Annotated in this window: 52 protein-coding genes and 1 tRNA gene (2 of these 53 only partly in view); 27 read left to right on the plus strand and 26 right to left on the minus strand. The window is 58.2% G+C overall.

Going from position 1 to position 57,671, the window contains the following annotated elements:
* Positions 1 to 625, plus strand: partial view of an aspartyl protease family protein gene (locus AC0V6T_RS11725; RefSeq protein WP_486127078.1) — the 3' portion only. The gene continues 377 nt to the left of window position 1, outside the view; only the last 625 of its 1,002 coding nucleotides appear in the window; its start codon lies beyond the left edge, outside the window; its stop codon occupies positions 623 to 625.
* Positions 626 to 686: 61 nt separating this feature from the next.
* Positions 687 to 2,543 carry an ABCB family ABC transporter ATP-binding protein/permease gene (locus tag AC0V6T_RS11730; RefSeq protein WP_486127080.1) on the plus strand — a complete coding sequence of 619 codons (1,857 nt, stop codon included), beginning with the start codon at positions 687 to 689 and terminating at the stop codon, positions 2,541 to 2,543.
* A 23-nt stretch (positions 2,544 to 2,566) separates the two neighbouring features.
* Here the strand turns inward: AC0V6T_RS11730 and AC0V6T_RS11735 are convergent, their stop codons facing one another.
* From AC0V6T_RS11735 to AC0V6T_RS11760, 6 genes are all read right to left on the minus strand, one after another.
* Entirely contained in the window at positions 2,567 to 5,422 is a 2,856-nt protein-coding gene (locus AC0V6T_RS11735) for a M16 family metallopeptidase (RefSeq protein ID WP_486127082.1), read from the minus strand.
* Between the two features lie 103 nt (positions 5,423 to 5,525).
* Positions 5,526 to 5,906: an ACT domain-containing protein gene (locus AC0V6T_RS11740; RefSeq protein WP_486127084.1), complete on the minus strand. Its 381-nt coding sequence runs from the start codon at positions 5,904 to 5,906 to the stop codon at positions 5,526 to 5,528.
* Positions 5,907 to 6,044: 138 nt separating this feature from the next.
* Positions 6,045 to 7,346: an ATP-dependent protease ATPase subunit HslU gene (gene hslU, locus AC0V6T_RS11745; protein WP_486127086.1), complete on the minus strand. Its 1,302-nt coding sequence runs from the start codon at positions 7,344 to 7,346 to the stop codon at positions 6,045 to 6,047.
* A gap of 54 nt (positions 7,347 to 7,400) precedes the next feature.
* On the minus strand, positions 7,401 to 8,423 hold the full coding sequence (locus tag AC0V6T_RS11750; RefSeq protein WP_486127088.1) for an FAD-dependent oxidoreductase: 1,023 nt from the start codon (positions 8,421 to 8,423) through the stop codon (positions 7,401 to 7,403).
* Between the two features lie 173 nt (positions 8,424 to 8,596).
* Entirely contained in the window at positions 8,597 to 9,157 is a 561-nt protein-coding gene (gene hslV / locus AC0V6T_RS11755) for an ATP-dependent protease subunit HslV (RefSeq protein ID WP_007166265.1), read from the minus strand.
* A gap of 44 nt (positions 9,158 to 9,201) precedes the next feature.
* A complete protein-coding gene (locus AC0V6T_RS11760) occupies positions 9,202 to 9,657 on the minus strand; it encodes an outer membrane protein assembly factor BamE (RefSeq protein ID WP_486127090.1) in 456 nt (151 codons plus the stop codon).
* Between the two features lie 277 nt (positions 9,658 to 9,934).
* Here AC0V6T_RS11760 and AC0V6T_RS11765 point away from each other — a divergent pair, with 277 nt between their 5' ends.
* The 3 genes from AC0V6T_RS11765 (at position 9,935) to AC0V6T_RS11775 (ending at position 11,962) form a co-directional block, all read left to right on the plus strand.
* On the plus strand, positions 9,935 to 10,462 hold the full coding sequence (locus AC0V6T_RS11765) for a ubiquinol-cytochrome C chaperone family protein (protein ID WP_040465154.1): 528 nt from the start codon (positions 9,935 to 9,937) through the stop codon (positions 10,460 to 10,462).
* Positions 10,459 to 11,001 (plus strand): DUF177 domain-containing protein, encoded by a 543-nt coding sequence (locus AC0V6T_RS11770; protein ID WP_486127092.1) that lies wholly within the window; start codon positions 10,459 to 10,461, stop codon positions 10,999 to 11,001. The genes AC0V6T_RS11765 and AC0V6T_RS11770 overlap by 4 nt, the downstream gene beginning before the upstream one ends.
* Positions 11,002 to 11,077: 76 nt before the next feature.
* On the plus strand, positions 11,078 to 11,962 hold the full coding sequence (locus tag AC0V6T_RS11775) for a TonB family protein (RefSeq protein ID WP_486127094.1): 885 nt from the start codon (positions 11,078 to 11,080) through the stop codon (positions 11,960 to 11,962).
* 12 nt (positions 11,963 to 11,974) lie between these two features.
* Here AC0V6T_RS11775 and AC0V6T_RS11780 read toward each other — a convergent pair whose 3' ends face one another.
* The 5 genes from AC0V6T_RS11780 to AC0V6T_RS11800 form a co-directional block, all read right to left on the minus strand.
* A complete protein-coding gene (locus tag AC0V6T_RS11780; protein ID WP_007166260.1) occupies positions 11,975 to 12,175 on the minus strand; it encodes a helix-turn-helix transcriptional regulator in 201 nt (66 codons plus the stop codon).
* Positions 12,172 to 12,567 carry a hypothetical protein gene (locus AC0V6T_RS11785; RefSeq protein WP_486127096.1) on the minus strand — a complete coding sequence of 132 codons (396 nt, stop codon included), beginning with the start codon at positions 12,565 to 12,567 and terminating at the stop codon, positions 12,172 to 12,174. Before AC0V6T_RS11785 ends, AC0V6T_RS11780 begins: the two co-directional genes overlap by 4 nt.
* Before the next feature lie 148 nt (positions 12,568 to 12,715).
* Complete coding sequence (gene ssb / locus AC0V6T_RS11790) at positions 12,716 to 13,279, minus strand: single-stranded DNA-binding protein (RefSeq protein ID WP_486127098.1); 564 nt, start codon at positions 13,277 to 13,279, stop codon at positions 12,716 to 12,718.
* Positions 13,280 to 13,406: 127 nt separating this feature from the next.
* Entirely contained in the window at positions 13,407 to 14,087 is a 681-nt protein-coding gene (locus tag AC0V6T_RS11795; RefSeq protein WP_486127100.1) for a COQ9 family protein, read from the minus strand.
* A gap of 2 nt (positions 14,088 to 14,089) precedes the next feature.
* On the minus strand, positions 14,090 to 14,725 hold the full coding sequence (locus AC0V6T_RS11800; protein WP_007166256.1) for an ankyrin repeat domain-containing protein: 636 nt from the start codon (positions 14,723 to 14,725) through the stop codon (positions 14,090 to 14,092).
* Positions 14,726 to 14,845: 120 nt separating this feature from the next.
* On the opposite strand from AC0V6T_RS11800, the gene AC0V6T_RS11805 reads away from it, so the two are divergent.
* The 7 genes from AC0V6T_RS11805 (at position 14,846) to AC0V6T_RS11835 (ending at position 19,539) form a co-directional block, all read left to right on the plus strand.
* Entirely contained in the window at positions 14,846 to 15,463 is a 618-nt protein-coding gene (locus AC0V6T_RS11805; protein WP_486127102.1) for an SCO family protein, read from the plus strand.
* Between the two features lies 1 nt (position 15,464).
* Complete coding sequence (locus AC0V6T_RS11810; protein WP_007166254.1) at positions 15,465 to 15,956, plus strand: YcgN family cysteine cluster protein; 492 nt, start codon at positions 15,465 to 15,467, stop codon at positions 15,954 to 15,956.
* Positions 15,957 to 16,679, plus strand: coding sequence for a M48 family metallopeptidase (locus tag AC0V6T_RS11815; RefSeq protein WP_486127104.1), 723 nt, complete (start codon positions 15,957 to 15,959; stop codon positions 16,677 to 16,679).
* A gap of 106 nt (positions 16,680 to 16,785) precedes the next feature.
* Positions 16,786 to 17,355, plus strand: a complete 570-nt coding sequence (locus AC0V6T_RS11820; protein WP_486127106.1) for a DUF4402 domain-containing protein — start codon at positions 16,786 to 16,788, stop codon at positions 17,353 to 17,355.
* A 67-nt stretch (positions 17,356 to 17,422) separates the two neighbouring features.
* Entirely contained in the window at positions 17,423 to 17,929 is a 507-nt protein-coding gene (locus AC0V6T_RS11825; RefSeq protein WP_486127108.1) for a hypothetical protein, read from the plus strand.
* Positions 17,930 to 17,958: 29 nt separating this feature from the next.
* Positions 17,959 to 18,906, plus strand: a complete 948-nt coding sequence (gene ribD / locus AC0V6T_RS11830; protein ID WP_486127110.1) for a bifunctional diaminohydroxyphosphoribosylaminopyrimidine deaminase/5-amino-6-(5-phosphoribosylamino)uracil reductase RibD — start codon at positions 17,959 to 17,961, stop codon at positions 18,904 to 18,906.
* A 9-nt stretch (positions 18,907 to 18,915) separates the two neighbouring features.
* Positions 18,916 to 19,539 carry a riboflavin synthase gene (locus AC0V6T_RS11835; protein ID WP_486127112.1) on the plus strand — a complete coding sequence of 208 codons (624 nt, stop codon included), beginning with the start codon at positions 18,916 to 18,918 and terminating at the stop codon, positions 19,537 to 19,539.
* An 80-nt stretch (positions 19,540 to 19,619) separates the two neighbouring features.
* On the opposite strand, the gene AC0V6T_RS11840 is transcribed toward AC0V6T_RS11835, so the two are convergent.
* The 4 genes from AC0V6T_RS11840 to AC0V6T_RS11855 form a co-directional block, all read right to left on the minus strand.
* Positions 19,620 to 21,965: a beta strand repeat-containing protein gene (locus AC0V6T_RS11840; protein WP_486127114.1), complete on the minus strand. Its 2,346-nt coding sequence runs from the start codon at positions 21,963 to 21,965 to the stop codon at positions 19,620 to 19,622.
* A 213-nt stretch (positions 21,966 to 22,178) separates the two neighbouring features.
* Entirely contained in the window at positions 22,179 to 23,117 is a 939-nt protein-coding gene (locus AC0V6T_RS11845) for an OmpA family protein (RefSeq protein WP_486127116.1), read from the minus strand.
* Positions 23,118 to 23,553: 436 nt separating this feature from the next.
* Positions 23,554 to 24,486 (minus strand): hypothetical protein, encoded by a 933-nt coding sequence (locus AC0V6T_RS11850; RefSeq protein ID WP_486127118.1) that lies wholly within the window; start codon positions 24,484 to 24,486, stop codon positions 23,554 to 23,556.
* 242 nt (positions 24,487 to 24,728) lie between these two features.
* Complete coding sequence (locus AC0V6T_RS11855) at positions 24,729 to 25,247, minus strand: PilZ domain-containing protein (protein ID WP_486127120.1); 519 nt, start codon at positions 25,245 to 25,247, stop codon at positions 24,729 to 24,731.
* Here AC0V6T_RS11855 and AC0V6T_RS11860 point away from each other — a divergent pair.
* Positions 25,246 to 25,740: a hypothetical protein gene (locus AC0V6T_RS11860; protein ID WP_486127122.1), complete on the plus strand. Its 495-nt coding sequence runs from the start codon at positions 25,246 to 25,248 to the stop codon at positions 25,738 to 25,740. The two genes, AC0V6T_RS11855 and AC0V6T_RS11860, sit on opposite strands and share 2 nt — an antisense overlap.
* A gap of 51 nt (positions 25,741 to 25,791) precedes the next feature.
* Here the strand turns inward: AC0V6T_RS11860 and AC0V6T_RS11865 are convergent, their stop codons facing one another.
* From AC0V6T_RS11865 to AC0V6T_RS11875, 3 genes are all read right to left on the minus strand, one after another.
* A complete protein-coding gene (locus AC0V6T_RS11865) occupies positions 25,792 to 26,340 on the minus strand; it encodes a GNAT family N-acetyltransferase (RefSeq protein WP_486128588.1) in 549 nt (182 codons plus the stop codon).
* A gap of 12 nt (positions 26,341 to 26,352) precedes the next feature.
* Complete coding sequence (locus tag AC0V6T_RS11870) at positions 26,353 to 27,540, minus strand: amino acid aminotransferase (RefSeq protein WP_486127124.1); 1,188 nt, start codon at positions 27,538 to 27,540, stop codon at positions 26,353 to 26,355.
* A gap of 105 nt (positions 27,541 to 27,645) precedes the next feature.
* Positions 27,646 to 28,548, minus strand: coding sequence for a DUF1134 domain-containing protein (locus AC0V6T_RS11875; protein ID WP_486127125.1), 903 nt, complete (start codon positions 28,546 to 28,548; stop codon positions 27,646 to 27,648).
* 300 nt (positions 28,549 to 28,848) lie between these two features.
* Here AC0V6T_RS11875 and AC0V6T_RS11880 point away from each other — a divergent pair.
* Positions 28,849 to 28,939: transfer RNA gene (locus tag AC0V6T_RS11880), tRNA-Ser, on the plus strand.
* Positions 28,940 to 29,468: 529 nt separating this feature from the next.
* On the opposite strand, the gene mauJ is transcribed toward AC0V6T_RS11880, so the two are convergent.
* From mauJ to AC0V6T_RS11900, 4 genes are all read right to left on the minus strand, one after another.
* Positions 29,469 to 30,722: a methylamine utilization protein MauJ gene (gene mauJ, locus AC0V6T_RS11885; RefSeq protein WP_486127127.1), complete on the minus strand. Its 1,254-nt coding sequence runs from the start codon at positions 30,720 to 30,722 to the stop codon at positions 29,469 to 29,471.
* Positions 30,723 to 30,831: 109 nt separating this feature from the next.
* Positions 30,832 to 31,833 (minus strand): hypothetical protein, encoded by a 1,002-nt coding sequence (locus AC0V6T_RS11890; RefSeq protein ID WP_486127129.1) that lies wholly within the window; start codon positions 31,831 to 31,833, stop codon positions 30,832 to 30,834.
* A gap of 159 nt (positions 31,834 to 31,992) precedes the next feature.
* Positions 31,993 to 32,181 (minus strand): helix-turn-helix domain-containing protein, encoded by a 189-nt coding sequence (locus AC0V6T_RS11895; RefSeq protein WP_486127131.1) that lies wholly within the window; start codon positions 32,179 to 32,181, stop codon positions 31,993 to 31,995.
* Between the two features lie 612 nt (positions 32,182 to 32,793).
* The gene (locus AC0V6T_RS11900) at positions 32,794 to 33,720 is read right to left on the minus strand and encodes a tyrosine-type recombinase/integrase (RefSeq protein ID WP_486127133.1); all 927 of its coding nucleotides are present in this window, start codon (positions 33,718 to 33,720) and stop codon (positions 32,794 to 32,796) included.
* A 392-nt stretch (positions 33,721 to 34,112) separates the two neighbouring features.
* On the opposite strand from AC0V6T_RS11900, the gene AC0V6T_RS11905 reads away from it, so the two are divergent.
* The 13 genes from AC0V6T_RS11905 (at position 34,113) to AC0V6T_RS11965 (ending at position 49,634) form a co-directional block, all read left to right on the plus strand.
* Positions 34,113 to 35,177: a mannose-1-phosphate guanylyltransferase gene (locus tag AC0V6T_RS11905; protein ID WP_486128590.1), complete on the plus strand. Its 1,065-nt coding sequence runs from the start codon at positions 34,113 to 34,115 to the stop codon at positions 35,175 to 35,177.
* A 23-nt stretch (positions 35,178 to 35,200) separates the two neighbouring features.
* Complete coding sequence (locus AC0V6T_RS11910; RefSeq protein ID WP_486127135.1) at positions 35,201 to 35,989, plus strand: class I mannose-6-phosphate isomerase; 789 nt, start codon at positions 35,201 to 35,203, stop codon at positions 35,987 to 35,989.
* A gap of 139 nt (positions 35,990 to 36,128) precedes the next feature.
* On the plus strand, positions 36,129 to 37,022 hold the full coding sequence (gene rfbA, locus AC0V6T_RS11915; RefSeq protein ID WP_486127137.1) for a glucose-1-phosphate thymidylyltransferase RfbA: 894 nt from the start codon (positions 36,129 to 36,131) through the stop codon (positions 37,020 to 37,022).
* 11 nt (positions 37,023 to 37,033) lie between these two features.
* Positions 37,034 to 37,579 carry a dTDP-4-dehydrorhamnose 3,5-epimerase gene (rfbC, locus tag AC0V6T_RS11920; RefSeq protein WP_486127139.1) on the plus strand — a complete coding sequence of 182 codons (546 nt, stop codon included), beginning with the start codon at positions 37,034 to 37,036 and terminating at the stop codon, positions 37,577 to 37,579.
* A complete protein-coding gene (gene rfbD / locus AC0V6T_RS11925) occupies positions 37,576 to 38,424 on the plus strand; it encodes a dTDP-4-dehydrorhamnose reductase (protein WP_486127141.1) in 849 nt (282 codons plus the stop codon). Before rfbC ends, rfbD begins: the two co-directional genes overlap by 4 nt.
* Complete coding sequence (gene rfbB / locus AC0V6T_RS11930; RefSeq protein ID WP_486127143.1) at positions 38,417 to 39,469, plus strand: dTDP-glucose 4,6-dehydratase; 1,053 nt, start codon at positions 38,417 to 38,419, stop codon at positions 39,467 to 39,469. Before rfbD ends, rfbB begins: the two co-directional genes overlap by 8 nt.
* Positions 39,445 to 41,076: a glycosyltransferase family 2 protein gene (locus tag AC0V6T_RS11935; protein ID WP_486127145.1), complete on the plus strand. Its 1,632-nt coding sequence runs from the start codon at positions 39,445 to 39,447 to the stop codon at positions 41,074 to 41,076. The genes rfbB and AC0V6T_RS11935 overlap by 25 nt, the downstream gene beginning before the upstream one ends.
* A gap of 12 nt (positions 41,077 to 41,088) precedes the next feature.
* Positions 41,089 to 41,892, plus strand: coding sequence for a DUF5672 family protein (locus tag AC0V6T_RS11940; RefSeq protein ID WP_486127146.1), 804 nt, complete (start codon positions 41,089 to 41,091; stop codon positions 41,890 to 41,892).
* Between the two features lie 218 nt (positions 41,893 to 42,110).
* Positions 42,111 to 43,274: a KpsE/RkpR family capsule polysaccharide export protein gene (locus AC0V6T_RS11945; protein ID WP_486127148.1), complete on the plus strand. Its 1,164-nt coding sequence runs from the start codon at positions 42,111 to 42,113 to the stop codon at positions 43,272 to 43,274.
* 5 nt (positions 43,275 to 43,279) lie between these two features.
* Positions 43,280 to 44,062, plus strand: coding sequence for an ABC transporter permease (locus AC0V6T_RS11950; protein ID WP_486127150.1), 783 nt, complete (start codon positions 43,280 to 43,282; stop codon positions 44,060 to 44,062).
* Entirely contained in the window at positions 44,059 to 44,706 is a 648-nt protein-coding gene (locus AC0V6T_RS11955; protein WP_486127152.1) for an ABC transporter ATP-binding protein, read from the plus strand. Before AC0V6T_RS11950 ends, AC0V6T_RS11955 begins: the two co-directional genes overlap by 4 nt.
* 30 nt (positions 44,707 to 44,736) lie before the next feature.
* A complete protein-coding gene (locus AC0V6T_RS11960) occupies positions 44,737 to 45,690 on the plus strand; it encodes a phytanoyl-CoA dioxygenase family protein (protein WP_486127154.1) in 954 nt (317 codons plus the stop codon).
* Positions 45,691 to 45,854: 164 nt separating this feature from the next.
* Positions 45,855 to 49,634: a CDP-glycerol glycerophosphotransferase family protein gene (locus AC0V6T_RS11965; protein ID WP_486127156.1), complete on the plus strand. Its 3,780-nt coding sequence runs from the start codon at positions 45,855 to 45,857 to the stop codon at positions 49,632 to 49,634.
* Here AC0V6T_RS11965 and AC0V6T_RS11970 read toward each other — a convergent pair.
* The 4 genes from AC0V6T_RS11970 to AC0V6T_RS11985 form a co-directional block, all read right to left on the minus strand.
* Complete coding sequence (locus tag AC0V6T_RS11970; protein WP_486127158.1) at positions 49,631 to 53,653, minus strand: CDP-glycerol glycerophosphotransferase family protein; 4,023 nt, start codon at positions 53,651 to 53,653, stop codon at positions 49,631 to 49,633. The genes AC0V6T_RS11965 and AC0V6T_RS11970 overlap by 4 nt on opposite strands.
* 27 nt (positions 53,654 to 53,680) lie before the next feature.
* Entirely contained in the window at positions 53,681 to 54,073 is a 393-nt protein-coding gene (gene tagD / locus AC0V6T_RS11975; protein WP_486127160.1) for a glycerol-3-phosphate cytidylyltransferase, read from the minus strand.
* Between the two features lie 171 nt (positions 54,074 to 54,244).
* On the minus strand, positions 54,245 to 57,193 hold the full coding sequence (locus AC0V6T_RS11980; RefSeq protein WP_486127162.1) for a CDP-glycerol glycerophosphotransferase family protein: 2,949 nt from the start codon (positions 57,191 to 57,193) through the stop codon (positions 54,245 to 54,247).
* A gap of 167 nt (positions 57,194 to 57,360) precedes the next feature.
* Positions 57,361 to 57,671, minus strand: partial view of a glycosyltransferase family 2 protein gene (locus AC0V6T_RS11985; protein ID WP_486127164.1) — the final stretch only. The gene runs 1,522 nt beyond the window's last position; only the last 311 of its 1,833 coding nucleotides appear in the window; the start codon falls outside the window, past its right edge; its stop codon occupies positions 57,361 to 57,363.

Here is a 57,671-nt window from a genome sequence, read left to right on the forward strand (position 1 = left end):
CCACACGGTGCGCGACCTGATCTCTCCCGTCCTTGAACGCCAGCATGTCGGTGCCGACGGCATCATCGGGCTCGACAGTTTGCAAGACCTGCGTGTTCTCATCGACTTTCGCGAAGAGACCATTGCGCTTCAGGACGTGACCAATGATCGCGATGCGCGGCGCGGTTTCGAGATCATCGTGCGCGCCCGCGCCGAGCTCGGCCAATTGCTCATCACCGACGCATTGGTCGAAGGCGTGCGCGCGACCGTCATTATCGACACCGGCGCTCAATCGAGCATCGGCAATCTTGCACTGCAGGAGCGTATGCGGGCCAAACGCGCGCAGGACATCACCACCACCGACGTCAATGGCGTCGATATGATCGGCCAGCTTCAGGTGGTGCGCTCGCTCAATATCGAAGGGATGGCGCTGACTAATGTGCCGCTGACCTTTGCCGATGCCCCGGCATTCGAAGCTCTGGGGCTGAAAGACAAGCCGGTGCTTGCGCTCGGAATGGATCATCTCAAGATCTTCGACCGGGTCGCGATCGACTTTGCCAATCAGCGCGTGCTGTTCGATGTGCCGCGCGACGTCGCTCGCGCGATGCGGCGTAACCGGTCACGCGGATATCGCCCGATCTTTTAAGGGTCCGGCCTAAGGGCTTGCCTTGTTATAGTATGCACGCGCGCCCACATGATGGCGCGCAATGCCGCCTGACACAGCCTCTTCCGACCGACCGCAAACGCCGCCCGAAGGCGAAGGCTGGAAGACGCTTCGGCGCTTCCTCCCCTACCTTTGGCCGCGCGAGAACCCCTCGCTTCGCTGGCGCATCGTTATTGCGATGCTGTTCGTGCTCGCCGCCAAGGGCGCGACGCTCGCCCTGCCCTTTGCCTATAAAGGCGCGGTCGATGCCATGGAGCAATCCGGCGCGGGCGATGCGATTGCCGAGAGCGCGCAGGTCGCGATGGCGCTGGTTGCCGCCTATGTCCTTGGTCGCTTCACCTCGCTCCTGTTCGACAACATGCGCAACGTCGCATTCGAACGCGTGGGCCAGATGGCGACGCTCAGCCTCGCCGAAGACGTGTTCCACCGCCTCCACCGGCTGAGCCTTCGCTTCCATCTCAACCGCCGCACGGGCGAGGTCACCAAGATCATCGAGCGCGGAACCAAGAGCATCGACATGATGCTCTATTTCCTGCTGTTCAACATTGCCCCGACCGCCATCGAACTGATCGCGGTGGGCGTCATCTTCTACCTCAATTTCGGGTGGGAGCTGGTCGCCGCGACCGCCTTTACCGTCGTCGCCTATATATATGTGACGAGGCTGATCACCGAATGGCGCACCAAGCTGCGGCGCGAGATGAACGATCTCGATGGCCAGGCGCTTCACCGCGCCGTGGATTCGCTGCTTAACTTCGAGACCGTCAAATATTTCGGCGCCGAGGAGCGAGAGGAGAAGCGTTACTCTGAAGCTGCGCGGGCTTACGCGATGGCTGCGGCCAAGTCGGAAAACTCGCTCGCGCTTTTGAACGTGGTGCAATCGGTCATCACCAACGCACTGATGGCTGGCGCGATGGCCTTCAGCGTGTGGGGATGGAGCCGGGGGCAGCTGACCGTTGGCGATCTCGTTTTCGTGAACACGTATCTGATGCAGCTATTCCGCCCGCTCGACCTGCTCGGATGGGTCTATCGCACGATCCGGCAGGGACTGGTCGACATGGCGGAGATGTTCAAGCTGATGGACACTGCGGTCGAGGTGGAGGACGCGCCCGATGCAAAGCCGCTGGTGGTGAACGAGCCGAGCCTTGCCTTCGAGAATGTAACCTTCGGCTATGAGGCCGAGCGCACAATCATCAAGGGGCTGAGCTTCGAAGTACCGGCGGGCAGCACGCTTGCCATTGTCGGCCCATCGGGCGCGGGCAAGAGCACGATCGGGCGGCTTCTTTTCCGGTTCTACGATCCGAAAGGCGGGCGCATTCTTATCGACGGTCAGGATATCGCCAAGGCCGAGCAGGACACTGTGCGCGCCGCCATCGGGATCGTCCCGCAGGACAGTGTCCTGTTCAACGATACGCTCGCCTACAATATCGCTTACGGCGCGGAAGGCGCGGGTCAGGAAACGGTCGAGGCTGCCGCGCGCGATGCGGCGCTGATGCCGTTGATTGATCGCCTGCCCGAGCGCTTCGAAACCACCGTGGGCGAGCGAGGACTCAAACTGTCAGGCGGTGAGAAACAGCGCGTCGCCATCGCGCGCACGCTGGTGAAGAACCCGCCGATCCTGCTCCTTGACGAAGCGACCAGTGCGCTCGACACGCGCACCGAACAGGAAATTCTCGGCACGCTTCGCCGCCTCGCGCGCGGGCGCACGACCATCGCGATTGCGCATAGGCTATCGACGATTGCAGATGCCGATCGGATCATCGTGCTTGACCAGGGCCAGCTTTGCGAGAGCGGTACGCATGCCGAATTGCTGGCCGCTGGCGGTCTCTATGCCGACATGTGGGCGCAGCAGGCGCAGGAAAAAACGGACACCAAGGCCGAGGAAATCGAGGCCGCGGAATAGACCGCCGCCCCGTTTTTTAGCGTTTAGCCGCCAGCGTTGAGGCGCAGGTCAGCCGTGGTCAGATCAAGCTCGCTCGCCGGGATTACCTCGACATCAGGCCGGATCGCCTTGAGGTCCTCGAGAAATTGCGAAGCATCGCCCACGACAACCACCGTCGCCATTGCCGGATCGACATAGCTGCGCGCCGCCGCGCTCGCGGCATCGGGCGTGACGTCGGCAAGCCGCTGCGAATAGAGCGCGGCTTCCTCGGCGGTGAGGCCCTGTTGCAGGAGCCCTGCAACAATGTTGTTGAACCCGCCGCTTGTCTCGAGCGCGCGCGCATAGCCGCCAGTCATGTAAAGGCGGCGGCGTTCCAGCAGATCATCGCTCAAGGGCTCGTTGCCGAGGCGCGCGAGCTCGTCGAGAAAGATCTGCACCACTTCGTCTGCGGTTTCGTTCTTGGTCTGCGCGCTGGCGCTCAGGATCGCGTCATCCATGCGGTCGCCAAAGCCCGAATAGGCACCGTAGCTGAGCGAACGTTTAGTGCGCACTTCTTCAAACAGCCGCCCGCTTGAGCCACCGCCGAGAACCGAATTTGCAAGTTCAAGCGCCCAATAATCCTCGCCCGTGCGCGAAGGTGCACGCACCGAAGCGCTCACAGCGGCCTGCCCTGCATCGGGCATGTCGATCACGATGGTGCGCACAGGTAGTGCGCTACCTGCGGCTTCTTCGGGGATCGGGCGTGGCAGAAGATCGGTCTGCCAGTCGCCGAACATCGCCTCTGCCATGGCCATCGCGTCTGCCGGCGAGATACCGCCCGAGATCACGATCTTCATGCGGTCCGGGTGGATGAAGCGTTGGCGATAATCGAGCAGGTCGTCGCGGGTGATCGCAGCGAGGCTTTCCGCCGTTCCGCCCGGTTGCGAGCCGTAGGGCGCATCGCCGTACATCGCGACACGGCGCACAAAGCCCGACAGGCTGCCTGGATCCTGAAGCGCGACCTTCAGCCCGTCGATGGCACGGGTGCGTTCGCGTTCAAATTCCTCATCGGGATAGATTGCGCCGCGCACAATGGACGCGGCCAATTCACCCGCTTCGGCGAGATTGGCAGTGGGCGCGGTCAGGAAGAAACTGGTCCCGTCATTGCTCGAACCTCCGCCAAAATTCGCGCCAAGGCTCTCGAAGCGAGCGGCAATCGCGCCCGCGTCCATGCCATTGACTCCCTTGTCAGCGAGCGAGGCTGCCATGTTGGCAACGCCGGCCAGCTCACGCGGGTCGGTTTTTGAACCGCCCGGCACAATCATGGAGATCGTCGCAATCGGCACGTCGCCGGTCTGCACCGCGACCACGGGAATACCGTTTGAAAGCGTTCCTTCGAAGATCTCGGGGCTGGCCACTTCAGGCGTTTCCCCCGGTCCCGGAGGCGCCATGCGCTCGGCTTCCGGCCTTACCTGGCGAATCTCGCCCACCGCTGGCGGAAGCGAGCGGAAGGCGGGCATGGGGGTCGGATTGGCATAAGCGTCGGGATCGTCCTCACCGGCGGTGTAGGTGATGGTCACCCGCTTCATCGGATCGAGATATGTGGTTGCAACGCGCATCACATCTTCGGCGGTGACCTCAACGATTTCGGCAAGGCGCTTGTCAGCAAAATCAGGATCGCCGCTCGAAACGAGCGCTTCGCCCAGTTCGAATGCGCGCCCGCGTGCGGTTTCACGGCGGCTAAGCGTTGAGGAGACGATTTCATTCTTCGCCTCGGCCAGCTCTGCGTCCGTCACCAGCTCGGTGCGCACGCGCTCAAGCTCACCATCGAGCGTCGCGCCTGCTGCTTCCATTTGCGGCGCGCCGCGTACGATGGCGTAGATGCCGATCTGTCCGGCTTCGCGGAACATCTGGATCGACGAGGCGGTCTGGACCGCCTGACCTGTGCGAACCAAAGCCTTGTCGAGCCGGGAATTGTCACCGCGGCCAAGAATTGCGCCGAGCACCTGAAGGGCGGCTGCGTCCTCATGCGTGGTCGGCGGCGCTTTCCAGACCCCGCCTACTACTGGAAGCGGGACATTGGGAGCAGTCGCGTTGACGGTTCGCGGCCCGGTTGCTTCGGGTTCGCGCGTTTCGATCGCGAGGTCGACCGGATTTGCGCGCGGCGGGATATCGGCGAAGTACTGGTCGACCAGCATGCGCAGGTTTTCCATCTCGAAGTTGCCAGCAACGATCAGCGTCGCGGTGTCCGGACCGTAATAGGCCTCGTAAAACGCGCGCGCGTCGTCGAGCGTTGCGTTGTCGAGATCTTCGATCGAACCGATTCCGGGACGCCGGTGCGGCATCACGTCATAGGCGTTCTCGGGAAGGATGAAGCGTTGCAGACGACCATAGGGCGGTGCGAGCACACGCTGGCGCAGTTCTTCTTTCACAACGCCGCGTTCGGTTTCAAACACCTCTTCATCTACGACCACATTCGCCATGCGCTCGCGGTGGGTCCACAGCATCGTTTCGAGGTAAGCGGCGGGCACCTGCTCGAAATAGTTGGTGCGGTCGATCCAGTTCGATGCGTTGCGCGTGCCGCCGATGTCGGCGGTCAGCCCGTAGATCATATTGTATGGCATGTTCTCGGTCTTGCGGCTGAGGATATGCTCGAACAGGTGTGAAAATCCGCTGCGCCCATCGGGGTCGAGCTTTGAGCCGATATCGTACCACAGCGATGTCGTGACCGTGCTAGTCGTGTCGTCCTCGATAGCGATCACGCGCAGCCCATTGTCGAGCGTCCACATCGTGTATTCGATTGCCGGAGCGCTGAGCGTGGGTGCCTCTGCCACGGTTTCGGTGTGAGCCTCTGCGAAAGCAGGCACGGAAGCGGTCAGCGCGCACGCGGCGGCTCCGCCAAGCAGGATGGTACGGATCATGTTCGAATTGCCCCCTGAAGATACATTGCGACCCGTGCTTTAAAGCGCGTGTGCCGCGTGCATTCAACAGGTAGCGCAAATCATCCCTGCAAATAGCTGAGATTCATCGACGCGCGTCGAGACTGAGCTTTTCGAGCAACTGAAGCGCTTTGTGCCTGTGATCCCACGGCACCAAGAGGTGGTCGTGGTTGAGCGCGGCGACGACATTGCAGGCGATCCCCGACATGGCGAGCGTGTTCGAAACAGCAGAGGTGAGGCCGACAGCTTCAAGGTCGGAGTGGATCCGCAGCGTGATCTTCGCAAATTGCGGCGCATCCGCGGGCGCTGCTTCTGCGGGCAGAATCGCGCAGGTGCCTTCGGCTTCGCGGATTACGGCAAAGGCGGTTTGCGGGATCAGCCCATCTTCATCCAGCAGATGAAAGCACCAGGCGCGTGACGACAGCTCCGGATCGAGGCCGGTCAGCATCGCCTTAAGGTCGCTCACGCTCCCTGGTGTCATAGTTTGTCCTCAACTCGCTGGCAGGCGTGCCGAATCAGGCCGCGCGCTCTATGCGGAGCTGATTAGGGCAAATCCCTGATAGCGCCTTGTATCGGGACGTCATTTTCGTCCCGAACGCGGTGATCAGAGGATGTATTTCGACAGATCGGCATCGCCCGCGAGATCACCCAGCCGTTCGCGCACATAGGCAGCGTCGATCGTAATCGTTTCGCCTTCATGCTCTTCGGCTTCGAAGCTAATCTCTTCGAGCAGCTTTTCCATCACCGTCTGCAACCTGCGGGCGCCGATATTCTCGACGCTTTCGTTGACCTGCGCAGCGATGGTCGCAACCTCGTCGATCGCTTCTTTCCTGATGTCGAGCTCGACCTTCTCGGTGCCGATCAGGGCGCGGTACTGCTCGACCAAATTGGCGCGGGTCTCGCTTAGGATGCGCACGAAGTCTTCCTGCGTCAGTGCACGCAGATTCACGCGGATCGGCAGGCGGCCCTGAAGTTCGGGCAGCATGTCCGAAGGCTTCGCGACATGGAACGCACCGCTTGCGATGAAGAGGATGTGGTCGGTCTTCATCGGACCATACTTGGTCGCAACGGTCGTGCCTTCGATCAGCGGCAGCAAATCGCGCTGCACGCCTTCACGGCTGACCGATCCGCCCCGCACGTCGCTGACGGCGATCTTGTCAATCTCGTCGAGGAAGACGATCCCGTTGGTCTCGGCATTGCGCAGCGCGGTTTGCGCGACATCGTCATCGTCGAGACGCTTGTCGGCTTCTTCATCGACCAGCTTGTCCCATGCATCGGGCACGCGCAGCTTGCGCTTCTTGGTCGGCTTCTTGCCGAACGCCTTGCCCATCATGTCCGACAGGTCGATCATCTGCATGTTGCCGCCCATATTGCCCATGTCGAACGGCGTGTTCGATGCCTCGACCACGTCGATCTCGACTTCGACATCGTTCATGGCGTTCTGGGTGATACGCTGGCGGAAGCTTTCGCGGGTCGCTTCGGACGCATTGTCGCCGACTAGCGCGGTAAGCAGACGCTCCATCGCGGCTTCGGAGGCGGCCTCGCGCACGCTGTCACGGCGGCGTTCTTTTTCCAGCCGGATCGCTTCCTCGACAAGGTCTCGCGCGATCTGTTCAACGTCGCGCCCGACATAGCCGACCTCGGTGAACTTGGTCGCCTCGACCTTCACGAAGGGAGCCTCGGCGAGCTTCGCAAGACGGCGGCTGATCTCGGTCTTACCGCAGCCGGTCGGGCCGATCATGAGGATATTCTTGGGCGTCACTTCATCGCGAAGATCCGGGCCAAGCCGCTGGCGGCGCCAGCGATTGCGCAAGGCGACCGCGACCGCGCGCTTGGCGTCCTTTTGTCCGATGATGTGTTCGTCGAGAGCGGCCACGATGGCCTTGGGAGTAAGATTGTCTGTCATTGCCGCGCGATTTGGGGGCGCATGGGCCCGCGTGCAAGGGGGCGGCGAACCCGATCAGGTCGTACAGGCGAAGGCGCTGCTCAATTCGCGGTGCGTCGCAAGGATGCGGGCGATGTCGTCGGGATGTGGCGTCGGATCAGTCTCGCCACGCTCGAACGTGCCCCCGAGGATCACGCCATCAGGACGCGGGAACATGTAGCCTGCGCGCATCCGGTAGGCATAATTGAGCTCTGGCTGCGGCAACAGGATCGCCAGCTGGCCGCGTGCGCCGACCATCTCCTCATCGCCGAAGAGGTCACGCGCGCCAAAGCCCGTGCAGTTGATGATAAGGGTTTCGGGCAGCTCGGCGAGATCGGCAGGTGTCTCGAAACGGCGGCGGATCATGCGCGCGCCCGCGATGCTGACTTCGCGCATCAGGTGCTCCAGCCAGCGTCCGGTCTCGACATACATGCCGCGCCATTCGCGTACCGTCTCGACGGGAAAGGGATGCTCGCCCTCGCCCAGCATCCGCGCGGCTGGCATCATGCGCGCCTCGATCTCCGGCAAGCCGCGACCGCGCGTTTCGTCATAGGTGGTGAGCCAGCGCACGCCGGTGTCCTCGCCGACGCTGATCTGGAAGCGGCGATAGCTGTAATCCATCGCGGCGGCGAACTGCGCCATCCAAGCATCGTCAACCGCGCTGCCGCGGAAGAGGCTCGCCGGATGGATTTGCCCGCCCGCAACATTGGAGGTCGTGTTAGGCGGAAAGTCGGCGGCGTAGATCGTGACCTTGAAGCCTGCCTCCTGCACCAGCTTGGCAGCCGTGAGCCCAAGCGCACCCGAGCCGATCACCGCGACCGGACCCGAATGCCCCGCAAGTCCCGCCCTCGCCGCAAGCATGGATGAGCCCCAACTGAGCGTGATTCCCGCACCGCCATGACCGTAATTGTGCACCAGCCTCTTGGTGGCCAGCGCTTCTTCGCGCACGACGAAACCGGCGTCTCGATAGGGACGTATGCCAGCGACCGTCCTGATGACGCGGCCTTCCTCGGCAAGCACTGCGGGAAGGCAAAATGCCGATGGAGGCGCGCTCGCCATTGCCAAAGGTTCGCGCGCGCAGGCTCCCAATGACAGGGCTCCGCCTGCCACAGCAGCGCCGGACAAAAGCCGGCGACGATCGATTGTCTGATGAAGAATTATGCTGCCCCTGCTCGCAATTCGAATGCGTGAGGTTGCTGGCAGCAATGGGGCTTTAGCCCAAGCGCGGTTCGTTAGACCGTTTCCACTGTCAGATTACCGTTGGTGAAGACGCAAATTTCGGCGGCAACGGCCATGGCCTTGCGCGCTATCTGTTCGGCGTCCTCTTCGTAATCGGAAAGCGCACGTGCGGCGGCGAGCGCGTAATTGCCGCCTGATCCGATCGCCGCGATCCCGCCTTCGGGTTCAAGCACATCGCCATTGCCGGTGAGCACCAGCAGGCTTTCCTCGTCCGCGACGATCATCAACGCTTCGAGATTGCGCAAATACTTGTCAGTGCGCCAGTCCTTGGCGAGCTCGACCGAGGCGCGCATCAACTGCCCGGAATATTGCTCAAGCTTGCGTTCAAGGCGTTCAAACAGGGTGAAAGCATCGGCAGTCGCACCGGCAAAACCGGCCACGACCTTTTCGCCTTCACCAATGCGGCGAACCTTGCGCGCATTGGGCTTCATCACGGTGTTGCCCATGGAGACCTGACCATCGCCCGCCACGACGGTCTTGCCGCCGCGCTTTACGCCGATGATGGTGGTGCCGTGCCACTGAATAAGGCCGTGGTCGCCGTTATTTTCGCTCATCGCGGCAGATATGGGCGCTGTGCGAAAAGCGTCAAGCGCAAGGCTTACGGACCGCCCGGGCCACCGCCCGGTGCGCCAACGCCGCCAACCTGGCCGATATTGCCGAACAGGTCTTCGAGGAAGCCGCGCTCGCGGCCAAGCGTGGGCGTTTTGTCGCCATCGGGCGAGAGGTAGACGACCTCGTCGATACCGCTGCGCTCGATCGTTGCGACATTGCCTTCTTCATCGAAGCGGATTGCCATCACCGAGTGGTCGCGAATGCGCGGGCGCACGAAGGGGCGACGGCCGGTGATGCTGGAAATGTAATACCAGGTGTTCTCGCCATACTGGCTTTCGAAGGTCGGACGGCCCAACATACCTTCGACCGAGCGACGGTTGTCGATGCCCGGCTGAACCGAGTTCACGAGCACGGCATCGTTCACGAAACCACGCGATTCGCGGATGGAGGAACACGCACCGAGTGCCAGCACCGCGCAGCCCAGTGCTGCAATCTTGAACATGCGGCCATTTGCCGAAGGTGCTTTCAACATCGTTGTCGTTAAATCCCGTCTTCTAACCGTCTCTTGCCGCGCACGCAGCGCGACCTATATCTCGTGGCAACGCCTTACGGCCTGTCGCGAAGCGTTGCAACGCTCTGGGCCAGCAAGCACACAGACATGCACGTATGTGGGCTGGCGTTAGCGCGAATGGTGCGCTGACAAGGGGCGGGTGAATTGCCGCTGAATGCGATAGGTCGGTGCGAAACCCATTGGGCAAGCGTTTCGTAATGAGGATATGATGTCTTTTCTTTCAAAGCTGCTGGGCACGGGCCCTGACCCTCGTGAAACAGTCCGCCCGCTGTGGCACCGCGTCGTCGAATTGGCGCGCGAACCTTCATATTATGCCGACTGCGATGTTGCCGATACGGTCGGCGGGCGCTTCGATCTGATCACCGCGATCCTGTGCGTCGTCATGGTCCGCGTCGAGGCGAGCGAGATGCGCAGCGAGAGCGCGCTTCTGGCTGAATTGTTCGTCGAGGACATGGACGGCCAGTTGCGCGAATTTGGCGTAAACGATGTCGTCGTGGGCAAGCGTGTGGGCAAGCTGATGAGCGTGCTCGGCGGCAGGCTCGGTGCATACCGCAGCGCGCTGACCGAGAAGGATCGCGAAAAGCTGGTCGCTGCCGTCTCGCGTAACGTGACGTTCCGCGAAGGGGCAGACGAACAGGCGAGCGCCGAGAAGGTCGCAGACAAACTGCTCGCGCTTTCCGAAAGGCTTGCGACCTTCGATGACAAGACGATCCTGAAGGCAAGCGGCATCTGGTGATAGACGTGGCAACTTCCGAACTTCAGCGCCTCGTAAAGGTCAAAAGCCTTCCAGCCGAGCCGGTGGTGGTCGAGGCCGATGCGAGTGAGCGCGCAGCGCTTGCAAGCCGCTTTGGTCTGCCGGGCATCGATTCCCTTCGCGCCGAAATATCGCTCGAACAGCGAGCCAGTGCGATCCGCGCGACCGGGCGGTTGAGCGCTGCGATCCGGCAGACCTGCGCAATTTCGGGCGAGGACTTTCCTGCGACCATCGACGAGAGCATCGACCTGCGCTTTGTCGAGGAAAGCGCCTTTGATCCAGCCGAGGACGAAGACGGCGAGATAGAGGTCGAACTCGAAGCCGACGATTGCGATGAAATCGACTATTCAGGCGATGCATTCGACCTCGGCGAAGCGATCGCGCAAACGCTGGGCCTTGCAATCGATCCCTATGCCGAAGGGCCCGCTGCCGACGAAATGCGAAAGAAAGCCGGGATCGTGGCCGAAGGCGAGCAGGAAGGTCCGCTGGCCGCTGCGCTTGCGGCGCTCAAGAAGGATTGAAGAGCATAGGTGCTTGATCCCCTTGCCTAGAATCGGCAGTCTGCATTCGTCGCAGAAAACCGAGGGGGTCACCTTCATGTCCAGTTTCCGTACCATTCGGATCGCCGCGCTTGCCAGCGCGTGCGCCGCAATCTCCGTGCCCGCGCTAGCGTCCGAGCCGATCTCGCTCGAACGCTCGTCGCAGTGGAATGTCGACTTCGCGCCCGACAAATGTCGGCTTGCCGCGATGTTCGGGCCGGAAGATGATCGCCATTACCTCTTCTTCGAGCAGCACTATCCCAACGCCCAGGCCGGGCTGACGGTCGCCGGCCCCGCGCTCAAGCGCTTCCGCAGCCGTGGGCGCACCTCGCTCAAGTTCTACGAGGGCCAGGAAGATCTTCGCACCGAGCCTTTCACCGGTGAGCTCGACACGATCGGCAATGCGGTGATCTATTCCAACGTCCATGTCGAAAACGGCACCGCTCCGTTCGAACAGGAAATCACCGGGCTTGCGCGGCTCGATGCGGATCTCGGTGACAAGGTCGAATTCGTCTCAGTGCGCCAGCGAGGGCGCGAAGTCCGGTTCGAAACCGGTCCGCTTGGTGAGGCGTTCAAGGTTCTCAATTCCTGCACGCAGGACATGGTGCGCGAATGGGGTCTCGACGTCGACCAGCACCTCGCCGCTGCAAGCATGCCCAAGTGGCTGAACGAAGAACGCGTCGCAGGCCGTATCGCCAGCAAATATCCGACCAGCGCCCTGATGCGCGGCGAGCAGGCGATCCTGCGCATGCGTGTGATCGTCGGCGAAGACGGCCGCGTCGAGCGCTGCCAGATCGATGCAGCGACGACGACCGAAAAGCTCGATTCGCCAGCATGCGCCGAAATGCAGGAAGCCGAGTTCCAGCCCGCAATGGACGCCAGCGGACAGCCGTTCCGCTCCTACTACGCGACCTCAATCATCTACCAGATGGCGCGGCGCTAACGCTCAGCGGGTTCAGTCGCGCCAGGGGTTGAAGAACAGCTCTTCAACCGGGACATCGAAGAAAGCAGCCAGGCGATAGGCCATCGGCAGCGATGGGTCGTACTTGTCGGCCTCAATCGCGATGATCGTCTGGCGCGACACTTCGAGCGTATTGGCGAGGTCGGCCTGATTGAGGCCGCGCCCTTTTCGCAGGTCACGCAGGCAATTCTTCATTCCGCGATGCCCCTGCCGTGGAACTTCCAGGCCAGAAAGACCACCGCCATTCCGGCAAACTGGGCGAGGAAGAGATAGATTGCGCCAAGGCTGATGTCGCTGTGACGGCCGGTCAGCACGACCAGCGTGACGAGCATCGCGAGCGCTCCGGTATTTCCACCCCACCACCAACTCACAAGCTGGCCCTGTTTTTGCACATCATCGGTCTTACGCCACCAGGCAACGCTTGCCGCCATGACCAGCCCGACCACCACGAGCAGAGCGGGCAGGACAAGCGCCGGATTCTCCACGCCGCCTGATGCAGGCACGGTCTTGCCGATAATCACTCCGGCAATCAGAGCTGACCCGAATGAAACGGCAGCCAACAGCCAGAACTTGGTGCGATATGTCATCCTTGAACACTCCACTTCGACCCTAGGAATGTTCAGATGTTTTTACATTTGGAGGAAAATGTCAAACTGTTTTGACATTTCACAACGAGAAGGGGCTCCGCAATCGCCTGCGGAGCCCTCTATGTCTCTTGCCTGAAGTGAGCGCGACCTAGAACGGAATGTCGTCATCGAGATCGTCATAGCCGCCCGAGCCGCCACCTGAGCCACCGCCCGAACCGCCGTTTCCGCCGCCTGAGCCGCCGCCGCCCTGGTTCCAGCCGCCGCCGCCTTGGCCGCCGCGATCGCCATAGCCGGCACCGCCGCCTCCGCCGTCATAGCCGCCGCCCGAGCGACCGCCACCGCCGCCGCCGCCGCCTTCGCCGCGTCCATCGAGCATGGTGAGCGTACCGTTATAGCCGCGCAGCACGACCTCGGTCGAATAGCGATCCTGACCGTTCTGGTCCTGCCACTTGCGGGTCTGGAGTTGGCCTTCGACGAAGACCTTGCTGCCCTTCTTCAGGTAGTTCTCGCACACATTCACCAGACCTTCGGAGAAGATCGCGACCGTGTGCCATTCGGTGCGTTCCTGGCGTTCGCCGGTGTTGCGGTCTTTCCAGTTTTCACTGGTGGCGATGCGCAGGTTTGCCACCCGCCCGCCGTTTTGGAAGCTGCGGATTTCGGGGTCTGCCCCGAGATTTCCGATCAGCATTACCTTGTTGAGCGAACCCGCCATTTATCTTTCCTTCCCGTAATCTGTCTCAAGCAGCGCATGCGGCCGCGATTCTCGCCAAGGGTAATAGGACACGCTTTCGCTCAGCGCGAGGCGACCTCGCGCTTTTCCACCTCCAATATGGTGGATACTACCTAGATGGGTAACGCAGCCGCCCGAGGAAGCGCGTGAGGCTCGGCAGTTCGATGTCGCGATTGAGGAACTGCGCCTTGGCCTTCTCGAATTTCATCACGCCGTCGATGCGGCGATCGAGAAATTCATAGGTCTTTTCCTTGCCCTCGCTATCGTCATTGACGAACACGGCAAGCGTTGCGGAGTAGATCCCGGCAAGGATCGCGCGCTTTGTATAATGGTTGTAATCGGTAGCCGTGTCCCCGGCGAGACGCCACATGATATCCGCCGATCGCCACCCAAGCTGAAGCGAGCGCGGCGCGTTTTGCGGCATTGCCATGATCGCCATCGCACGTCGCACGGCCTCGTCGATATGCTCGACCGCTTCGAGCCGGAAGGCAACCAGCGTTCGGATGCGTTCGCGGATCTTGAGTTCGGCAAGACGCTCCTCGGGCCAAGCCTCTTCCATCGCGATGTCGACCGAGGTGATCCACGCCTCGATCATGTCCATCGCCTGCGAAGCGCCGCTCGGAAAAGCGAGCTTGGCGATGTCCACGTCCGCCCCGGCCATTTCCGCCGCCGCGACCAGCGCCGTTTCGTTCCACCCGTCGAAAATCGCCGATGCGGCAATATCGGGAGCGAGCGCGATGCGCAGCTCGTCGAGGGTCATGTCAGCGAAGTCGGGGGCGGTTTGGTTCATAGTCAGAATGAGGGTCCGTATTGCTCGGTCTGGGGTTTTTCGGCTCGCGCTTCGTCAGCGGCTTCGAATTCGCGCTGCATCAGCGTGTTGCCGGTCATCAGCGCGAGATAGTCGCGTGCCGAACGGCCCGAATTGTCGTTGCGATCCGGGTCAGCGCCTTCAGCGAGCAGACGGCGCACCATGCCAACGTCGCGCTGGTGTACGGCTGAAATCAGAGGTGTTTCGCCCTGACTGTCAGCGACGTTGACCTGCGCGCCCTTCTTCAGAAGCTCCTCGGCCCCTTCGATAAAGCCGAGGCGGGTCGCCATCTGGAGGGGGGTAAGGCCGTCATTGTTGCGAATGTTCGGGTTCGCGCCGCGTTGAAGCAGGAACTTGACCCACAACGTATCGCGCCGCGCCACCACAACGTGCAGGCCGGTATCGCCGGTTGTGATGTCGCGGGTGTTTACCACCTGCGTTCCGGGCTCGTTGAGCATGTCGGTTGCGGTATCGCCATCGCGTTCCTTGACCGCTTCGAGGAACTGGTAGCCTTCGGAATAAAGCTGCGCTGAAGCAGGCTGAACAGCGACAAGAGCAAGCAGGCTTGCACCAAGCGCACTGGCAATTCCTGCCTTAAGACCTAATTTGCGCAAAACCATGAACCCCACGCTTTGAACCTTTCGCGTTACCTGTCAGATATTATGCCAGTGAGAGACCGCAAGAGGTTCCCCCAACTCCCGGGCACATTTAGCCCATCGCCCCAAGGCAATTAGCAGACCATGAACACCCTCGCAAAGTCCCCCAGTTTCGCTTTCGCTGCATCTGTTGTTGCGCCGCTCGCGCTTGTTCTGTCGGCGTGCAGCAGCGAGCCTGCCGCGCCGGTCGAGCCGCCACTTTACGGCGCGACCATCGGCGGCGAATTCGACCTTCAGAACACCAGCGGCGAGGCGGTGAAATGGGCCGACTTCAATGGCCAGTACCGGATTGTCTATTTCGGATACGCCTATTGCCCCGATATTTGCCCGACCGACGTGCAGCGCACGGTTCAAGGCCTCAACCAGTTCACCGATGACAATCCTGAACTGGGTGAGCAGGTCCAGCCGATCTTCATCTCGGTCGACCCTGACCGCGACACGCCCGAAGTGGTCGAGGAATTCACCAACGCCTTTTCCGAGCGCTTGATCGGCCTCACCGGTTCGCCTGATCAGATTGCAGACGCAGCGAAGACTTTCGGCGTCTATTACACCAAGCTCGATAGCCCCTCGCCCGACACATACCTGATGGACCACTCGCGCACCGTGCTCTTGTTCGGTCCGCAGGGTGAGCCGCTCGCGCTGCTTCCGGCCGATCTTGGCGCGGATGCGGTTGCCGAGGAGCTCGGCAAATGGGTAACCTGATATGAGCGAGCCCACTTTGCGTGACGCTTTCTGGGAGCTGCCGCTCGATCAGCTCACGCGCGCTGAGTGGGAGGCCCTGTGCGATGGGTGCGGGCGCTGCTGCCTGCACAAGATCGAGGACGCCGACACCGGCGAGATCGAGGACACCAACGTCGCATGCAAGCTGCTCGATTGCAGCACCGCGCAGTGCAGCGATTATCGCAACCGCAAAGCCTTCGTACCCGATTGCCTGCGCCTGACGCTTTCGATCGTCGAAGACGTGCCGTGGCTTCCCACCACCTGCGCCTATCGCCGCCGCGCGGCTGGACGCAAATTGCCCGACTGGCACTACCTCATCAGCGGCGAGCGAGAGGCTGTTGTTCGCGCAGGCGTATCGGTTGCAGGACGCGTCATCAGCGAAGATGATGCAGGGCCGCTGGAGCATCACATCGTCGAATGGGGCCCGCCCAAGCAGACGGTGACGGTGGGCTTTGCTGCAACGGAGGAGGATTGAGTGATCGACTGGCTCAAACGCGCTCCGATCGATCCCGAGATCGAACTTGGCGGTGAGACAGTTCCAATCATCCTTCGCCGCCACGCCACGGCCAAACGCCTGACCCTGCGGCTCGCGCCTGATGGCAGCGAGGTGCGCATCACCCTGCCGCGCTGGGCGCGTTCGGCAGAGGCGATTGCGTTTGCTCACACGCGGCGCGATTGGCTTGCTGAACAGCACGCCCGCGTGCCACGGCGCGAGACGCCGGGACCGGGTGGCATGCTGCTCTATCGCGGGGAGCCCAAAGCCATCGCGTGGCAAGAAACCGCAGCGCGGCGCCCGGTGCTTGATGAAAGCACGGTGCGCCTTGGCGGTCCGAAGGCGGGTCTGGAAGGCAGGCTGCGGCGCTGGCTCGAACGCGAGGCGCTGGCGCTGTTCGAGGTCGACATGCACGACTACACCGCCGCCGCCGCACTTGAACCTGTTCCGACAGCCCTCTCGCGCGCGCAGAAACGCTGGGGTAGCTGTTCGGACAAATCGCGCATCCGCATCAACTGGCGGTTGGTGCAGGCGCCCGACTTCGTTCGCCGCTCGGTTGTCGCTCACGAAGTCGCGCATCTGGTCCATTTCGACCACAGCCCCGCCTTCCATGCGCTGCTGGGTGACATCTACGAAGGCAAGATCAGCGACGCGGACCGCTGGCTCAAGCAGAACGGGCGCAGCCTTTACGCCGCCTTCGGCTAACTCTCTGTATTTGCGTTAAGGTTTTGCACTCTCGGCCTAGGCGCAGTCGCATAGGCTTTCGTTAACCCTGCTCGGTTAAATTGCAGTCATGTTTAGGGCATTCGCCTTGACCCTTGCGGCGGCCAGCCTTGCCGTCCCGGCGCTCATCGGAGCGGATGCACCCGTGCGCGCGCAAGGCAATTGCCAGAACTGCGACCTGCCTCCTGGCTGCCGCGGAAATGGCAACCAGCGTCCGCCTCCGGGTAACGGGAACGGCAACCGCAACCGCAATTGCCAGCGCATCACGATCACCATCGAAAGCGACATCGACTTTGGCCGCGTCGTCCTGCTCGGCAGCGGTGAGGCGCGGGTGCTCCTCGACCTCGAAAGCGGGCGCAAGACTGTCATCGGCGACGTCGACGATCTGGGCGGAATGCCGATCACGGGCCGCGCGATGATCCAGGGCGCGCCGTTCGAGGAAGTCGTCATCAGTATCCCGAACGAGATCGGCATGCGCGACCCCAATGGCGGGACGGCGCGCGTGCGCGAATTCGTCACCGACCTCGACGGCTTTCCAAGGCTCGATTCCGATGGGCAGCTGGAGTTTCGTTTTTCCGGCACCCTCGTGATCGAGGCGGAGACCGACGCCAGCGGCAACCTGCGCGGACGCGTTCCGATCACGGTCGAGTATCCGTAAGCCACCCCACCCGCCGGTCGCACACCTCTGGCGCTAAGCGCGCAGCTTCCCTATATTTCACCCCATCATGGGTGTTTTTCAAAAATCACGCTTCAATCCCAAGCCCGGGATTCTCGACTTCTGGAACGAGTTTCGGAAGCCCAATCCCTATCGCTGGCCGATCCTGATCATGTCCTCGCTGCCGATCGCGGCGCTGATGTATTACCTCATTCAGGACCGCAATTACGTGACGCCCGAGCGTCCGCAGATCACTTACATCACCACGCTGGAAGAAGGGCGGAGCGATGAAGAGATCATCGCCTCGAACCTCGAAAATCAGGAGATCAAGAACCTGCGCGAGGCGGCAGAAGAGGATCTCGAGGCGCGAAAGCGTGACATCTACAAGGCGCTTGGCGCTGCCGCCGGCATGGACGTCGATGAGATCGACCGCCGGGGCCGCGCCGCCCGCGCTGCCGAAGAGGCCGAGCGCCGCGCTGAGCTCGACGCACTGATGGGCCGCGCGTCCGAGGGCGAAAGTGGCGAGAGCGACGAAGGGCCTGCGAGCGAGGCTCCCGGCGAAAGCCCGGCGTCATAGCGCCCCAAGACTTCACTGACAGCGAATGGATGGCCGCCACAGCGCGGCTGGCTGGGCGTGCGCGTCCGATAGCTCGCCCCAATCCCGGCGTCGCCGCACTGCTGGTGCGGGGCAATTGCGTCATCGCGCGCGGCTGGACGCAAGGCGGTGGACGCCCGCACGCCGAAGCCATCGCGCTTGCGGGGATCGCCGAGGGCGGCGCGAAAGACGCGACACTTTATGTCACGCTTGAACCGTGCGCGCATCAATCCGAGCGCGGCCCCGCCTGCACCAACCTTGTGATCGCGGCGCGCCCTTCGCGCGTGGTGATCGGCCAGCTCGACCCCGACCCGCGCACCGCAGGCCTCGGCGCAAACCGTATCGAGCGCGCCGGAATCGCTGTGACCGTGCTTGACGATAACGCCGCGCGTGCCAGCCTTAGCGGATATCTCACCCGCGCGGCTTTTGGTCGTCCGCATGTGACCCTCAAACTCGCAATGAGCCTGGATGGAGCAATCGCGCTTGCCTCTGGCGAGAGCCAGTGGATCACCGGAGAGGCCGCCCGCGCGCACGTCCATTCGCGTAGGGCACAGCACGATGCGATCCTTGTCGGAGGCGGCACTTGGCGCGCGGACAAGCCTCGTCTCGACGTACGCCTGCCCGGCCTCGAAGCGCGCAGCCCCGACCGGGTGCTGCTCACCCGCGGCGTCGCGCCCGATGGCGTCACCGTGATCAACGAGCCTGCACAGATCGCCGCGCTCGACGGCGTGCAATATCTCTATGTCGAAGGCGGGGCAGGAGCGGCTGCGAGTTTTCTCGCCGAGGACATGGTCGACGAGCTTCACATCTACCGTGCCCCGATCCTGATCGGCAGCGGATTGCCCGCGCTTTCCGACATCGGCCTTACCAGCCTTGCAGACGCGCACGGACGCTGGCGCCATTGTGAAAGCCGCCAGCTTGGCAGCGACACTTTCACGTCCTATCTGCGCACCCGATAGGAGACACGAATGTTCACCGGAATTGTGACCGCCATCGGCACCATCGCGAATGTCGACCAGCGCGGCGACATGCGCCTGCGGATCAACGCCCCGCTCGACCCGGCGCGGATCGATATCGGCGCCTCGATTGCCTGTTCGGGCGTGTGCCTCACGGTAGTCGAACGCGGCGGCGAAAAGGGTGATGCCTGGTTCGATGTAGACGTGTCGGCAGAGACCGTCAGCCGAACCTATGCCGGCATGTGGAACGAGGGCGCGCGCATCAATATCGAGCCATCTTTGCGCGTCGGAGATGAGCTGGGCGGCCACATCGTCACCGGCCATGTCGACTCTGTCGGCACGGTGGTGAAGGCCGAAGAGGTTGGCGACAGCTGGCGCATCGCGATCCGGGCGCGCGCTGAAATGTCGCCTTTCATTGCGGAAAAAGGCTCGATCACCGTCAACGGCGTTTCGCTCACCGTCAACGACGTGCGCGATCGCAGTGACGGGACTTGCGACTTCATGCTCAACATCATCCCGCACACTGCCGAAGTCACGACGCTCGGCGGCCTCAAGGAAGGCGACGAGGTCAATCTCGAGATCGACGTGCTCGCCCGCTACCTGGAGCGGATGCAGGGCCTCGCCGCCACGCGCTAAGCCTTCGACCGAGCGCACAAACAAAGGGGCCCGCACCATCATGGCGCGGGCCCCTTCGTGTTTCAGTTGAGATCTGGCGATCAGGGAATGTTCTGGTTCACCACCACCGAGTTCATCGTACCGGCCTGGTCGACCCGGCTGAAGTTGCCAGTGCCGTCCTGATTGACCGTCGCCATGTTGGACGCGCCGTCCTGCAGGATGATCGAGGTGTTGAGCAAGCCATCCTGGTTGAGCTCGGCCGTGTTGGTCGTGCCCGACTGGACGATGCGCGAGAAACCCTCGTCGCCGTCCTGATTGACGTCGGCGAGGTTTTCGAGACCGCCGGCATTCTGGATGACATTGCTCACGTTCTCGTTGCCGATCTGGTCGACGAAGGCGGTGTCATCGGTGCCCGACTGAGTCACGCGCGAGATATTCTCGTCACCCACCTGATTGACGCGCACCGAAAGGCTGAAGAAGTCCTCAGCGACCCCGTCCTGCGTCACGATCGAGCGGTTGTCGTTGCCAGTCTGGATCGACTCGATCCGAGAAAGGCCGTCGACATCGATGATGCTGGAAGCCTGCGTGCCGTTGTAGATGTTGCCGTTCCCGGTCTGGGTGACGCTCGTCTCCATGTTGGTGCCGCTCTGCAGGCTGATAAGGCGGTTCTCATCACCCGTCTGGGTAAAGAAACCAATCGCCGACTCGCCGGTCTGATCGATGTTGTTGACGTTCTCGTTACCGGTCTGACGGACCAACGCGAACGGGCTGGCGCGAAAGGTTCCTCCAACGCCATCCGGCAGGTCATTGGTGTACCCGACGCTCAAAGCCGAAGCGATACCGGCGCTTTGGAGGACGTTCGAACGGTTACCGTTGCCGCCTTCCTGAACGACGTTGACACCGGCCGTGCCGAACCCATCGGGCGAGGACTGCTCGATGACCGAGACCTGCCCCGATTCCTGCTGGCGGACGAAGGCGAAGTTGTCATCGCCGGTCTGCGTGATACGCGAGGTCGAGTCGCTCGAGTTCTGGTCGACATCTGCAAAGCCGAGCGTGCCCGTCTGGGTCAGGCGCGAGATGTTGGTGAAGCCGTTCTGGGCGATGCGGCCTTCGTTGTCCGACCCACCTTGCGTTGCGCGGGCGTTGTTGCCGTCGCCGTTGAACTGGTTGATCTGGTAGAAATTGTCAGTGCCGGACTGGTCGACAAAGCTGAAGTTGTCGCTGCTGGTCTGGTCGCTGTCGATCTCGCCGTTGCTGCCGCTTTGCAGGATGCGGGTTTCGTTGGTGAAGCCGGTCTGCAGAACGTCGGTGTCGTTATTATCGCCCGACTGGAACACACGCGATGTGTGCTCGTCGCCGGTCTGGTCGACTACGACCGACTGGACCGTTCCCGACTGATCGACAAGGCTGAAATTGTCGCCGTTGATCGCGGCCGGAGCGAGCGCATCGCGGGTCTGGTTCACCGTGACCGTGCTGCCCGCATCTGCGGTCTGCGTGACTTCAGAGGTGTTAAACCCTTCGGCCCCGTCCTGAGTGACTTCGACAAAGGAATCCGCACCTGATTGGGTCACGTCTGAGAAGTTGTCGTCACCGTCCTGCACGACGTCGGTGTCGTTGTTGGAGCCACTCTGCACGATGAAGGACTGGTTGCCCTCACCGGTCTGGAACACGCCGAGTTCGGCATCGCTCGTGCCAAGCGCAGCATTGTCATATGCGGGCGTGCCGATCGTGTTGTCGCTGCCATCCTGGTCGACGAACGAGAAATTGCCGTCGCCTTCTTGGCGCACGCCAATCGAGTTATCCGTGCCTTCCTGGAAGATAAGCGAAAGACTGGAGCCGTCCTGATACACCTCGGAAATTACAGAATCGCCGTTCTGTGCGATTCCGGATTGGCCGCCACCCGCGATCTGGAAGACTTCGGCGTCTTCTGATTCACCAGACTGAGAGACCACGCTGTCTGCATCGACCGTGTCGACAAGCTGACGTACGCGCACCTGGCCACGGATGCCTGACTGGTCGACGATCGACCCGGTCAGCGAGCCTTCGCCGCCACCGGTACCTTGCTGAAGGACGTTAGCGACATTGGTCGGCCCGCCCCCTGCATTGATCTGGATAACGGTCGACAGCATGTCTTGCGAACTCGCTGTCTGCTGAACGCGCGCGCTGTTGTCGCCGGTCTGGTCGACTTCGGAAATTCCGCCATCGCCGTTCTGAACGACAATCGCACGGTTGGACACGCCATCGCCGCTGCGGGTCGTGCCGTCCTGCGTTACGAGCGAATCGTTGTCGTCACCTTGCTGAGTGACAGTCGCTTCGTTTTCTTCGCCGCTCTGGACGATCTCGCTGACATTGTTCGGCACAGCCTGAGCGTTAGCCGCCCCTGCAAATGCAAGCGAGGCAGCGCCAAGTGCTGCAACAGACGCAGTGGTCCTGAATAGAGTTTTCATCGATTTCCCCCCTGCCGGCCAGTCCTCAGAATTGAGGCGCATATGAAAGCCAGCCTAAAGCGCGAAGAGCACCCCTCTACGCTAACTGTATGGTTACTACCATTTTAACTGATTGATTGAAAGCGGAACCTCCCGCCGGGCAGCCGCATACGAAAAGGGGCGGGCCATCGCGGCCCGCCCCTCTCTGAGTTCGCTTTAGTCAGCGTTCGCGTCTTAGCGGCTCGCCTGACGTTCGTCGTCGAGGCCATCGACGCTCTTCGATACGAGAACGTTGACGGCGACGCGGCGGTTCTGGGCCTTGCCGTAAGCGGTCGTGTTGTCCGCTGCCGGGTCAGCCTCGGCCATGCCGGTTGGCGACAGCATGCGCCACGGCTTCCAGCCGCACTGCTGCTGAAGGAAGTTCACCACGCTGCCTGCACGGCGTTCGCTCAGACGCTGGTTCACTTCCTGGCTGCCGGTCGAATCGGTGTAGCCAACAACCAGCAAAAGCGCATTGTCGGTCGCTTCGGCCTGTGCAGCGGCGTTGCAAAGCTCTGCGCGAGCCTGCTGCGAGAGGTTGTGACGACCGGTGTCGAAATAGACATTGGTGGTCGACTTGATGTTGTACTGGTCGATGTCGCCGAAACGTCCACGCAGTGCCTCGGTGGCAGCGGCATTCTTCTCAATACCGGCGGTGTTTTCGCCGATCGCCATTTCGTTGTCGGCAAAGCGCTGGTTGGTGCCCGAGCGGATCATCTCGGCGGTCTCAAGATCGCCGTCCGAGAAACGCACGTCCGAGGCAACAAGGCCGCCGTCCCACTGACGGGTCGCGACCTTTACTGGCAGACCGTTCAGCAGCGCATCGGCGCCCAGCGTTTCGCGGCCAAGGCCGAGAAAGCCGCCACGTGCCTTGATCGTGGTCTCTTCCGTCACGGTAACGACCGTGCTGGTGCCATCGGCGCTGGTCACCTGGACCCGGTTGCCGCGGCGTGCGGAAATGAAGCCTTCGATATCCGGGCCTTCGACCATGGTGTCGAGAGCGGGAATTTCCGGCGCATAAACTGTGGTGAGAACTTCGCTGTCCTGTGCGGCTTCCTGAGCCATGGCAGGCACGCCGAACGGCATCGCAGCAAGCGCTACGAGCGCAAGAGTGGTTTTCGTAGTTGTTTTCATTCTTTCAGCTCCTTCAAGCAGCATCCACCGCGATACGAACCCGAAAGCAGGCGGTTGTTCTTGCCTGCCCCTGTTTGCGAATACTCGCATACGCCATAAGCGCGACCCACGGATTGCATCACCGGCTTGTAAGAGCCCCCTTTGAAACGAGGTTAACGGACCCGAGATCGCTCACGTCCGACCAGCACGCTCATCGTGCAGGTGGCGGCGATCTGTCGCTACGATCCTTGCACGTCAATGAATAGACAAGTCAGAATGCACGCAGCCGTGGTTGGCCTGTGATCGGGATGCGGTGAGTTGAGGCATTGGACGCAAAAAGGGCGCGAGAGATGTCGATCTCTCGCGCCCTTCGTGATGCAGGTGGACCGGCCGGTGCAAAAGCCAAAACCCACTCTGGGACATCCGGTCAGCCGTTAACTGGCTGGCTGAACGCGCATTACATCGTCTGCGTAACGTTCATTACGTGGCCACTGCCTTCCTGATCGATGGTCATCGTCAGGTTGTCGCCCATCTGGGTGAAGATGATCGAGTTGTTGCCGCCCGACGTGGTCAGGTTCTGGTTCAGCGTGAGCGAGTTGTTGTTCCCGATCTGGTTGCCTTCGGCGTAGTTGTTGTCGCCGCCGGTACCAGCACCGTTGTTGAAGCCCTGGTCGATAAACAGCGAGTTGCCGTCACCCTGCTGATTGCCGACAGCTTCGTTGAGAGCGCCGTTCTGGCCGATCGCGACGAGGTTGCCCGACCCGGTCTGCGAAATCGTCGCGGTGTGCCCGCCGACACCGGCGATGTCACCTTGCACGACGAAAGCCACGTTGGTGAGGTCTTCCTGCTCGATGAAGGCAACGTTGTCGTCGCTGAACTGGAAGACATCAGCGTCGTTGCCGCCGCCGGTGGTGTTCAGGTTCTGGTTGATGGTTGCCGAGTTGCCAGCGCCCGGCTGCACGATGAAGGCATTGTTGGAGCTGCCGTCGACGCCAGCGCCTCCGCCAAGGCCTTGGTCGACGAATGCGATGTTGCCGTCGCCGCTTTGGTTGACGGCTGCGAAGTTGGTCGCCGAGTTCTGGCCGATAGCCGCAAGGTTGTCCGCACCGGTCTGGCGGATCGATGCTTCATTGCCGCCAAGGCCGCCAAGGTCACCCTGAATGATGAAAGCCTGGTTGTTGGTAGAGCCGCCACCGATCTGGAGCGCGGTTGCAATCTGACCGTCGCCTGCCTGGCTGATCTCGATCGAGTTGAGAGCGTCTTCGACCTGTTCGATCGTGACGTCATGGTTCGTTCCGGTCTGGTCGACGTCTACATTGGCCTGAGCCAGTGCAGGCGAAGCTGCGGCAAGTGCGACTGCCGAAATACCGGCGTAAGCGAGTTTGTTCATTCTGGACCCTTCCCTGAGCGGTTCCACTCGGATTGAAAAATGTGGTGCGCGAGGTCACGCGAGGGAGGTATTGGGTCGTGTTCGCCTAATAATTGGTCGTACAAGATGGTGGAGAGCGCATTAACCAAGCGGTGTTCCGCCTCGTGTTCCCTAGGGAATTTACGTATTTGAGGGGGTTAAAGCGTCAAGCACACTCAGCGCAATTTGACTAACGACGCCGCGCGCGCTTGCCTGATCGCATTCTACCAAAGCGGTTCGCCGGGGTGATTCCCGGGCGAACGGGTGCTCTTGATTGCGTACAGGCGTTTCCACCGGGTGGTGAGCTCACCGATGACCATAGAGTCTATGAGCGTCAAAAAACGCATCCCGGCAACCATGTTCTTAGACCACGCGACACAGGTAGCCTGTGTGTCCAATCCTGCGAAACGCACATGGAAAGTATCTCCGGCCCTCAGAGGCCCCGAGCCGAGCATCCGGATACGACAGCCACTTTCACTGATGTCGATCAGCGTGCCGTTGGACTGCTCACCTTCGGCGTCCTTGATCGACGCGGCGATTGAAACCGGACGGCGCGGCCATTCACGGTCGGTGTATTCCGACGGCTTCCTCAATTGCTGATGCATGTAATCGTTTCCCCATTGCCGAGCCCGGATATGACCAACATGTGAAAAAGCACTTAAGGTTAATCGCCTGTTCCGTAACGCAAACGACCGATTAGTCGCTTTCCTACACAGGGTGAATTGTGCCTTGGTGTCGGCCATGACACCTGTTCCTTCCCGTAGGCGGCGCAATTCGCGGCGGCATCCTCCGGCCTTCACCCCGGTAAAGCTGCGCTCAAGGCGCGGCGGGTGGACGCCCGAGATACAGTGCGCGTTCCTTGCACACCTCTATCTGACCGGCTGCGTCGCTGCCGCCTCGCGCGCGGTCGGGCGGAGCCGCGAGAGCGCTTACCGCTTGCGCCAGCGCGAAGGCGCCGAAAGCTTTGCTCGCGCTTGGGATAAGGTGCTCGATGGACGCAGCGCGCCCGTCGTGGACTGGATCGCCGGCCGGCGCGGCGAAGGCAGACGCGCGGAGGATTGGCGGAAAGTCACACTTCCTACACTCAGATGGCGCGTCGAGATCGGCCTTTGGCGCCCCATAATCTATCGCGGAAAGATGCGCGGGATCGCCCGAAAACCTGATGATACTGCGCTTTTGCGGCTACTCACGCGGCTCGATGCAAGGGTTGCCGGGATCGAGGAAGGTGCCTTGTGAGCCCTCGCCCGCGTTTTTTCCAAACACCCCTTTGCGCGGTCCACCGCGACCTCACTGCGCCGCAAGCGGGCCCGTCGCAAAGCCTTCACGATCAATCACGTAAAAGACGTGCGGCTGGTCCGAACCCGCCATGCCGCGATTCTCGGTCCGCTCGGTCATTCGGCCGCCGATCTTCTCCATCGCTTTTCGCGAACGGATGTTGTCCGCCCCGACGGCAAAGCGGCACTGAGCAACGCTTTGAAGCGCATGGCCGATCATCAGCCGCTTCATCTCGCGATTGGCCGCCCCGCCCCAATGGGAGCGAGCAAGAAACGTCCAACCAATCTCGATCGAACCGCCGTCGGCGTCCTCAAGCCCCTGATAGCGGGAGGAGCCGATGACCTTGCCGGTAGCCTTGTCGATAACGACGAGAGCGCCTTCATTGGCGATCGCATCGTCGAAGAAGGCGCGGAACACCGGCTCGCGCCAGCGATCATGCGCCGGGTGCACTTCCCAGATCAGCGGATCGGAAGCGACCGCGAACAGCGCTTCCCAGTCATCTTCGCGCAGGGGCCTCAGCAGCAGGCTAGGACCTTCAAGCGTCGGCTGGCGGTCGAGTATGTTAGGGGCCTCTCAGCCCGTTACATCAGCGATGGCGCCGATGAACTTGTCGATGTTGTCCATCGTGAGGCCCGCAACGTTGATGCGGCCGGACCCGGCCATGTATATGCCGTGGTCCTCACGCAATGCGACCACCTGCTCCTTGCTCACAGGAAGCACCGAGAACAGGCCGTTCTGGATGCCGAGCGGTGCAAGGTCGACGCTTCCTGCAACGCCGGCATTGGCGAGATACTCGCGCACCTGCCGCATCCGCGCGCGCATCTGGTCAAGCTCGTCGAGCCATTGCTGCGTCATCTCCGGATCGCGCAGAATCACGCGCACGGCAGCCGCTCCGTGATCGGGCGGCATCGACCAGCTTGCGCGGGCAAGGGCGTTGGCGTTGGAGAACGCCTTCTCGAGCGTGTCGCTGCCTTCAGGTCCGGACTTGGACATGATGTAGAATGCACCCACGCGGTCGCGGTACATCCCGAAGTTCTTGTCGCAGCTGTAAGCGATGAACGCCTCGGGCACCTTGGCAAGCACGCTGCGAAGACCTGCAACGTCCTCATCAAGTCCGTGGCCCAGCCCATGATAAGCGGTGTCGATGATCGGGAATGTGCCGCTTTCGACCAGCGCATCGCCGATCGCGTCCCACTGATCGGCGGTGTAGTCGATACCCGTCGGGTTGTGGCAACAGCCATGCAACAGCACGCCTTCGCCCGGCCCTGCGCCATTGATCGCGTCAAGCACTGCATCGATGTTGGCAGTGCCATCGGGATTCGCATGGTCGAAGCCGACCCACTCAAGGTCGATATCGCCGAAGATCTGAGCATGGTTGGGCCAACTTGGCGTTCCCATGTGAAGCCTCGTCATGCCAGCTGCCTGCGCCAGTGCCGCCGCAAGGCGAACCGCGCCGGTTCCGCCTGGTGTCTGCATGCCCTGAATGCGCCCGCCCATCGTCGGGTCTCCGCCGAAAATGTACGGTTTGAGAGCGTTGACGAAGCCCATATCGCCTTCCGGACCGAGATAGGACTTGGAATCCTGGTTCTCGACCAGCCATTTCTCAGCCGCCTTGATCGCTCCGAAGACAGGGGTCGCGCCCTGCCCCGTGCGGTAGACACCGACGCCAAGGTCGATCTTGTCGGGCCGTTCGTCGGCAGCGTGGAGCTTGATGAGCGCGAGCAGCGCATCGGGCGATTGGGGTTCGAGATTGTCGAGCATGATGGCGCATGCTCTTACTCAGGTGCGCGCCGTGCGCAACCACCTTTCGAACCATGTTGCCCGCCGCCGCGCTTCTGCACGGTCAGCATCGGGCGATGTGCAACCTCAGAAGGGCAACCAGCGCTGCTTCTCAGAGAAACGCATATAGCCCGCATTGACACCCAGCCTGAGGCCGGCACCCATGCGGATCGGAATCAGCACGACATCGCCGCGCCGCATGTAGCTCGCATGAAGGCCGCCCACGAAATAGGCCTGACCTTCGCCTGCGGGGTAACGGCGGAAGATGTCCTGCGTGTCGTACAGATTGTAGACGAGAACGAAGGTGTTGCCCGCATTCGCTCCGGCATCGAAGCCAAGCGAGGGGCCGGTCCAGTAGACCTTGCGCTGCCCTTCGACCTTGTGATGGAGCGTGCCCGAACCATAGCGCGCACCGAAGATGAAAGCGCCGCCCGCTTCGCGCCCGACGATGTAGCCATTGGGCTCGCCCTGCTTGCGAAGCAGATCCTCGATCATGCCGGCAAGGCCTTGTGCGCCTTTGCCAAACACACCTTCAGCTGCGCCGATCAGATCGTCTTCGGCAAAGGTCCCCGAAGTGGCTTCCTGTGCGCCTGCGACCTGTTCGCCGGGAGCCGGATCGGTCCATTCGGGAACCGGCTCGCCCTCTTGCGCGGTGGCGACATCGCCATCGGAATAGTCGGCAAACTCACCTTCGAAACCGGCCTGCTCTTCGGTCTGAAGCGGCTCTGCAGTCTGAGGCGCTTCGCGAAGGCTGGGATCGGCAAGATCGGCGTCGATTGCACCGGAGCCACCGCCTGCTTCCTGATCGATGGTCTCGAACGCTTCGTCGGGATCGAAGCTCTCGACATCCTGCGCCGCCGCCGGTGCGAGAACCAGCATCGCAGCGGCGAACATCGCGGCGCCCGAACGGCCGATGCGCGCGAGTGGGGAAAGCGGCGAGGCTTGCTCGCCAGTGCTGTGGCCAGTCTTCAGGGGCGTGTCCTTGCGCATCGTAAACCTCTCTCGCATCGCAGCCGCCGCACTCTTGCATGGGCAAGCAGAGTCTTAATCAGCTGTCACGGCAATCGAGCGGCGACAGACCGAATCGAAAACGCGACGAAGCGAGTCGATAAGAGCCTTGCGATGAATCGCAGATGGCGGGGTAGAGTGGTGCCCCTCAGGAATGACGCGTAAGACGCTTCGCAGGCGGTGCACACATTCGCCGCAAATCTCTTGCCATTGGCCCTTGCCGGTCATGCGAAGCGCGACTATAGCGCGCGGCTCGCAGCCAATGTGAAGGCCAGCGTCAGCGGAGACGTGGGTGAGTGGCTGAAACCAGTTCCCTGCTAAGGAACCATACCTACTACGGGTATCGAGGGTTCGAATCCCTCCGTCTCCGCCACTTTCCATAGACATGCTTTTGATAATGCAGGATTATTTCTGCAAGCCGCCTTGCGGTACCCACACTCAGACCCACACCTGCCGGTAGGTTGGAGCGGCCAAGTTGCTCAGAAGGGTAACACGCAATTTAGTCCACAGCCGTGCGCCGATAAGCTGACTGTGGAGATAACGAGCCTCCATATTTTCATTCTTTCCGACCGGCGCGCCGCGATGCCGCCCTGAGTGTCGCGTAATAACGTTACGCCCTACGTAATTTTATTACGTCGTAGTTCTAGAACTCTACTCAGATTCTCTAGAAAACGAAAAATTCAAAAACACCAGGTGTTTTTCACTAAGTCCCTATATATAAATATTTTTTGAGAGAGAGAGATCGATAAGAATGATAATGTATATATAAATAGAGAGATACGGAAAAAACACTTGGTGTTTTTGAATTTTTCGTCGGCCTTAGGGACTGAGTGGAGTTCTAGAACTTGCTGCGCTTGGAGTTTCTAAAGAGCACCAGAGACAGAATTTTGCAGCCAATCCGATCAGTGGACTACCTCAGCGGTATCAATGACCTGGCTTAACAAGTCTAGCCATTCTCCCACCTGTCCTTGTTCAATAGCGCTTCGGATAAGGTGCATGTCCGTAGAGATAATCAGAGCGTAGACATAGCCATCCTTCTCTTGAACGCGCTGACAAATGCGGCTCAGCATTTCTTGCTGTTCACTCTTTCGATAGCTGTGTCCCCTAAGTTCCTCGAACTGCTCTCTACTCAAGCGGACGGCATATGGGAGAGCGCTCTGTGGGGGTCCAAATGGCTTCATCTCCATAACCATACCTTTGAAATCAAGGTCGAAATGGCCATCGTCATCCATTGGCACAATCGTTTGTATGTGGCCTACTGGTGTACCGGTATAATCAACATAGGTTGACGGTTGTCCCATCTGTAATGAGCCGTCGAACGTTCCGTCAGGGAACTGATGGACAAGTGCCATCCACACCAACCGACCCAATGTGTCGACCACCCGTTCGTGAGGGTCAGGTAAAGATTGCTCAATTTCCTTTAGCGTCTTTCCATGCATCAAGCTGTTACGTGTTTTTTCTAACAGGTTGACCGTCTGGCCATCGCAATCTTTGTCGATGCTCGTGAGCAAAGTGCGGATAGCTTGCTTAGGGTAAGGCTTATGCGTTGGATGTGAACGACACTTCTCACAATAGAGATCTGATTGGCAGTGCGGGCATTTGTCGTTCACCTTCGAGCTTGGCTTTTGAAACTCTGCGATGATCTCCAATGCGAACCAGAAATAGGTGTACTGGTCATCCAGCACCGATGCATTGACCCCTATCCTGTACCATCGGAGCGCGCGCTTTATGGCTCGCGGCATATCAAATTCGAGAAGGCGCTCGATAGTTTTTGCGCTCCCCTTGTCTAGGAACGGCTGTGGGTCTTCGTATTCGATCTTATCGCCCCACATGCGAACATCTCTCATCGCTCCTTTCGGCGGTCCGGCGTCTACAATCTGTCTTATTCTGTGCTTCCGAAAACGGGACCCTGTAGTGAAGGTGAGCATGTCCAAACACGCCTTGAGGTGCTCCTCAGCGGCATCAGCTGCATCGTCCATCGATACTGCGTCAAAATATATATGAACCGAAAGAAAGAACGGCGTCGTATATTCCGAACGAGGCACATTCTTGACACGAGCAGTGAAGCTATTCTTGCGACCTTTGAAATCCAAAACCTGGCCGTCAGCTATAACCGACACATCAGCGATAACTTCAAAATTGGCAGCACATTGCATTGATCGCACCCTAGCTAAACAAGGCTCTTGCCTTCGATAGCTGACGTGTTCCTGCTAGTCGCCTCCGGGTCCATGTTCTTCAGTGGATTAGACCAAGCGATTTCGAGCACTAGCTTTTGACCGAAGAAGCGCGAATACTCTCAAGGAAATCCACCACTTCGGCTGGGAGCCCCAGCCGGTTTGCAGCCGCATAAGCCCTGTTCGAGCAGTAGTCGAATTGAGTGACAGGAATGGCTCGCTTACCCATCTCCTCTGTCAGGTCCCCAAATCGCCTAATCCACAGAGTTTTTTCATCTTGAGGAAGCTCTATCGGCGTATTTTTTAGGAACATGAGCGAGGTGATCAATATCACCTCGTCGAAGTGATCCCGCAGATCTTCTTTGCTCAAGCCAGCAAGGTAAGGTCTTCGCTTGTACTCTGTACGCCAGCGCTCGTGGCGAGGCGCAAATTCCGGAATGTGATCAATCGTGCTGTAGTCTAAAGGCCGGTCACCGCCGTCAATGAATTTGCCGTAGCTCCACTCGCCCCATCGATGCTGAATCAATGCTAGCACGTCAGACTTCCAAGGTTGTTCGTAGACTGCTGGGCATTCGACTAAAGTCACTGGGAATGTAACATTGCCTTCAATGACTGTGGCGTGTCGTTCCGTGAAATAGATGACGCCGTCGACACCCGAGAAGCTGTGCTTGCCTCGACGCTTGCTGCGTACCGCGTGCCACAAAATATACGCGACGATTTCGGGATCGTAGATTTCGTGGTCCTCATTGATCAAAATCAGGACTCGGACTTGGCTTTTTCGCGGAAAGGCATTCGCATGAGCTTTAAGCTGTCGATTTGCCTTCTTTAGTGGATTTAGGATTCCTCGGCCTACCCGCTCCATGACCTGCTGTCCGATGGCTTCTGGATCATCCGTATTGTCGATGAATGATTGCATGGGAGCCGAGCCAAGGAACATGGGCCAATCGGGTTTAGTCCTTAGCTCTTCAAGCAAGTTTTCGAGCCGTTCGCTTCCATCGTCTTCCAAGGATTTGATCTCAATGGCGAGAAGACCTCGCAGGCAAATGTAGTCCGCTTTTCTCTCCTCAGAGCCTTGAACATCGTCCAGTGACACTCCGCCAAGACGTTCAGCTATAAACCTCTCTATTCGTGGTGAGATTGGCTCAACCGGACCTGTTCGCTCTACTCGCATTCTTGGATTATGAGAGAATCGAAGACGCGTTCAAGTAGGGCAATGCATCGGAGAGCGCTTCAAACGTGCGCACAATGGTCTCTAGATATCGTCATCGACCGCAATCAGTCTCTCAAGGTCTTTCGATGGTATTAAGCGCCTGCGACCAATTTTCTTGGAGCCGAGTTCGCCGCTAGAGATGAGTTCGTAGAGCTTCGTTTTTCCAAGTCCAGTGAGGCGGCTAACTTCAGCGACACTGAATGCAACTCTTTCGACTGATGGATTCTGCATGGTTCGTCTCCTTGCCCTTCAGTTCCTCAATCCTTGCGCTGATCTCAACTCATCAAATCCAAAACACCAGGTGATTTGAGAAAAAGAGACAAGCTATTCTGCGTCAGTCTGGCTGTTCTCCGCTCGCTTCAGTAGCTCCGACCGTTGGAGCATCGCTGTGATGCAATATGGGATAACCACAAGAGCCGTAGCCATCGCCGCACCAGCCGCTTCCTGAGGCGCACCATTGGCTCCTGTGAACGTCAGAAAGAGAAAGAACGCACCGAGTATGCCGCCAAGAAAGGTGAGTGCCTCAAAAACGTGTCGCATGAATATTCCTCCGTCAAAAGTGATCGATGAACCTCGCAATCGAGCGACTTTAGCTAGCTAGCTTTCGACCACTCAAGAATGCGCCCCAGTCGCGCATAATTTGCCTGCGAATATCCAGGTAGTCAGTCCGATGATACGCCGCTTCCGTCTTGTTCGCGATTGAATGCGCCAATGCAGTCTCGACTGCGGCTGGTGGATAGGAAGTGGTCTCAGCGGCCCAATCGCGGAAAGTCGATCTGAAACCGTGCACCGTCCAATTCTCCTCAACCACTGATCGCAGAGCCTTCGTCAGCGTCATATCGCTCAACGGACCGCCACGAATGCCCGGAAAGACCTGCTCAGCGGGGTCAGTCGAGCGGCGAAGACTAGAGTAGAGGCCACGGAAAGAATCTCTATTGCCTCACGGCTCAAGGGCACAGTGTGCTCGCGTCGCGCTTTCATTCTCTCGGCTGGTAAGCGCCATAGCTGCTTCCGAAGATCGATCTCAGCCCACGTAGCCCCTCTGACCTCTCCTGAGCGGGCTGCGGTAAGGATCGCAAACAACAGGGCGAGCTTACCTGCTGTTTCACCGCCTGAGAGTCCCATAAAGGCCACTGGAGCATCTTTGTAAGGCATCGCGGCAAAATGCCCTGCCTTTTTCGTTTGCTTGCCCAGACCGGCCCGTATGGACCTCAGAGGTGTCTCATGCTCTCGAAGGCCTTTGGAATGTGCGTAGTCGAGCACGGAGGTTATGCGTTGAAGGACACGCCGTGCTGTCTCTGGTTTTGACTGCCAGATTGGAACCAAAAGTGCGCGAACATCAGGACCTGTGACCTCGTCGACAGGCTTTCTCCCGATTTCAGGATAAACGTACCGAGCCATGGTTGATCGCCACTGAGCGCGGTGTTTGTCATTGGACCAGTTGGGGCTTCGCTCGGCGTAGAAGGCTTCTGCCTCAATCTTGAAAGTGGGATTGAGGTCTTGGTTGCATTTGGATGCATGGCGCTCGGCGATTGGGTCCCTGCCCTCACGGACGGACTTCCTCAACTCAAATGCTCGCTCGCGCGCTTCGGCTAAAGTGACGTCCTCAACGCTGCCTAAGCCTATGTCGCGTCGCTTTCCTCGGTACTGTATCCGGAGTATCCAAGATTTTGAGCCACTGGCCTTGCAGACAAGCATTAGACCGTCGCCATCAGAATACCGTCCGGGTTCACTGATTGACTTCACCTTCAACGCTGAAAAGTTTCCCATCGCTATCGTCCTCGTGCCCACATTCGTCCCCACACTTGGGAGCGAGCGTTAGCGAACGTCAACGGGTGTCAGAGCAAAACACCAGGTGATTTTACGAATAAACACGGGGACATACGATGCTCTGTGATTCACAGCGAACACAGGTAGAGAGGACTCCGTCTCCGCCACCTTTTCCAACCGCCACCACCCGCGCACCGGCCAGCAGCAACCCGTCGCAGGCGGCGCTTGACGGGGGTAAATTGCCCGCATTCTCAACCGATCCACGGTCCTACAACCCGCAATATGCGGAATGAAAGTTGGCACCATTTCGGTTCTTGTACCATTTCATAACCGGTCTCGGTCTACTAACGTCTCAGCTAAATGCCGAAACGTGTGAGGCCTTCTAGGTGAGTATCGAAAGCTCTATCCATCCTGTCATCCTTTGCGGTGGCGGCGGAACGCGCCTTTGGCCCGTGAGCAAGCAAGCTTTGCCCAAGCCGTTTCTGCCGCTGATTGGTGAGCGAACGCTGTTCCAGAAAAGCATCGACAGGGTGTCTGGCCATGCCAACTTTGCCAAACCAACAGTGGTTGCGGGGGAGGCGCATTACGGCCTCATTTCCGATCAGGCATCTGGCGACATCCGGATCGTCATTGAACCCTGCGCGCGCAATACGGCGGCCGCGATAGCGATAGCCGCGCACAACCTGTCGCCCAATGACATCATGCTGGTCTGCCCAAGCGATCACCACATCTCGGACGAGAGTACATTCCACTCCGCTGCGATGGCCGCCGCGCGGCTTGCTTCGCAGGATTGGCTCGTATCTCTGGCTATCGAGCCGACCGGCCCGGCCACGGGCTACGGATATCTGCAAACAGGCGAAGCGCTGGACGGTGGCAATCGAATTGGCCGATTTGTCGAAAAGCCCGATCTCGAAACCGCGAAACGCTTTCTCGCTTCGGGGGACTACAGCTGGAACGCCGGGATCTTTGCTTTCCGCGCGGGATTTCTGCTGGACGAGCTGAACAGCCACCGGCCTGAAATGGCAGCGCTGGTCGCGGAGAGTTATCGAGAAGGCCAGAAAACCGATACCGCGTTCCGCCCCGCCCCCTCGCCATTCGAGCAGATTGCCGGAGAGTCGATCGACTATGCGGTGATGGAAAACACGTCGCGCGCAGCGATGGTTGCGGTCGATATGGGATGGTCCGACATCGGCGACTGGGATTCGCTCGCAAAGGCGATTTGCGAAGACATGGGCCGGGCAAACGAGGACGGCAACGTAGCAAAAGGAAGGGCCGATTTCCTCGACAGCGAAGGCGTTCTCACGTTTTCTGATGGGCCACGTGTCTCGGTGGTAGGGCTCGAGAATATCTGTGTAGTGGTCGATGGCGACGAGGTGCTCGTGACCTCGCGCGATCAGGCGCAGCTGGTGGGCAAGCTTCCCGGCGCATCTTCGAAGGGTGGAGCCAAGTGTCGCTGAAGACCCGCCATCTTAGCATCCGCATGGTTGAAAAAGTTTGGGGCTGCGACGTGCTCCCGGCCCCGTTTTCGGCGCCTGACGGCTCGCGCATCGGCGAAATCTGGTTCGAACCGCCCGAAGAAATGGCCGAGGTTCTCGTCAAGTTCCTGTTCACTTCGCAAAAGCTGTCTGTCCAGGTCCATCCCTCTCAGAATGACGCCCTCCCTGGTGAGGCTGGCAAGGATGAATGCTGGGTGGTTATCGCAGCTCAGGATGAGGCGAAACTTGCGGTCGGCTTCAAAAACGAAGTTACGCGCGAAGATATCGAACGCGCCGCGATTGACGGTTCAATCGAAGAGATGCTGGCGTGGCATCCCGCCAAGGAGGGGGACATCTTCTACCTCCCGGCAGGCACCGTGCACGCCATCGGCCCGGGCCTTACGCTGGTCGAGGTGCAGCAAACCAGTTCCACGACCTTCAGGCTTTACGACTACGGACGACCGCGCGAACTCCATCTGGAGCGCGCCGTGGCGGTCGCCAACGGCTCCCCGCACAAGGCAGACTTGCGCAGCCGTGTCTCCGAGCGCGGGGAAAGGCTTATCGACGGGCCCTTCTTCCGGATTGACAGGATTGAAGGTCGTCCGAGCGACGCGGCCATTCGAAAACATGACTGCCCGATCCTCATTTTGCCTCTGGCCGGCACGGTAACCGCCGATGGCGGGGCCTCAAGAATTGCTCCAGGTGAGTGCGCACTTGCGCCCGACCTCGCCTCACTGGACTTCGGCGCTGCCAAACAGACATTTATTATTACCACCAGCATCACAGCTAGCTGAGGCTGAGCAACCGCCTGCAGTTGGCATTTCCAAGAGGCCAATCAGCGGCTACAGGCTTCGATCATCGCTATTGACCTCTTGATGCGATGCTGCAAGGCGCACGCCCGCGACAAGAGAGGTATTTTCGCAGGAAGTTGCAGTGAGTTCCCAGACACGAAAAGGCATTATCCTGGCCGGTGGTTCAGGCACCCGGCTCTACCCGCTCACGCGCGGCGTCTCGAAGCAGTTGATGCCAGTCTTCGACAAGCCGATGATCTACTATCCGCTCAGTACGCTGATGCTGGCGGGCATTCGCGATATACTCATCATCACCACACCGGAAGATGCAGAACAGTTCCAGCGCGTGCTTGGGGACGGGTCGGATTTCGGTATCAGCCTAAGCTATGCACAGCAGCCTAAACCTGAGGGACTGGCGCAGGCATTCCACATCGGCGCAGACTTCGTTCGCGGCGGGCCGAGCGCGCTGATCCTGGGTGACAACATCTTCTATGGGCACGGGCTGCCCGAACTTCTGGGTAACGCAGACGCGCGCGAAAGTGGCGCGAGCGTATTTGCCTATCGCGTCACCGACCCCGAAGCCTTTGGCGTGGTCGAGTTCGATAGCGAAGGCACGGCGATCTCGATCGAGGAAAAGCCCGAGGTCCCCAAGTCGAACTACGCTGTCACCGGGCTCTACTTCTATGACGAGACCGTCGTCGACCTTGCTCGCGATCTTGCCCCCTCTGCACGCGGCGAGCTTGAGATTACCGATCTCAACCGCCTCTATCTCGACGAAGGCTCAATGTCGGTGGAGATCATGGGCAGAGGATTTGCCTGGCTCGACACCGGCACGCACGCCTCGCTTCTCGATGCAGCGACATATGTACGCATCACCGAGGAGCGCCAGGGCCTCAAAATTGCCTGCCCAGAGGAAATCGCATGGCGCCAGGGCTTCATCGATGATGCGCGCCTCGAAGAGATCGCGCAGCCGCTGCGCAAGTCCGGCTATGGCGAATACCTGCTCGGCTTGCTCGATCAGCCCGTAATCGGTTGAGCGGCAGTTCGATGGAAATCACCAAGACAGAAATCGACGGCCCGCTGATCATCGAACCCAAAGTGTTCGGCGATGAGCGCGGCTTCTTCATGGAAAGCTGGAACGCGCAAGCATTTGCCGACGCCGGGCTCGACATCGCTTTTGTGCAGGACAATCACTCGCGCTCGCAAAAGGGCGTGCTGCGCGGAATGCATTTTCAGAATCCGGGGCCACAAGGCAAACTGGTCCGTGTCGTCAGCGGCGCTGTTTTCGATGTCGCTGTGGACTTGAGGCGTGCTTCGCCGACATTCGGGAAATGGGTCGGGGTTGAATTGTCAGCGCAGAACAAGCGAATGTTCTGGGTGCCGCAGGGTTTTGCCCATGGGTTCCTGACGCTCGAAGACAACACCGACTTCCTCTACAAATGCGACGCGCCATACGCTCCGCAAACAGAGCATTCGCTAGCATGGGACGATCCGGAAGTCGGTATCGAATGGCCGACAGATGGCTTGGAAGTTCAGCTGTCGTCGAAAGACCGCGAAGGCAAGTCGCTCAGTGAAGTGGAGGCGTTCGCGTGAGGGTTCTCATAACAGGCGCTAAGGGGCAGCTCGGTCGGGGTCTCATTGCCAGCGCCCCTGCCGAGGCAGAAGTGGAAGCCGTCGATATCGATGAGTGCGATCTGACCGATGCGGACGCCATTGGCGATCTCGTTACCACAATCGAGCCCGATATCATCATCAATGCAGCCGCCTATACAGCGGTCGATAAGGCCGAGAGCGACGAAGAGACGGCACGCGCGATCAATTCTTGCGCAGTAAAGGCGATGGTCGATGCGCATGACGGCAAGCTCGTACACGTCTCGACCGATTTCGTGTTCGACGGTCGGAGCTCGCGCGCATATCAGCCGGATGACGCTCGCGCTCCCATCTCCGCCTATGGCCGCACCAAGGCGGAGGGCGAGGATCATTTGCGGGAAAGCGACATCCTTGTCCGGACCGCATGGGTCTACACGGCAGGAGGGGCGAACTTCGTGCGAACGATGCTCCGATTGATGCGCGACAAGCCTGCTTTGAACGTCGTTTCCGACCAGATTGGCGCTCCTACCTGGGCACCAGGCCTTGCTGCCACGATCTGGGGCCTTTTGGACAAAGATGCCAGCGGCACGTTCCACCATTCGGATGCCGGAACCGCGAGCTGGTACGATTTTGCCGTAGCAATACAGGAAGAGGCCCTCGCTCTCTGCCTGCTCGATGCGGCCATCCCAATCACGCCCATCACCACCGCCGACTACCCCACCCCGGCAGCGCGACCGGCATTCTCGCTGCTCGACAGCAGCAAGACCCGCGCCCTGCTCCAGGATGGTCATACTCATTGGCGGGTAAACCTGCGGCAGATGCTGCGCGAGGAGAAGACACTTGGCTAACCTGCTCGTCACCGGAGGCGCTGGCTTCATCGGTGGCAATTTCGTTCACTACTGGGCTGACAAGCATCCGGAAGATGCGATCGTCGTCCTCGACGCTCTGACCTATGCGGGCAATCGCTCGACTATTGAGGGCGTCGAACAGGCTGATCTGATCGAAGGCGACATTCGCGATCAGGAGCTCGTTGAAAAACTGCTTCGTGAGCGCGAAATCGCGACCATCGTGCATTTTGCCGCCGAAAGCCATGTCGACCGTTCAATCTCCGGTCCCGATGCATTCATCGACACCAACATACTTGGGACGAACAGCCTGCTTAAAGCCGCGCGCGCGGTCTGGCTTGATGGCGACGGGATGGAGCACCGCTTCCACCACATCTCCACCGACGAGGTGTACGGATCGCTCGGTGTTGACGACCCAGCGTTCAGCGAAACCACGCCCTATGCGCCCAACTCGCCTTATTCGGCCTCGAAGGCGTCGTCCGATCACCTCGTGCGCGCCTATCACCACACGTTCGGGCTGGATGTGACGACCACCAATTGCTCGAACAATTACGGGCCGTACCAGTATCCTGAAAAGCTGATACCGCTGTTCCTGCTCAACGCATTGTCGGGGAAGAACCTGCCGATCTACGGTGACGGCATGAACGTGCGCGACTGGCTCCATGTCGAGGACCATTGCCGCGGGATCGAGGCTTGTCTTTCGAAAGGTGTGCCCGGCGAGACCTATAATATCGGCGGCGGTGAAGAATTGCCGAACATGGCAGTCATCGACGCAATTTGCGCAGAGGTCGATCGAGCCTTCGAAGAGGTCGATGGTCTTGCCGAACGCTATCCCGACGCGCCCGCTGCACACGGGAAGCCTACCAGCACCCTCAAGACATTCGTTACCGACCGCGCGGGTCACGACCGTCGCTACGCAATCGACGAAACCAAGGCCCGCGGCGAACTTGAATACGCAGCCGAGCGCACTTTTGCCGAAGGCTTGCACCAGACCTTGCGTTGGTATCTTGCCAACGAGGACTGGTGGCGCCCATTGCTCACCAAGTGAGCCTCAAGACAGCCTACCTCCATGCGCTGGCCCATGCCGAGGCGCTGACGCTCGAGCCGCGCCTCTATGCTGAGTGCGCCTATTGGCGCGTGACGGGCAAGAAGCTGCGAGCACGCCTTCGTTTGGCGCCGCTGCTTGGCCGCACTCGTTATGCTTATGACCTCTGGCTTTCGATGCAGGATGACGAACCGCGCTCGACTGAGCAGCCCACATCGGCAAAGCTGGTCGCCTTCGTCAAAGCCGGCGATGGAGCAGAGCTTACCCTCGAAAGCCTCGCTTATGCGGGTATTGAAGCTAAGGTCATCAGCGGTAGTCGGGCTGAAGGATTCAAAGACCTCTCGAGAGAAGCGGACGATCTGTGGCTCATGCCGCTAATGAGCGGCGACCTCGTCCACGCGGACGCAGGCGGAGCATATCGCAAGGCCATCGATGCAGCAGCACCGTCCACGTTCCTTATCTATGCCGACGATGATCTGATTGACCACACGGGACGTCAACATACTCCTCACTTCAAGCCGGACTGGAACAGCGAACTTTTCCGGCACCACGACTATCTCACAGGCGCCGCAATCGTGAGAGTCAATGGAGAGTTTGACGTCTCAGATGAATGGCCAAGAACGCTAATTGAAAGCGGAATCTCACGAACGAGCGAAAAGGGCGGCGAGATTATCCATTGCCGCAAGATGCTTCATCATCGCCGCCATCGGCCCGTGCCTCGTGTGCCAACCAGTTCGGCAAGCTGTTCGGCTCAATTGCCTACGATAAGCGTGCTCATTCCCACTCGCGACCGGGTCGATCTGTTGCGCACTTGCCTCGAGGGCCTGACGCGCACAGACTACCCCTGCTCCCTTGAGATAATCGTGATCGACAACGGGTCTACCGATCCTGCAACGCTCGATTATCTGGCCGGACTCGATCCGAAGTTTGCGCGGGTACTTCACGATGATCGTGACTTCAATTTTGCGGCACTCAACAACCGTGCCGCGGCTCAAGCCAAGGGGAAACTGCTCTGCTTCTTGAACAACGACATTGAGGTTATCGAGCCCGCTTGGCTGAAAACCTTGGCCGCGCAGGCTATTCGCCCAGAAGTCGGGGCGGTGGGTGCACAGCTTCGCTATGCAGATGGACGAATCCAACATGCTGGGGTCGTCACTGGTGTAGGCGGAGCGGCTGCCCATGCACACCGATTGCTACGCCCACAGGATGAAGGCTACTTCCAGCGGCACAATCTGCCCCAATTTGCGAGCGCAGTGACGGCTGCTTGCCTCGTCGTTTCGAAGGACAAGTTCGACGCAGTAGGCGGCTACGACGAGGACAGGTTTCCCGTGTCATTCAACGATGTCGACTTGTGCCTCAGGCTCGCCGCCAAAGGGTGGCACAATCTCTATGACCCGCGCGCGCGATTGGTCCATCACGAATCGATCTCCCGCGGCTTCGATATCGATCCGGTTGGCGCAGCGCGGCAGCGGCGCGAGGTCGAAGCGCTGCAGGAACGCTGGGGCACGCAGCTTGCCACGAGCGAAGAAGTAAGCGAAAGGCGCGCGCACGATCCCTTCCACCACCCTGAATTGAGCCCTTACAGCGAGCAGTTCGTACTGCGCCTGTAAGTCATATCTCCGATGCACTTTTCACCAGATAGGCCCGGCCAGCGCATCGCGCTCAAGACCGTCACATTATGCGCCGTGAGCTCATCCAATGTCGAGGCGACGATCCGTGCGATGGAGGTTAGCCTTGCGCAGGCAGAATTCGCCGAAGCACTACTCTTCACTCATGTAAACGATTCCGGATTGGCGCCTGATGTACCTGACGGCATCCGCGTCGTTCCCATTGATCCATTGCGCTCGTCGAAAGCCTATTCGCACTTTATCCTGTCGCAACTGGTGGACCACATAAGCACCGAGCATTGTCTGATCGTACAATGGGACGGACACATTATCGATGCTTCGCGATGGGAAGATGCGTTTCTCGACTACGACTATATTGGTGCCAGCTGGCCCCAGTTCGACGACGGACACGAGGTCGGGAATGGGGGATTTTCACTTCGAAGTCGCCGGTTGATGGAAGCGTGTCGGTCACCGGATTTCAGACCACACCACCCCGAAGATATCGCGATTGGGCGCACCAATCGCGCGTTGCTGGAAGCGAAGCGGCTGACCTTCGCACCTGTTGACGTCGCGGATCGGTTTGCGGCTGAGCGGGCGGGAGATCCGAGCAAAACTTTTGGCTATCACGGGGCATTTCTAATGCCAAGAGTGCTGGGTGGTGAAGGGTTCTGGAAGATCTATCGCGGCCTTGATGACAAAGCGACGCTCCGACCCGATTTCAAGAGCCTTTTATCCTCCGTCCTTTATTCGAAAAAAGGCGTAGGTCGTTCCCTCGTCATGATCCGAGACCGAATACGAAATTGGGCAAAAATCTTCTGACTGCGCCAAAGCTCCTCAATGCGAGCTGAGGTAAAGGTAGCTTATCGAGCAATCGCAGCCGCGCGGCAAAGCAGCCCAAGATACCAGTTGGTTTCATCCGGAATTCATTTGGGCATTCTAAGCGAGTGCTGCTATGGCGCCGCCAACCTTTGTGCTGGCTAATTCGCAAATCGCCCGCAAACAGCTACTCAAGGCTTAACTGAGTTCAAGACCGAACTATGCAACACGACCCAGAATTGCAGCGCCAGGCAGAGGCGACTGGCAAAGAAAGCAAGCTTGCCAGCTTCATCAGCCGTTGGCGCTGGTTTGCGTCATTCGTAATACTGCCCTCCCTCGTGGCGACAGTGTATTACGGCCTTATCGCTGCCGATATCTATGTCTCAGAATCGCGCTTTGTGATTAAAGCGCCGGAACGCCAGCAATCGAATGGCGGCGCGCTTGGCAATCTTCTCCAAAACACGGGTCTTGGTTCCGGCGAGGAGCAATCAAGTGAGATTATCGGTTACCTGCGGTCTCGAGACGCCCTTTCCGACCTTTCGCAGCGAACGGATGTTCGGGGCGCGTTCGCATCCCCAGAAGCTGACTTCCTAAGCCGCTTTCCATTGCTGACACAAAGCGACAATTTTGAAGGCCTTTATCAGTATTACGGCTCGATGGTTTCTGTACAATCCGACCCTGGGACCGGGCTTACGGTGCTCAGTGTGAATGCATTTACACCTGAAGAAGCCGAGAGACTCAATGCTGGCTTACTTGAACTTGGCGAAGATTTGGTCAATCGGCTGAACTCTCGGGTGAATTCGCAAGCGATTAAGGAAGCACAAGAACGCGTAGTGGTTGCGCAAGAGCGTGTTCGCGATGCGCGGATTCAACTGGGCGAATATCGCAACGCCTCGGAGATACTGGATCCCCAACAGCAAGGCATTGGGATGCTTGAGGTGTCAAATGCCCTCATCGCTCAAGAAGCGGCGCTTCGGGCGCAATTGGCGGAAATCCGGCAAAACGCTCCAAACCACCCATCCATTCCAGCCCTTCGCGACCGTATCGCAGGAATATCGCAGCAAGTAGCAGAACAGATCGGACGCGCCGTCGGCCGGCCAAATGCTATTGCAGCCAAGATCACAGAGTATGAGAACCTGCTGGTTGAGCAAGAGTTCGCGGAACAAACGCTCGCGGCCGCAAACACAGCTTTAGAAACGGCGCGTGTCGAAGCAAGGCAACAGCAATTCTATCTGGAACGCGTGGTCGAACCTAATCGACCCGATGACGCCATACTTCCAGCGCGACTGCGCAACATTCTGGCAGTCATTTTCGCAAGCCTCTGCCTTTACCTCGTAGGGTGGATGCTCTCTGTCGGGATCAGAGAGCACGCTCCGGAAGACTAAGCGAGATGGCCCGCTTCAGAGAAGGACTGCGAGTCCAGATAAAGGTGATCCAGGCCCTCACCGCGCGCGAGTTGATGACGCGTTTCGGACGGCAGAACATTGGCTTTCTTTGGATCATGATGGAGCCACTTTTGTTCGCGTTCCTAGTCGGGTTGGTCTGGACCTTTATCCGGGGCCCAATCAGCAATGAAATCAATATTTTTGCCTTCGTTATAACTGGTTACATACCGCTAACATTCCTGCGCCACTCGTTCGGTCGCTCGGCGAGCATCTTCGTTGCCAACAGCGCCTTACTGTATCACCGACAGGTGAAAGTGCTCGATTTCATATTCGTGCGCGTGCTCATTGAATCGACCGGAGCAATGATGGCCTATATCTTTGCGGGCATTGCGATCGGGTTTTTCGGTCTGTTCCCTTTTCCGGCAGACATTGGTGCGCTCGTGCTGGGCTGGGCGATCTATGTCCTATTCGTTCTGGCGATCTGTACCGTGCTAGCGCCATTGTCCGAGGTCTCCGAAGTGGTTGAGAAGCTGGTCCCAGTCAGCATTTATCTCTCCATCCCATTCTCAGGCGTATTCAACCTCGCGTCGTGGCTTCCGCCCCACATTCGCGAAATGCTTATGTGGTCGCCCCTCGTTAGTGGAATGGAGCTTATGCGCTACGGCCTCTTCGGGGATGCGGTTCAGCCATATTACGATTTACCGCGGGCCTTCGGTGTCTCGATTGCCTGCCTCGTTGTGGGCTTGATCCTGACGCGGCGGGTTCGCCGAACACTTTCCGTCTCATGATTCATTGTCGCGATATCCATAAGCACTATCGAAATGGCTCTGTCTCGAAGGAGGTGCTCAAGGGCGTAGATTTCACGATCAACCCTCAGGATCGAATTGGTCTTCTGGGGAGGAACGGAGCTGGAAAATCCACTCTTATCCGCTTGATCGGCGGCGTCGAAATGCCAAGCTCGGGTAAAGTCATACGCCGGATGACCTGTTCCTGGCCGCTGGGATTCAATGGTGGCTTTCAGGGAAGCTTGACCGGCTATGACAATGCACGATTCATCGCTAGGATTTACGATAAGTCCTATTCAGAAATGCGCGACTTCATCGAAGACTTCACTGAACTCGGTTCAAATCTGCGCATGCCTGTCAAAATTTATTCATCGGGAATGCGTGCGCGTCTTGCATTTGCGCTCTCATTGGCGATCGAGTTTGACTGCTACCTGATCGACGAAGTGATCATGGTCGGCGATAAAAACTTTCAGGATAAATGCCGGCAGGAATTCTTTGAGAAGCGCGACGATCGCGCGTTGCTGCTCGCCTCTCACAACCTTGAAATGGTGAAGGAATACTGCAACCGGGCAGTGGTCCTTCATGAAGGGCAGGCGACGCTTTATGATGACGTCAAAAAGGCTGTCGCAGTCTATGCAAATTTGTGACGATCAAGAGTCAACAGCACTGGGAAAGATATGACTGAGAAGACATTTCTCGGTGTTCCTCGGGTCGAGTCACCGCTGTTCTCGCTTGACGATCTCAGTGACCTGTCCGCGACTGAGCAGACAGTCGCTCGGCAGCTAAACTCGACAGGCTTCGCCATCATCGATTTTCCCGATCCTGAGATCGATGCACGCATTGATCGTATTCAAAGAAAACTCGGCCCAAACTTCGGTATTCCATTTGACGATCAAGAAGCGGACAAAACACGAGGGAAACGCCGGATTCAGGACGCCTGGAAGTTCGATCCGGATGTACGAGCGATTGCCGCAAACGCGCAAATCCTAGAACTTCTGGGAAAGCTGTACGGTCGACAGGCATTCCCATTCCAGACGCTGAATTTTCCGGTCGGCACACAACAAGACGCACATTCTGATTCAGTGCACTTTTCGTCGCTTCCAGAACGTTTCATGTGCGGCGTGTGGCTGGCGATGGAAGACGTGGCGCAAGATGCAGGGCCGCTCTTTTACTATCCCGGTTCTCATTCGTGGCCAATCGTAACGAACGCGATGATTGGTCGTCGCGGCTATGGGAGCGAGCTAAACTCAGCTCAAGACCCCTACGGAGAAGCGTGGGCCAAGCTCGCGGAAGCCACCAATACCTCGCCATCCAGGTTCCTCGCTCGCAAAGGTCAGGCGCTGATCTGGGCAGCGAACTTGCTCCACGGTGGCAGCCGTCAGACTAACCCCAAACGCACCCGCTGGTCGCAGGTCACACACTATTTCTTCGATGACTGCATCTACTACACGCCGGCATTCTCGGATGAGATTGTTGGAAAATTGGCGACGCGTGACTTGGTGTCAATACAAGACGAGTTGCCACGCCCCAATATGTATCTTGGAGAGCGCATCAACACATTGCCTGTTGAGGAAGAAACTCGCCCCGACACCAAAGGCTTGATCGGCACCTTTAAGCGCCTTTTTCGCTAAGGGGCATCTTCGCTGAATTGTCTGAATCGGTTTCCCGAACCGAGACGCAGGTTTTGCGATTGATAATATGCTTGTGGGCGCTTGCAAGAGCAAGGCAATGCCGATTAGGGGTGTGTTGTGGGTCACTCAACCACACCTTCTCAGATATTGGCTCAAGAATACTTATGGTAACTTCAACCGCAGATTTGCGCGCTGCACTCTTGCATGTTCAAGGCCTCAAAGAATACCGGGCACGAAATTGGGAGGCGGCAAAAGAGCTTTTTACCAAGGCGGTTCAAGCAAAGCCAAACTTTGCTGCGGCGCAATTCAAACTGGGGATGTGCCATTTTCGGCAGGAAAGCTGGCAAGAAGCCTTCACCGCCATGCAGATCGCAATTGACTTGGACCCGTCGAAAAAGAGGTGGACTGTCCAGCGCGACCAGGCACTTGCCTATATCGAAGCGGCTCCACGCGAAACGCCCGCGGATGAAGAGGCTATGCTTCAAGCCTTCATCGCGGCTGATGATGCGGAAGCCACAAACTTCCATAAGCTTGCGGCTGTCTTTCGTCGGCAGGGCAGAACTTGGCAAGAAATCGAGGCGCTCAAGGAAACCATTGCCCGCGCCCGCGGGCAGGCCAACCTGCATATCGAGCTGGGTACTGCGCTTGAAAAAATGCGACGCTTTAAGGAAGCGGCAGAGCACTTTGGCGAAGCGAGCAAACTCAAGCCGAATGATCCCGACTGCGCCTTTCGGATGGGCTTTTGCTACGAACGCGAGGGATTCGACGGCCCTGCGGAACCGGGGAAGGCCAATCTCGCCTACGAATACGCAATCAGGGTTGATAAATCTCGAAGTGCATCCCGGTTTGGTATCGGGGTGTTCCACCAACAACGCGGCTTTTGGCGCGAGGCCGCCGAAGCATACCGGCAACACGCAGAACACAACCAGTATGATCCCGAGCTCTTCTACCGTCTAGGCCTTGCGCATGACAGGCTGTTCGAATGGGCCGAGGCTGAGGCCAACATTTCTCGGTCCCTAATCCTCGATCCAGACCACGCGCATCGACATAACCGGCTGGGTTTCGTGCTGGAACGTCAGGGCAAGTTTGCTGAAGCGGCAGTTGCATATGGGAATGCAGCCGAACTCACAGAAGGTGATCGCGCAGGCAGGAAGTATCGCCAAGGATACTCGCTAACCCGCATTGGTGAGTTCGATGCCGCGATGCAGGCATTCCTAGCCATGCGGCAAGAACCGCCGGCAGAAGAGGAAGTCTCGCAAGAACATGAACGGCCCGAGTTTTTCGAAGAGTTCGCTCAGCGAAGGATCGAGCTTCTCGAAGCCGAAATTGAGCGTGAATTCACCTCTGCGAACCTGCATTACATTCTTGCTGATGCGTACGCGACGCTTGGAAGGTGGAACTTGGCAGCAAGGTCATATCGTCATGCGGTGAAACGCTCGATCAATCACCAGCCTGAGTGGTACTTTCGACTAGGTGAGGCGCTGGCAAATGCAGGTAACAGCAAAGCAGCGTGCGAAGCGTTTATTGAGACCGAGATGCTCACTGCAGCGGATGGTTGGATATCTAGAAAGAAGCTTGCGAACCCTGCCGCAATGCGGCGGGCGGCTTATGCCGAGTACTATGAACGCCTGCCGCTCAGGGAAAAAACCGTACTTTACGAAGCCTTCCATGGGAGGGCTATGAGTTGCAATCCACTCGCCATTTTCCGGGAATTGAGCTCAAGAAGAGAATTCGCAGACTGGACTCATATCTGGGTCCTGGATGATCAAAGCAAAATCCCAGCAGATCTAAGAGCGCATAGGAATGTCATCTTCGTCAGCCGGCTCAGCGACGGCTATATGAGAGCGCTCGCTAGCGCCAAAGTCTTGATCAACAATGCGACCTTTCCTGCCGAATTCGTTCGCAAGGACGAACAGATCTATTTGAATACCTGGCACGGGACCCCGATCAAAACCCTTGGGAAATTCATTGGTGGAGGTGTGGCCGACCACGCCAATACATCGAGAAACTTTCTTCAAGCCACTCATTTGCTAAGCCCCAATTCTCACACCAGCAAAGTGCTGGTCGACCACTACGATATAAGCGGGCTGTATCGTGGATCCGTTGCTGAGACGGGCTACCCGCGGATTGACGCGACGGTCTCGCTTGGTGAGGTTGAAAAGAGCGAACTGCGCGCGCGTCTTGGAGCGAATGAAAACGAAAAAGTCATCCTTTACGCGCCAACTTATCGCGGCTCTTTTGGCGATGCGGAACTGGATGGTCAGAGCTTGATCGCTGACCTCGAAGCAATGCGAGCAGATAATTGTCATCTGGTGTTCCGGGGACATTACGAAGCAGAGCAGCTAATCAAAAACCTCCCGTTGGCCTGCACTATCGTCCCCGATGACATCGACTCAAATTCGCTGCTGTCGGTGGTAGATATCTTGGTGACCGACTATTCGAGCATCGCGATCGACTTCCTCCCCAAGCGAAAGCCGATCATCTACTTTGCATACGATCTGGATGAATACGAGAATGAGCGTGGACTATACTTCTCACTAGACACTTTGCCTGGCGAAATCGTTCAAGGCAGAGCTCAATTACCGGAAGCGATCGAAGATGCAGAAGCGCGTTTCGATGAGGCAAAACATGATGAAGCCATCGCCCGTTTCGCACCGTTCGACGACGGGAACGTCTCTAGACGGGTCGTCGACTGGGTATTTGCCGGCGATGCGTCTGCTGTGAAGCTTCTGACGCCTGCCCGACCAAGCGACGTCCTATTCTATCCTGGTTCAATGATGCCTAACGGTATCACGACCTCGTTCATCAATCTGAGCAAGCATATCGACTGCGAGAAATACAAGATCGCGTGCCTCGTGGACGCTGACATCGCAAAGCATGAGGACAGGATCGAGCAACTCGGCCGCCTCCCCGACAACCTCGAAATCATTATGCGGGTCGGTGCACGGCTATTCACGCTCGAGGAAGAATGGGTCGAAGCCAAGTTCGAGGCAAACCAGTGGCTCAGTGAGCCAATGACCGAGGTCCTACAAAATGCTTACAGGCGCGAACTGCGGCGCCAGCTTGGCCCCCTGCACGTCGATACGATGATCAACTTTGACGGATACACGCGCTTATTCCATCGCATGCTTGCTTTTGCGCCCTCATCTTCCGCAAAGCGAAAAGTGCTCTATCTGCATAACGACATGGTCGGCGAATGGCGCGAGCGGATTCCGCACTTGGAAGGAACGTGCCGTCTGTATGATAAGTTTGATGTCCTTGTCAGTGTTTCGTCCTCAATCGGCGAGGTGAACATCGAGAGCCTGTCGTCCAGGTTCGGCATTGATCGATCCAAGTTCTCCTATTCGCCCAATGTCCTTGCGCCTGAATTCACCAAGGAATCAGCCCAGTCATCACTTGATAAAACCGAAGACGAGCGATTCTTTGATGGTAGTGGGCCGATCTTTATCACAATGGCCCGGCTTTCGGTCGAAAAGGGCCAAGAGAAGCTGATTAGGGCCTTTGCAAAGATTGCACATAAGGCCCCAAGTGCTCGCCTACTCATTCTTGGTGATGGGCCTCTGCACCAGTATCTGAAGTCGGTAATCAAGGATCTCGGCCTTACACAAAGAGTCTTTCTAATCGGCCACAAGAGCAACCCGTTTCCTTACCTAAAAAGAGCGGATTGTTTTGTGTTTCCGTCCAATCACGAAGGGCAGGGACTTGTCCTCCTCGAGGCAATGATACTCGGCTTGCCGGTAATAGCTTCGGACATTCCAACGAGCCGTGAAATCCTTTCAGACACGCCTGAACGGCTGGTCGAAAACACAGAAGAAGCGTTCGTTGATGCGCTTTCGCAGTTCATCGACCGCCCGCTTCAGGGCTCACACTTCGACGTTGGCTCATATCAGGTAGAAGCGTTGGCTAAATTCTACAAAAGCGTGCTCGGCGAGACTGCAAATTAATTCGAGCGCTCGTCGATCCCTAGAACCTGCTTCTTGAATTGTGCGACTGCGTCGGATTGATAAGCCAAGGCGTTGAAAGGTTTCGGCGTCACCTCTCCCCTGTGGAATGCCAGCAGTCCCTTTCGTAAGCCATCTTCGGTGTTCGGTACAAGAAATCCCTTGCCAGAACCGAGCACGCCACGGATGCCCGCAATATCGGTCGCAACGATTGCGGTGCCGACAACAAGTGCTTCAAGGAGAACCAGGCCCTGCCCTTCGTAGTCGGAGGACAGGACGAAGCAGTCAGCTCTCTTTATATAGGCATAGGGATTGTCACGATGCCCCAGCAGAAACACGCTCTCTTGAATTTGGAGTTCTGCAACAAGTTCCTGTAGTTGGTTTTCCAACGGACCCGCGCCGAGGATAACAAGTCTCGCGGTAGGCAACTCCTCGAGAGTCGCCGCAAACGCGCGTAATAGCTTCTCTTGGCCTTTCTCCACCGAAAGTCTGCCGACATTGATGTAGACAGGAGCCCCGGCTTCGAAAATGTCCTCGTGCTCGGATGCCGGAATCTCTTCTCGCCCCTTGGCGAGTATGGTCGGCGGATCGATCAGGTTCTCGCAATAACCGAACATCTCCTCTTTCAGATCGAAGCGCGCTGAGAGGTTGCTCATGTTGATCTGGTTTGTATGCGCTGAAACCGATATCAGTTTGTCAGCTCGCTTGTAGAGACGGAACATGCGGATCAGTTCCGGAAAGCGAGTCTCGTGTTCCGCCAACATATCATTGTGCAGGTATATGACCTTTCGCGCGTCATCCTGTCCCGACAGCAATACGCTCGTCCAGAATGGATCATAACCGCCAAAACTGATGATCGTGTCGAATAACTTGGCACCAAAAACCCTTCGAAACTCCCTGCGGTAAATGCGGTCGCAGATCAGTTTGGCGGCCTCTGAAAGCTCCTCACCGCTATGCTCCAGTGACCATACTTGCCTTTCGTCGAGGCTCATTAGGGTGCTGCCGTGGCGACCCACTGGATTGACGGCGTCAGGAAGTTGTCGGAACTGCTGCAAATGTAGGGGCGCATTTTCGATGGTCTCAGGCGAGAACCCCACCGTGATATCGATCGGCGCGGGTTCGATCGACTTGGCCAGGTTCAAGAAGGACATAGTGATACCGTTCGGCCCAAACGCACCAATCGAGAAGAGCGCAGAATGGCGACCATCGATGCGAAAATCGTGCACCTCAGTGTCATCGTCCTCGAATAAGAATTGAATGGTCCTTTGCGTGGCTCCGCAATCGTCGAATGGACCAAACGTGCGCCGTGCGTGATCGATTTGGTCATGGTTTAGCTGGCCTCCCCTTAGAGCCATCGCAAGTGCATCGGACAGGGAACCGATGTCGTGACACTTGGTGCCTGGCATCGCATCTATTGAAAAGTATAGACCGCGATCACGTTCATACTGCTCAAGGTCGTGAACGTAGAAGAGTATCGGCCTTTCGAGCACCAAAAAGTCGAAGAAAACGCTTGAATAATCTGTAATCAGGACGTCGACAAGCGGGAGCAATTCGTTTGTGTCGATATCGCCCGGCACCGCGAGGCAATCCAACCCTTCCGTTTCGATCGCGCCCTCGAGGTAATTGTGCCCGCGAAATAGGAGCTGACAATCCTGTTGCGATAGGATCGAGATGTCTTGCCGCAATTGACTAAGATCGAGAGAGGGGTCATCTGGAGTGCCTCGCCAGGTAGGCGCGTAAAGGACAACCGGCTGATTGGCCCGCAATTCTAGCCTATCGCGCAGCCGGTTCTTAAACTTTTCGTCTCTTGCGATCTCCATTGTGCGCGCAACACGGGGATAACCGGTCTGGGCGAGCTTTGCGGTAGCAATTTGCCTCAAGTCATAGCTGTCTAAAAGCACCTGCGTGGTATGCGGGTTGGGACTTAGAAGATGGCTTGCCTGTAAAAAGTTTCGTTGAGAGTGTTTGTGGTCGTGGAACTTGTACTTCTGGTCTTTCCCCAGTGTCTTAAGTGGCGTTCCGTGCCACGTCTCCAGATACTTTTGCCCGTCCCTTCTTATGAAGAATGGAGCGAATCCGTTGTTATTGATTAAGTACTTGGCCGAAGCGAGATAGCGAAGGTAACCGTCGCAATTTTTCTTTAAGAAAATGACATCCTCTCGCTCCTTCAAGTCTTCGGGGACCTTGTCGAGGTCCTCCAAAGCCCAAACATGCAGGAAATCGGTAAAGCCGGGATGGCGGATAGTATCTCGGAAAATAGCGTACGGATTGCAACTCAAAGACCTACCCGCAAAGCTCTCATAGAGAATGACATTATCTCTTAAAGGTAAGCACTCTCTGTACTCCAAGTAGAAAATCTCTTTCCAACTAGGATCGTCTTTGCTGATCTCGACTTCGCCATTGAGGTAGGGACGTTGAATGATCTGCGTCTGACGAAGAGCTTCACAAGCGTCGTCTAGTCTCTGTTCGTTCGCGAGGAGGCGTCCAAGTCGAGCGTACCATTCGGGTCTGTGAGTCTCTGCGCGATCGAGAGCATTGCGATAGGCTTCGACAGCGCTCCTGATGTCATCGGCGGCCTCATACTCTTCACCCTTAAGGAAGTAAGATTCAGCGATTGTCTTCGGCACTACGTTTTCCGTGCATGACGGAGGCTCGCTTAATTCAAGCAACCCTTCCCACCGAGCGAGATGGGCCTCGCATGCGCGCGCTTTCTGACCAGAATGCTCCAACGCATAGGCCAACCGATAACGCCATTGAGGATCGGGATTTGTCGCGAGCCTGATCGCAGTCTCATAGGCTTGAGAGGCCTCAGAAAAGCGCCCGAGACGCTCGCGGGCGTAGCCGAGCAGAAAATGCCAGTGGGCCCTTCCACCCGCTTCATCCAAACCGATTGCGTTAGCAAAGCCGACCTCGGCATTCTCCCATTCAAAAAGTTGTAGGTTCACCCACGCGAGGCGGACTTGCAACTTGGGCCCCTGAGGGGCGGAGCACGCCGCGCCTAGGTAAGCCTTCTGCGCTGCGTTCCAACGATCGTGGCGCTCGTGAAACACGCCGACGCCATATTGGTTAGCGTCCGCATCATCGGAGCATCGAATTGCTGCGGCATATGCTTGCAGAGCTGCGCTCTGCCGTCCGGCGTTCTCCAGTGCAAAGCCAAATTGGTAGAAGAGGTCAGCGTTCTCCGGACAGAGGTTCAGGACTTTCTCGAAAGTCAGCGCAGCATCGCTATGACGCCCCATTCGCTCTTGAGTCGCAGCCAAAGATTTGAGCCAGTCCGGACGGGTCGGATCACACGAAAGGGCGCGCTCAAGAGACCTCTCAGCCAACCACCATTGCTTGTTGCGCGTTTGGATGTCTGCCAGTGCAGCATAATTCTCGCCCTGCTCTGGCTCGAGCGATACGAGCCGCAGCAATGCGGCCTCAGAGACCTCTTGGAAACCACTCGCCAAGCAGGCTCTGGCAACCAACCTCAATACTCGAGCCGACCGATTGTCAGCCACTGCCTGCTCTACAACTGCGCATGCCGCAGCCCTCATCCGCCTAAGTTCACTCGCGGTTGTCTGCGCTAGCTCCATATCCGCAGTTGCCAAGTCGGCTACATGCTGCAGGTAGTGGGCGACAGGATTCAGCGCCAATCCTTTTGGCGCAAGGTTGAGAAGAAAATACCGACGGCTGTCGAACCGGGGCGAAGGTTGTCGGAATTCTTGCCAACCATGTTCATGGAAGTGTCGCAGCGGGTTTTGTCCCGCCGCAGCGACATCGGGGTTTTGCTCAAGGTAGAACGAAGTATCGAAAACCTCGCTCGGATTGCGCCCCTCTTTGGCACCAACTTCGATGTAATGGCGTAGCGGATCCTTATGTGCCTTGGCTACGTCTGGGTAAGCGCCTCTATAATATGCAGCGTCAAACAGCCCCGAGTATCTTAGTGCTTTGACGTCACTCGATTCAGAACTCTGACGAAAACGCATCGACACCTTGCGCCGCATCAATCCGAATAAGATCTGCGGTAGCTTCGTCGCCATACTAAGACTCACCCAGTCTGCGGACCATCACTTTACGCTGACTAATGAGTCCTTAATTTGTGTGGTCGAGATATCTGCAGTGCGAGGCAGATAAACCACTTCGCAATGGTCCTTCAGAAAATCGAACTCGCCCTCCCAATCGTTCCCCATCACGAAAATGTCCGCACCGAAGCGCTGGACGTCATCCACCTTTTGCTCCCAATGTGTTTCGGGGATAACTTCATCGACATATTGGATGGCTTCCAAAACGGCCTTGCGGTTATTGTAATCGAGCAGAGAACTCTTGTGCTTGCCCTTGTTGAATTCATCGGTCGATAAGGCGACGATCAGCCTGTCGCCAAGTGCCCTCGCTCGACGAAGCAAGTTGATGTGCCCGACATGCAATATGTCAAAGGTTCCGTAGGTAATTACCGTCTTCATTGATAAATTCCGAATTCCAGTCACGCCTGTTGCGCATCGAGAATGCGCAGAACAATTCCTTCAAGAAACTCTCTAGCAATCGCCTTGTATCACCACAATGGCATCAGATCTTCCACGAGGCCGATCGCTAGTACGACGCTGCCTAAGAGCCTATTTGAAGTTCCAAATCAATTACCTATCGCTGGCGCCGCTCACCGTATCTGATGAAGCAATCATTTCCTTAACGCGGTTAACGACCCGTTTAGAATTGTCGTTGTCGTCATAGGCGAAAAACAGTTTTCGCTTTGCTTCCAAAGCGGGGTCTGCATTTGAGAATTCGGTTGCGGCAGCAGCGTCCAGAGCGTCAATCAAATCGCTGAACTTTGTGCACACTGGTCCAGGAAAAACCGCCTCGAGTGCGTAAAAGGTACCCCGCTCCTGATCGCGATACTCATCAAGATCATAGGCAAAGCTGAGCGCAGCTTTCCCAGTCATCATGTAATCGAAAAAGCAGCTTGAATAATCGGTTACCAAGCAGTCAGACACGTGGAAAAGCACCTCAATATTCGCGTATTCCATTGATGATAGAGAGATAAAATTGGGTCCGCGCAGCTTGCGCGAATAGCTGCGCGCCTGATCCGCCATATGCTCCCGAACTCCAAGGACCGCGTTGTTCTTCGTCAACCAGCTGTCGAATCGGGCGACTTCGTCTTTCGAGAACTCATACCCGGGGTTTTCCACATCGTTCCGGAAGGTGGGGCAAAACAGAACCAGTCGCTTCCCTTCGAGCTTTGCTCGCAGTACTTCCTCTTCGCGCTGGAAATCGGAAGGCAAATCCGGTGGATCGCCTGAGACGAAATCGATACGTGGCATGCCGGTGATCCATATTTGTTCGATCGCCAAAGGCTGGAATGCTGCCGCCATGGCTAACTGATCAGTTATCGACGAACTGATGACGCTGGAGAGTTTGGCGTGTTCCTCGATCAAATCTTCGCGGGTCGTCTGCGTATCGAGAGATGCTGTGCCAATCCGCTTAAAGGGAATTCCGTGCCAAAGGCATACAAAAAGATGCTTTTCTGACAACAGCGGGAATACTGCGTTCACCGTCGGCGAGTGCTTTATGAAGATGACACGCGCTCCCACCAGCGCTTCTTGCCCCGGCCTGCTGAACAGCGGAAGAATCTCCACATTTGCGCCTTCGAGATCAATCGGATGGCCACGCGTCAGAATCGTTTTTCGGATGTTCGGGTCATGCCTCACCGCCTCAAAAACCGCGCGATCATTACCTGTCAGATTATGATCATAAGCGCAGACTGGAAAAACCCACCAATTGTCGTCTTTCGGCACGGTTTGATCTAGGAGTTCTATCTCATCCGGTCTCAATAACGAGTCGGTGATTGAGGCGCCCTCCTCCCCGGCCTCGCTGCCACAGCTTGCCGCTGGTGCCACGTATTCATCAAGCCTCGCCAGATATCTCCGAGCTTCGTGCAAATCTGTATCTGCCAGAGAGACGAGCAAATCATGTTGCACATGCCCAGAGTTATCCAAAAGCGACGAGAGCGGTAGCCTCGGATTGCCAGCCTCGACCCAATCGATAGCGGAATCGGGACAAAGCTCATCCTCGAAAAAGAGTCTTTTATTGTAGCAATCGAACTCAAAGCCCTCTTGGATCAGGAACTTGGTAAGTTGGGTGGCAAAGGCCGATTCACTGTCCGTCCCCTCCGAACAACGAGCAACGAAGCTGACAAAATCTCGGAACCTCTGGCCCCTAAGAATCGGAGCTCTAAGCGCAACGAAACCAGTCCCGATTGCCAGCTGGAATTGGAACTCGTCCGCGAGTTCTTGCCGCCATAAATGCTTGACCGTGTCCGTCGTAATTTCGTCGTAAGAAACACCGGTCCCGCCTGACTGTAGCGCGGTCCCTGCGTAGCTCGCGTGGAGCCCCCACCAGTCTGCTGTGGCTTGATCCATTTTGGTGAAGACTGCGCTCAAGTCACCGATTATGATGCCCCGATCATCTGTCAGGATGATTTCGTCATATTCTTCGACATCGCTCCAACCCAATAGCTTGCCGAGCAAAAGCTCATACGACCTGGCTGCGCCGCCTTGATGTCGAACGCCCCACGCACCCGCCGCCAAGCCTTCCAGCTTCTTCAGTTCTTCGAAGGGAACAAATCCGTCAGCAAGAAAGTAAACATCCGCATCCCGGGAGAGCTTTTCGACTTGCTGATAGGTGGCCGTATCTATCAGACCATGCGCAAGGTGAGCTGCGAATACGCAGGCGCGGCGGAGGCCTTTTTGACCCATGATTTTTTCATTGTCATCGCGAATGCCAACGAGGCGAGGATTCTTGGTTGAGTTGCCGCCCTCCTTGCCTACCAAAGCGAAGTGTAGAAGAGGATCAATTACAGGCGCGGCGGGGTTGAGATTTCTCCGCCAATACCAGCTTGCGTCAAATCCGGAGGCTGGATCGCGCAACTCGCGCCATCCCTGCTTGCAGTAGTGGGCTAGCGGATCACCACCCTTTTCAAGCACGCATCGGTTCAAGCGCGAATAACCTGTCTCATCGAACAAAGGTCGTACTGCCTCTTGATGCAGAAGATTTGCCAGGTGATTGTCCGGAAGAACTGAGACACCATCGGCAACACACGTCTCGATGATTGCCTTTGCGCTAACACTGTCAGTCGCTGCCCCGTTGCTCGATTTGGCCGTTCTATGATGCCACTCGATGAAGCGGATCATTTGATCTTGTGGATTAAGGTCTGGATCGGGAAAGAATGGTTCTTCAACGCTGTTGGGCCGGTTTTCGAGCCAAGGCAGGCCTCTTCCTTCCTCCCGTCCGAATGCGACGTAATGGTGAAAAGCATTCATTCCACTTAACAGCACGTCCGCGTGAGCATTTAGATAGCCAAATGTTGAGAACCATGGGGTAGGATCCCGACCTTCTTTGGCCCCATACCGCAAATAATGATCTAGCGCCTCGAATCCTTCAGCGGCGACGTCTGGATTCTTCGAAAGGTAGTACTGTTCATCAAATTGAGATCGCAGAAGCGATTCATGAAATGGTGTCCTGCGCTTGCGCAAAAAAGACATTTGTTCCGCTTCCCAAAGACGTTCGATGGCATTTGCGATGGTGTACATCAGGCTTTTGGTGAGGCGTGACTAAACCGGTGTCGCTTGCTTCACTGGATAGATTCAAGTTACCATTCAAAGTTACTGTGCCGGATCCTTGAGAGCAAGCTTTCGCGAGGGGACAGGCTCGCGGTTTTTAATGAATGTACGGCGAGGATTGGCAAGCCCAAGCGCGACTATGACAGGGAATATGTTTCGTTGCCTCTGTCTAGTCTCGGATGGTGCCAAGGATCCACGATTTCCCGTGTTCGCCAGCGCTCCTGAAAGGCCCCAAGCTCTCTCATGTACCTCTCAAGATGCTCTGGAGCGAAATCCAAGCCGCGCGACTTGCTTTCGTGGTGAATGAGGGTGGCTTCGGGCGTGTAGATGTTCAGCAAGCCGATCGCTCTCAGCTTCAGACAAAAGTCGACGTCGTTGTACGCGACTGCCAATTTATCTCCATCCAAGCCTTCGACCGCATCGAAGTGTTTCCTCGCGACCAACAGAC

Source organism: Erythrobacter sp. S158 (genome assembly GCF_057364915.1).

What these genes read in the sequence shown, in the direction of transcription:
- AC0V6T_RS11730 (WP_486127080.1), top strand. Translation starts at nt 687, where the DNA reads ATGCCGCCTGACACAGCCTCTTCCGACCGACCGCAAACGCCGCCCGAA.
- AC0V6T_RS11735 (WP_486127082.1), bottom strand. Translation starts at nt 5,422, where the DNA reads ATGATCCGTACCATCCTGCTTGGCGGAGCCGCCGCGTGCGCGCTGACC.
- hslU (WP_486127086.1), bottom strand. Translation starts at nt 7,346, where the DNA reads ATGACAGACAATCTTACTCCCAAGGCCATCGTGGCCGCTCTCGACGAA.
- AC0V6T_RS11750 (WP_486127088.1), bottom strand. Translation starts at nt 8,423, where the DNA reads ATGGCGAGCGCGCCTCCATCGGCATTTTGCCTTCCCGCAGTGCTTGCC.
- hslV (WP_007166265.1), bottom strand. Translation starts at nt 9,157, where the DNA reads ATGAGCGAAAATAACGGCGACCACGGCCTTATTCAGTGGCACGGCACC.
- AC0V6T_RS11760 (WP_486127090.1), bottom strand. Translation starts at nt 9,657, where the DNA reads ATGTTCAAGATTGCAGCACTGGGCTGCGCGGTGCTGGCACTCGGTGCG.
- AC0V6T_RS11765 (WP_040465154.1), top strand. Translation starts at nt 9,935, where the DNA reads ATGTCTTTTCTTTCAAAGCTGCTGGGCACGGGCCCTGACCCTCGTGAA.
- AC0V6T_RS11775 (WP_486127094.1), top strand. Translation starts at nt 11,078, where the DNA reads ATGTCCAGTTTCCGTACCATTCGGATCGCCGCGCTTGCCAGCGCGTGC.
- AC0V6T_RS11780 (WP_007166260.1), bottom strand. Translation starts at nt 12,175, where the DNA reads ATGAAGAATTGCCTGCGTGACCTGCGAAAAGGGCGCGGCCTCAATCAG.
- AC0V6T_RS11785 (WP_486127096.1), bottom strand. Translation starts at nt 12,567, where the DNA reads ATGACATATCGCACCAAGTTCTGGCTGTTGGCTGCCGTTTCATTCGGG.
- ssb (WP_486127098.1), bottom strand. Translation starts at nt 13,279, where the DNA reads ATGGCGGGTTCGCTCAACAAGGTAATGCTGATCGGAAATCTCGGGGCA.
- AC0V6T_RS11795 (WP_486127100.1), bottom strand. Translation starts at nt 14,087, where the DNA reads ATGAACCAAACCGCCCCCGACTTCGCTGACATGACCCTCGACGAGCTG.
- AC0V6T_RS11800 (WP_007166256.1), bottom strand. Translation starts at nt 14,725, where the DNA reads ATGGTTTTGCGCAAATTAGGTCTTAAGGCAGGAATTGCCAGTGCGCTT.
- AC0V6T_RS11805 (WP_486127102.1), top strand. Translation starts at nt 14,846, where the DNA reads ATGAACACCCTCGCAAAGTCCCCCAGTTTCGCTTTCGCTGCATCTGTT.
- AC0V6T_RS11810 (WP_007166254.1), top strand. Translation starts at nt 15,465, where the DNA reads ATGAGCGAGCCCACTTTGCGTGACGCTTTCTGGGAGCTGCCGCTCGAT.
- AC0V6T_RS11825 (WP_486127108.1), top strand. Translation starts at nt 17,423, where the DNA reads ATGGGTGTTTTTCAAAAATCACGCTTCAATCCCAAGCCCGGGATTCTC.
- ribD (WP_486127110.1), top strand. Translation starts at nt 17,959, where the DNA reads ATGGCCGCCACAGCGCGGCTGGCTGGGCGTGCGCGTCCGATAGCTCGC.
- AC0V6T_RS11835 (WP_486127112.1), top strand. Translation starts at nt 18,916, where the DNA reads ATGTTCACCGGAATTGTGACCGCCATCGGCACCATCGCGAATGTCGAC.
- AC0V6T_RS11840 (WP_486127114.1), bottom strand. Translation starts at nt 21,965, where the DNA reads ATGAAAACTCTATTCAGGACCACTGCGTCTGTTGCAGCACTTGGCGCT.
- AC0V6T_RS11845 (WP_486127116.1), bottom strand. Translation starts at nt 23,117, where the DNA reads ATGAAAACAACTACGAAAACCACTCTTGCGCTCGTAGCGCTTGCTGCG.
- AC0V6T_RS11850 (WP_486127118.1), bottom strand. Translation starts at nt 24,486, where the DNA reads ATGAACAAACTCGCTTACGCCGGTATTTCGGCAGTCGCACTTGCCGCA.
- AC0V6T_RS11860 (WP_486127122.1), top strand. Translation starts at nt 25,246, where the DNA reads ATGACACCTGTTCCTTCCCGTAGGCGGCGCAATTCGCGGCGGCATCCT.
- AC0V6T_RS11855 (WP_486127120.1), bottom strand. Translation starts at nt 25,247, where the DNA reads ATGGCCGACACCAAGGCACAATTCACCCTGTGTAGGAAAGCGACTAAT.
- AC0V6T_RS11870 (WP_486127124.1), bottom strand. Translation starts at nt 27,540, where the DNA reads ATGCTCGACAATCTCGAACCCCAATCGCCCGATGCGCTGCTCGCGCTC.
- AC0V6T_RS11875 (WP_486127125.1), bottom strand. Translation starts at nt 28,548, where the DNA reads ATGCGCAAGGACACGCCCCTGAAGACTGGCCACAGCACTGGCGAGCAA.
- mauJ (WP_486127127.1), bottom strand. Translation starts at nt 30,722, where the DNA reads ATGCAATGTGCTGCCAATTTTGAAGTTATCGCTGATGTGTCGGTTATA.
- AC0V6T_RS11895 (WP_486127131.1), bottom strand. Translation starts at nt 32,181, where the DNA reads ATGCAGAATCCATCAGTCGAAAGAGTTGCATTCAGTGTCGCTGAAGTT.
- AC0V6T_RS11900 (WP_486127133.1), bottom strand. Translation starts at nt 33,720, where the DNA reads ATGGGAAACTTTTCAGCGTTGAAGGTGAAGTCAATCAGTGAACCCGGA.
- AC0V6T_RS11910 (WP_486127135.1), top strand. Translation starts at nt 35,201, where the DNA reads ATGGTTGAAAAAGTTTGGGGCTGCGACGTGCTCCCGGCCCCGTTTTCG.
- rfbC (WP_486127139.1), top strand. Translation starts at nt 37,034, where the DNA reads ATGGAAATCACCAAGACAGAAATCGACGGCCCGCTGATCATCGAACCC.
- AC0V6T_RS11940 (WP_486127146.1), top strand. Translation starts at nt 41,089, where the DNA reads ATGCACTTTTCACCAGATAGGCCCGGCCAGCGCATCGCGCTCAAGACC.
- AC0V6T_RS11945 (WP_486127148.1), top strand. Translation starts at nt 42,111, where the DNA reads ATGCAACACGACCCAGAATTGCAGCGCCAGGCAGAGGCGACTGGCAAA.
- AC0V6T_RS11950 (WP_486127150.1), top strand. Translation starts at nt 43,280, where the DNA reads ATGGCCCGCTTCAGAGAAGGACTGCGAGTCCAGATAAAGGTGATCCAG.
- AC0V6T_RS11955 (WP_486127152.1), top strand. Translation starts at nt 44,059, where the DNA reads ATGATTCATTGTCGCGATATCCATAAGCACTATCGAAATGGCTCTGTC.
- AC0V6T_RS11960 (WP_486127154.1), top strand. Translation starts at nt 44,737, where the DNA reads ATGACTGAGAAGACATTTCTCGGTGTTCCTCGGGTCGAGTCACCGCTG.
- AC0V6T_RS11965 (WP_486127156.1), top strand. Translation starts at nt 45,855, where the DNA reads ATGGTAACTTCAACCGCAGATTTGCGCGCTGCACTCTTGCATGTTCAA.
- AC0V6T_RS11970 (WP_486127158.1), bottom strand. Translation starts at nt 53,653, where the DNA reads ATGGCGACGAAGCTACCGCAGATCTTATTCGGATTGATGCGGCGCAAG.
- tagD (WP_486127160.1), bottom strand. Translation starts at nt 54,073, where the DNA reads ATGAAGACGGTAATTACCTACGGAACCTTTGACATATTGCATGTCGGG.
- AC0V6T_RS11980 (WP_486127162.1), bottom strand. Translation starts at nt 57,193, where the DNA reads ATGTACACCATCGCAAATGCCATCGAACGTCTTTGGGAAGCGGAACAA.